This is a genomic window from Chitinilyticum aquatile DSM 21506 (assembly GCF_000430805.1).
In the GTDB taxonomy this organism is placed as follows: domain Bacteria; phylum Pseudomonadota; class Gammaproteobacteria; order Burkholderiales; family Chitinibacteraceae; genus Chitinilyticum; species Chitinilyticum aquatile.
In genome coordinates this window covers 236,460-292,328 of sequence record NZ_KE387260.1, presented here as the reverse complement: position 1 = coordinate 292,328, position 55,869 = coordinate 236,460, and the positions used below count along the sequence as shown (strand labels likewise).

The 55,869-nt window shown below is 60.8% G+C and carries 53 protein-coding genes and 1 tRNA gene (1 of these 54 cut by a window edge); 19 read left to right on the top strand and 35 right to left on the bottom strand.

The annotated features are described in order from the left end of the window. Together H559_RS23080 and H559_RS22860 are read right to left on the bottom strand one after the other, a co-directional pair. Positions 1-544: the beginning of a carbohydrate-binding protein gene (locus H559_RS23080; RefSeq protein WP_245579395.1), read on the bottom strand. The gene continues 1,481 nt to the left of window position 1, outside the view; the window shows 544 of its 2,025 coding nt (coding positions 1-544); it begins with the start codon at positions 542-544; the stop codon falls past the left edge of the window. A 211-nt stretch (positions 545-755) separates the two neighbouring features. Beyond that, the gene (locus H559_RS22860) at positions 756-926 is read right to left on the bottom strand and encodes a hypothetical protein (RefSeq protein WP_155845471.1); all 171 of its coding nucleotides are present in this window, start codon (positions 924-926) and stop codon (positions 756-758) included. 52 nt (positions 927-978) lie between these two features. On the opposite strand from H559_RS22860, the gene H559_RS0116850 reads away from it, so the two are divergent. Beyond that, positions 979-1,212 carry an RNA-binding S4 domain-containing protein gene (locus tag H559_RS0116850; RefSeq protein ID WP_028453638.1) on the top strand — a complete coding sequence of 78 codons (234 nt, stop codon included), beginning with the start codon at positions 979-981 and terminating at the stop codon, positions 1,210-1,212. Positions 1,213-1,302: 90 nt separating this feature from the next. Here the strand turns inward: H559_RS0116850 and H559_RS0116845 are convergent, their stop codons facing one another. From H559_RS0116845 to H559_RS0116815, 7 genes are all read right to left on the bottom strand, one after another. Further along, positions 1,303-2,313 carry a tetratricopeptide repeat protein gene (locus tag H559_RS0116845; RefSeq protein ID WP_028453637.1) on the bottom strand — a complete coding sequence of 337 codons (1,011 nt, stop codon included), beginning with the start codon at positions 2,311-2,313 and terminating at the stop codon, positions 1,303-1,305. Further along, positions 2,310-2,690, bottom strand: coding sequence for an adenosylmethionine decarboxylase (gene speD / locus H559_RS0116840; RefSeq protein WP_028453636.1), 381 nt, complete (start codon positions 2,688-2,690; stop codon positions 2,310-2,312). Before speD ends, H559_RS0116845 begins: the two co-directional genes overlap by 4 nt. Further along, complete coding sequence (locus tag H559_RS22970) at positions 2,690-2,845, bottom strand: hypothetical protein (protein ID WP_169727073.1); 156 nt, start codon at positions 2,843-2,845, stop codon at positions 2,690-2,692. Before H559_RS22970 ends, speD begins: the two co-directional genes overlap by 1 nt. Positions 2,846-2,849: 4 nt before the next feature. Continuing rightward, entirely contained in the window at positions 2,850-4,313 is a 1,464-nt protein-coding gene (locus H559_RS0116830) for a DUF4178 domain-containing protein (protein ID WP_028453635.1), read from the bottom strand. Between the two features lie 81 nt (positions 4,314-4,394). Further along, positions 4,395-5,501: an SPFH domain-containing protein gene (locus tag H559_RS0116825; protein WP_028453634.1), complete on the bottom strand. Its 1,107-nt coding sequence runs from the start codon at positions 5,499-5,501 to the stop codon at positions 4,395-4,397. Positions 5,502-5,541: 40 nt separating this feature from the next. Next, positions 5,542-5,946, bottom strand: coding sequence for a DUF4124 domain-containing protein (locus H559_RS0116820; protein ID WP_028453633.1), 405 nt, complete (start codon positions 5,944-5,946; stop codon positions 5,542-5,544). 31 nt (positions 5,947-5,977) lie between these two features. Next, positions 5,978-6,379, bottom strand: coding sequence for a DUF350 domain-containing protein (locus H559_RS0116815; RefSeq protein ID WP_028453632.1), 402 nt, complete (start codon positions 6,377-6,379; stop codon positions 5,978-5,980). 64 nt (positions 6,380-6,443) lie between these two features. Here H559_RS0116815 and H559_RS0116810 point away from each other — a divergent pair, with 64 nt between their 5' ends. Beyond that, complete coding sequence (locus tag H559_RS0116810) at positions 6,444-7,955, top strand: polyamine aminopropyltransferase (RefSeq protein ID WP_028453631.1); 1,512 nt, start codon at positions 6,444-6,446, stop codon at positions 7,953-7,955. Next, entirely contained in the window at positions 7,955-9,574 is a 1,620-nt protein-coding gene (locus H559_RS0116805; protein WP_051279708.1) for an FAD-dependent oxidoreductase, read from the top strand. Before H559_RS0116810 ends, H559_RS0116805 begins: the two co-directional genes overlap by 1 nt. A 73-nt stretch (positions 9,575-9,647) precedes the next feature. Here the strand turns inward: H559_RS0116805 and H559_RS0116800 are convergent, their stop codons facing one another. The 8 genes from H559_RS0116800 to H559_RS0116760 form a co-directional block, all read right to left on the bottom strand. Further along, positions 9,648-11,537, bottom strand: a complete 1,890-nt coding sequence (locus tag H559_RS0116800) for a potassium transporter Kup (RefSeq protein WP_051279706.1) — start codon at positions 11,535-11,537, stop codon at positions 9,648-9,650. 297 nt (positions 11,538-11,834) lie between these two features. Then, entirely contained in the window at positions 11,835-13,814 is a 1,980-nt protein-coding gene (locus H559_RS0116795) for a PhoX family protein (RefSeq protein ID WP_028453628.1), read from the bottom strand. A gap of 226 nt (positions 13,815-14,040) precedes the next feature. Continuing rightward, on the bottom strand, positions 14,041-14,616 hold the full coding sequence (locus H559_RS0116790) for a 50S ribosomal protein L25/general stress protein Ctc (RefSeq protein ID WP_028453627.1): 576 nt from the start codon (positions 14,614-14,616) through the stop codon (positions 14,041-14,043). 137 nt (positions 14,617-14,753) lie between these two features. Next, positions 14,754-15,704 (bottom strand): ribose-phosphate pyrophosphokinase, encoded by a 951-nt coding sequence (locus tag H559_RS0116785; protein WP_028453626.1) that lies wholly within the window; start codon positions 15,702-15,704, stop codon positions 14,754-14,756. A gap of 63 nt (positions 15,705-15,767) precedes the next feature. After that, positions 15,768-15,844: transfer RNA gene (locus tag H559_RS0116780), tRNA-Gln, on the bottom strand. Between the two features lie 24 nt (positions 15,845-15,868). After that, positions 15,869-16,732: a 4-(cytidine 5'-diphospho)-2-C-methyl-D-erythritol kinase gene (ispE, locus tag H559_RS0116775; RefSeq protein ID WP_028453625.1), complete on the bottom strand. Its 864-nt coding sequence runs from the start codon at positions 16,730-16,732 to the stop codon at positions 15,869-15,871. Continuing rightward, entirely contained in the window at positions 16,729-17,295 is a 567-nt protein-coding gene (locus H559_RS21990; RefSeq protein WP_051279704.1) for an outer membrane lipoprotein LolB, read from the bottom strand. Before H559_RS21990 ends, ispE begins: the two co-directional genes overlap by 4 nt. Then, a complete protein-coding gene (locus H559_RS0116760; protein ID WP_028453624.1) occupies positions 17,295-19,025 on the bottom strand; it encodes a tetratricopeptide repeat protein in 1,731 nt (576 codons plus the stop codon). The genes H559_RS21990 and H559_RS0116760 overlap by 1 nt, the downstream gene beginning before the upstream one ends. 107 nt (positions 19,026-19,132) lie before the next feature. Between H559_RS0116760 and mutM the strand changes: the two genes are divergently transcribed. The 5 genes from mutM (at position 19,133) to H559_RS20945 (ending at position 25,856) form a co-directional block, all read left to right on the top strand. Next, a complete protein-coding gene (mutM, locus tag H559_RS0116755; protein ID WP_028453623.1) occupies positions 19,133-19,951 on the top strand; it encodes a bifunctional DNA-formamidopyrimidine glycosylase/DNA-(apurinic or apyrimidinic site) lyase in 819 nt (272 codons plus the stop codon). 111 nt (positions 19,952-20,062) lie between these two features. Continuing rightward, on the top strand, positions 20,063-22,069 hold the full coding sequence (locus H559_RS0116750) for a dynamin family protein (protein WP_211230962.1): 2,007 nt from the start codon (positions 20,063-20,065) through the stop codon (positions 22,067-22,069). A gap of 113 nt (positions 22,070-22,182) precedes the next feature. Further along, a complete protein-coding gene (locus tag H559_RS0116745; RefSeq protein WP_028453621.1) occupies positions 22,183-22,953 on the top strand; it encodes a copper homeostasis protein CutC in 771 nt (256 codons plus the stop codon). Positions 22,954-23,263: 310 nt separating this feature from the next. Then, the gene (locus H559_RS0116740; RefSeq protein WP_028453620.1) at positions 23,264-24,088 is read left to right on the top strand and encodes an undecaprenyl-diphosphate phosphatase; all 825 of its coding nucleotides are present in this window, start codon (positions 23,264-23,266) and stop codon (positions 24,086-24,088) included. A gap of 85 nt (positions 24,089-24,173) precedes the next feature. Further along, the gene (locus H559_RS20945; RefSeq protein ID WP_051279702.1) at positions 24,174-25,856 is read left to right on the top strand and encodes a response regulator; all 1,683 of its coding nucleotides are present in this window, start codon (positions 24,174-24,176) and stop codon (positions 25,854-25,856) included. Between the two features lie 22 nt (positions 25,857-25,878). On the opposite strand, the gene H559_RS0116730 is transcribed toward H559_RS20945, so the two are convergent. The 3 genes from H559_RS0116730 to H559_RS0116720 form a co-directional block, all read right to left on the bottom strand. Then, positions 25,879-26,616 carry a hypothetical protein gene (locus H559_RS0116730; protein WP_034641857.1) on the bottom strand — a complete coding sequence of 246 codons (738 nt, stop codon included), beginning with the start codon at positions 26,614-26,616 and terminating at the stop codon, positions 25,879-25,881. A gap of 193 nt (positions 26,617-26,809) precedes the next feature. Next, positions 26,810-27,352 carry a pilin gene (locus H559_RS0116725; RefSeq protein ID WP_034641853.1) on the bottom strand — a complete coding sequence of 181 codons (543 nt, stop codon included), beginning with the start codon at positions 27,350-27,352 and terminating at the stop codon, positions 26,810-26,812. 86 nt (positions 27,353-27,438) lie between these two features. Next, positions 27,439-27,978, bottom strand: coding sequence for a pilin (locus H559_RS0116720; protein WP_028453617.1), 540 nt, complete (start codon positions 27,976-27,978; stop codon positions 27,439-27,441). Positions 27,979-28,105: 127 nt separating this feature from the next. Here H559_RS0116720 and H559_RS22855 point away from each other — a divergent pair, with 127 nt between their 5' ends. The 6 genes from H559_RS22855 (at position 28,106) to H559_RS20940 (ending at position 37,938) form a co-directional block, all read left to right on the top strand. Next, a complete protein-coding gene (locus tag H559_RS22855) occupies positions 28,106-28,345 on the top strand; it encodes a hypothetical protein (RefSeq protein ID WP_155845470.1) in 240 nt (79 codons plus the stop codon). Positions 28,346-28,585: 240 nt separating this feature from the next. Beyond that, positions 28,586-28,969 (top strand): twitching motility response regulator PilG, encoded by a 384-nt coding sequence (gene pilG, locus H559_RS0116715; protein ID WP_028453616.1) that lies wholly within the window; start codon positions 28,586-28,588, stop codon positions 28,967-28,969. A gap of 27 nt (positions 28,970-28,996) precedes the next feature. After that, positions 28,997-29,359, top strand: a complete 363-nt coding sequence (locus H559_RS0116710; protein ID WP_028453615.1) for a response regulator — start codon at positions 28,997-28,999, stop codon at positions 29,357-29,359. Positions 29,360-29,393: 34 nt separating this feature from the next. Beyond that, entirely contained in the window at positions 29,394-29,909 is a 516-nt protein-coding gene (locus H559_RS0116705; RefSeq protein ID WP_028453614.1) for a chemotaxis protein CheW, read from the top strand. 45 nt (positions 29,910-29,954) lie between these two features. Next, positions 29,955-32,141: a methyl-accepting chemotaxis protein gene (locus tag H559_RS0116700; RefSeq protein ID WP_245579394.1), complete on the top strand. Its 2,187-nt coding sequence runs from the start codon at positions 29,955-29,957 to the stop codon at positions 32,139-32,141. Positions 32,142-32,217: 76 nt separating this feature from the next. After that, complete coding sequence (locus H559_RS20940; protein WP_051279700.1) at positions 32,218-37,938, top strand: hybrid sensor histidine kinase/response regulator; 5,721 nt, start codon at positions 32,218-32,220, stop codon at positions 37,936-37,938. Between the two features lie 191 nt (positions 37,939-38,129). Here H559_RS20940 and H559_RS20935 read toward each other — a convergent pair whose 3' ends face one another. From H559_RS20935 to H559_RS0116665, 6 genes are all read right to left on the bottom strand, one after another. Beyond that, complete coding sequence (locus H559_RS20935; RefSeq protein ID WP_051279698.1) at positions 38,130-38,411, bottom strand: TfoX/Sxy family protein; 282 nt, start codon at positions 38,409-38,411, stop codon at positions 38,130-38,132. Continuing rightward, positions 38,408-38,686 (bottom strand): hypothetical protein, encoded by a 279-nt coding sequence (locus H559_RS0116685; protein WP_028453612.1) that lies wholly within the window; start codon positions 38,684-38,686, stop codon positions 38,408-38,410. Before H559_RS0116685 ends, H559_RS20935 begins: the two co-directional genes overlap by 4 nt. Before the next feature lie 60 nt (positions 38,687-38,746). After that, the gene (cobS, locus tag H559_RS0116680) at positions 38,747-39,484 is read right to left on the bottom strand and encodes an adenosylcobinamide-GDP ribazoletransferase (RefSeq protein WP_245579393.1); all 738 of its coding nucleotides are present in this window, start codon (positions 39,482-39,484) and stop codon (positions 38,747-38,749) included. A 6-nt stretch (positions 39,485-39,490) separates the two neighbouring features. Continuing rightward, positions 39,491-40,123: a histidine phosphatase family protein gene (locus H559_RS0116675; RefSeq protein ID WP_028453610.1), complete on the bottom strand. Its 633-nt coding sequence runs from the start codon at positions 40,121-40,123 to the stop codon at positions 39,491-39,493. Continuing rightward, positions 40,123-41,169 (bottom strand): nicotinate-nucleotide--dimethylbenzimidazole phosphoribosyltransferase, encoded by a 1,047-nt coding sequence (gene cobT, locus H559_RS0116670; protein WP_028453609.1) that lies wholly within the window; start codon positions 41,167-41,169, stop codon positions 40,123-40,125. Before cobT ends, H559_RS0116675 begins: the two co-directional genes overlap by 1 nt. A gap of 138 nt (positions 41,170-41,307) precedes the next feature. Next, complete coding sequence (locus tag H559_RS0116665; RefSeq protein WP_028453608.1) at positions 41,308-41,874, bottom strand: NAD(P)H-dependent oxidoreductase; 567 nt, start codon at positions 41,872-41,874, stop codon at positions 41,308-41,310. 160 nt (positions 41,875-42,034) lie between these two features. Between H559_RS0116665 and arsN2 the strand changes: the two genes are divergently transcribed. From arsN2 to mobA, 3 genes are all read left to right on the top strand, one after another. After that, a complete protein-coding gene (gene arsN2, locus H559_RS0116655) occupies positions 42,035-42,487 on the top strand; it encodes an arsenic resistance N-acetyltransferase ArsN2 (RefSeq protein ID WP_034641849.1) in 453 nt (150 codons plus the stop codon). A 2-nt stretch (positions 42,488-42,489) separates the two neighbouring features. After that, on the top strand, positions 42,490-43,221 hold the full coding sequence (locus H559_RS0116650) for a peptidylprolyl isomerase (RefSeq protein ID WP_028453606.1): 732 nt from the start codon (positions 42,490-42,492) through the stop codon (positions 43,219-43,221). Positions 43,222-43,370: 149 nt separating this feature from the next. Continuing rightward, positions 43,371-44,405, top strand: coding sequence for a molybdenum cofactor guanylyltransferase MobA (gene mobA / locus H559_RS21985; protein WP_051279696.1), 1,035 nt, complete (start codon positions 43,371-43,373; stop codon positions 44,403-44,405). A 14-nt stretch (positions 44,406-44,419) separates the two neighbouring features. Here mobA and H559_RS0116640 read toward each other — a convergent pair whose 3' ends face one another. Then, positions 44,420-44,809 (bottom strand): SirB2 family protein, encoded by a 390-nt coding sequence (locus H559_RS0116640; protein WP_034641847.1) that lies wholly within the window; start codon positions 44,807-44,809, stop codon positions 44,420-44,422. A 154-nt stretch (positions 44,810-44,963) separates the two neighbouring features. Between H559_RS0116640 and H559_RS0116635 the strand changes: the two genes are divergently transcribed. Next, positions 44,964-45,701, top strand: a complete 738-nt coding sequence (locus H559_RS0116635; RefSeq protein ID WP_028453604.1) for a pseudouridine synthase — start codon at positions 44,964-44,966, stop codon at positions 45,699-45,701. 142 nt (positions 45,702-45,843) lie between these two features. Next, a complete protein-coding gene (locus tag H559_RS0116630) occupies positions 45,844-46,587 on the top strand; it encodes a TlyA family RNA methyltransferase (protein WP_028453603.1) in 744 nt (247 codons plus the stop codon). A 94-nt stretch (positions 46,588-46,681) separates the two neighbouring features. On the opposite strand, the gene H559_RS0116625 is transcribed toward H559_RS0116630, so the two are convergent. The 8 genes from H559_RS0116625 to H559_RS0116590 form a co-directional block, all read right to left on the bottom strand. Further along, a complete protein-coding gene (locus H559_RS0116625) occupies positions 46,682-48,070 on the bottom strand; it encodes a hypothetical protein (protein ID WP_028453602.1) in 1,389 nt (462 codons plus the stop codon). 217 nt (positions 48,071-48,287) lie between these two features. Next, complete coding sequence (cysN, locus tag H559_RS0116620; RefSeq protein WP_028453601.1) at positions 48,288-49,724, bottom strand: sulfate adenylyltransferase subunit CysN; 1,437 nt, start codon at positions 49,722-49,724, stop codon at positions 48,288-48,290. 121 nt (positions 49,725-49,845) lie between these two features. Continuing rightward, positions 49,846-50,772 carry a sulfate adenylyltransferase subunit CysD gene (gene cysD, locus H559_RS0116615; RefSeq protein ID WP_034641845.1) on the bottom strand — a complete coding sequence of 309 codons (927 nt, stop codon included), beginning with the start codon at positions 50,770-50,772 and terminating at the stop codon, positions 49,846-49,848. 170 nt (positions 50,773-50,942) lie between these two features. Further along, a complete protein-coding gene (gene rsfS, locus H559_RS0116610) occupies positions 50,943-51,314 on the bottom strand; it encodes a ribosome silencing factor (protein WP_028453599.1) in 372 nt (123 codons plus the stop codon). A 2-nt stretch (positions 51,315-51,316) separates the two neighbouring features. Beyond that, positions 51,317-51,970: a nicotinate-nucleotide adenylyltransferase gene (gene nadD / locus H559_RS20925; RefSeq protein ID WP_034641842.1), complete on the bottom strand. Its 654-nt coding sequence runs from the start codon at positions 51,968-51,970 to the stop codon at positions 51,317-51,319. A 157-nt stretch (positions 51,971-52,127) separates the two neighbouring features. Then, a complete protein-coding gene (locus tag H559_RS0116600) occupies positions 52,128-53,270 on the bottom strand; it encodes an SEL1-like repeat protein (RefSeq protein WP_028453598.1) in 1,143 nt (380 codons plus the stop codon). A 204-nt stretch (positions 53,271-53,474) separates the two neighbouring features. Next, positions 53,475-54,731, bottom strand: coding sequence for a glutamate-5-semialdehyde dehydrogenase (locus H559_RS0116595; protein ID WP_028453597.1), 1,257 nt, complete (start codon positions 54,729-54,731; stop codon positions 53,475-53,477). A 124-nt stretch (positions 54,732-54,855) separates the two neighbouring features. Then, on the bottom strand, positions 54,856-55,743 hold the full coding sequence (locus H559_RS0116590) for a trypsin-like serine peptidase (RefSeq protein WP_051279695.1): 888 nt from the start codon (positions 55,741-55,743) through the stop codon (positions 54,856-54,858). Positions 55,744-55,869 lie beyond the last annotated feature (126 nt).

Here is a 55,869-nt window from a genome sequence, read left to right as displayed (position 1 = left end):
TCACCGGTGGCGTCGGTGTGCCGGTGGTACCGCCGCAGAGGCCGAGGTCTTTCCAGACGCCCCATTCGGTCGATTTGCTCGGATCATCGCCCTGCGTCCACCACTTCGCGCTGTAGTTGCGGCCGTTGTAGCTGACCGAGGCACCGCCGTTATAGGCCGTTGTGGCATTCCAGGCCGCGGCGCAATTGCCGGCGGGCTGGCTCGGGGTCACCGTGGGCGGGATGGTCGGCGTCGGTGTGAATGTCGGCAGCTGCGTCGGGGTCACCGTTACCACTGGCGTCGGAGTGGGAGTGGGCGAAACCGTGCCCGAGCTGCCCATGTCCTGCCACAGCGTCGGTGTACCGGATGGTGTCCAGCCGGCGCCGACATAGGCGGTGTGAGTGACGAGGGCCTTGTAGTCGTGGCCATTGAAGCTGACGACGGTGCCCGCCGTGTACGTGTTGCCTTCCTGCCATTGCGGCGCGGCATGCGCCAGTGCTGAAATCAGCAGCGCGGCGAGGGTGAGCGACAGGCGCGAGCGCCCGCGCGATGAACGTGCAGTCATGCGTACTCCTCCATTCCATCAAACGGTCATTGTCATTGCGGGTCTGCTGCCCGCAGGGCATTGTTCAACGCATGACGGAGCATGACAAGCTATTGATAAAAATAAGAAATTAAGTGCTTTATGATATGACTGGATCTGTCGCTGTCTTGTCAGCTGGCATGCCTCTCGCGCCCCGTATGACCGTAGGCTGACACTTCATCCGGTGTTGTTTTCAGCAGACACTGGCGGCAATGCGCTTGCCGGTGCCGATGGGGGCCGTGACGTGCGCGGGCGGAGATCGTGGCTTGCCAGGTGCGGAATGGTTCTGCCAGCAATAAAAGCGGGAGTCGCGGCCCTGCTTGGGCGAGGGGCTGGCATGCAGGAGATGGATGTCGTTTTCCATGCACAGCGACAGCGGCACTGTTATTCTGCCCGCCTGGATTATGGAGAAATGTATGCAAGCATTTGAAGTGGAACTGGATCAGGAATATATCGCCCTCAATGATCTGCTGAAGATCACCGGCGTCGTTGATACCGGTGGCGCCGGCAAGCTGATGGTGGCTTCCGGCGTGGTGCAGGTGGACGGGCAGCAGGAGTTGCGCAAGACCTGTAAGATTCGTCCCGGGCAGGTGGTCGAGGTGGATGGCGAAGTGCGCATCACCGTGCTGCAGATGCCGCCGGAAGAGTGACCGGTCCGGCTGGCAGAATGTGCTGATTTGATGGGTATATGTTGCTAGCCATTTTCAAATAATGGCTTTGGTGCAATACCTTGTGCTGTATCAGGCTGGCAGGCGCCGCCGCAGTTCGTCCAGCAACTCGGCGTCGGCGTGCCAGTGGCTGGCGTGCTGCGCGGCCAGGGTGTTGCCGCGCTCGCGATAATGGCTGGCAGCGGTAAGCTGGCCGAGTGCGGCGGCATAGTCTGCTGCCTGCGCGCACAGGCCGGCTTCGACGTGCGTCATCTTGTCTTCTTCGGCGATGCGCAAGGCGTGCTGGATCAGGCTGAAGGCCAGCGACAGATTGTCCTGCCCGGCATTGATGGTGGCGAGCAGGCCCAGCAGCTTGGCTTCGCACCAGTGCGAAGGAGTATGCACGAGCATGCTCAGCCCTTCTTCGGCCAACTGCTCGGCTTGGTCGATCTGCCCCCGGTCCAGCGTGATTTCCGCCAGCCGCAACAGCAGCTCGGCCTGGAAGAAATTGAATCCGTTTTCCCGGCACAGCCTCAGCGCGTCTTCCAGCAATTGCCAGGCTTCATCCGGCTGCCCGGCGACGCGCAGGTCCCAGGCCAGGCTGATGCCCAGTTTGGCGGTGAGGTAGATGTCATCAAGCGGTGCGATGAGGCGCTGGGCCAGTCGATGGTAAGCCAGTGCCAGCCCGTTTTCACCCAGTGCGCTGCAGCAGTGCCCCAGGCCGATGCAGGCCATGCCGGATTCGCTGGCGGGGCCGCCGAGCTCGCGGCACTGGTCAAGGCAGGAGAGCCAGTGCAGCGCTGCCTGCCGGTATTCGCCAGCCGTGTAGGCTTCGCGCCCCAGGCGCTCCTGCACGACCGGTTCAAGCTCTGTGAGCTGATGCTGGCGGCACCAGGCCAGCGCCTGCAGCAGTTCGGCGCGGGCGCCGACGCTTTCGCCCAGCTGGTCTTCGATCAGCGAGAGCAGGTTGGCTGCCTGCACGAAGCCTTGCGGGTCCTGCCCGTCACGCAGGTGGTTGAGGACGCCACGGCACAATTGCAGCGCAGTGACCGGTTCATTGAACAGGATCTGCTCGATGTGCAGCAGCTCGCTCTCGTGCGTCATGCCCGCTCGGACTGCAGGGAGAGGCCGGGATCGCCGCCGCGCAGCACGCGCTGCACCTGCCGGCTGGCGGGCTGCAGGCTGTCGCAGAGGCTGGCGAGCGCCGCGTCGCTTTCTGCCTGCCCGCACATGAACAGGTCGAGCGCGGCGTAGCCATGCTCCGGCCAGGTGTGGATGCTGATGTGTGATTCCATCAGCAGCAGCACGCCGGTGACGCCCTGCTGCGGGCCGAAGTGATGAAAATGCTGCTGCAGCACGGTGGCGCGGCCGGCCCCGGCTGCGGCCAGCAGCAGGCTGGCAATACGCTCCGGGTTGGCGAGCAGTGCCGCGTCGCAACCGTAGAAGTCGGCCAGCAGGTGCCGGCCCAGCGGGGAAGCCATTACTTGTGGCCTCCGCCCGAGCTCCAGCCGCCGGAGGAAAAACCGCTGCCCCAGCCGCGGGTGGATGTGCCTGAACTGCTGCACGAGCTCATGTTGAACAGGGTGCTCAGCGACACGATGGCGATGCAGTAAGCCTTGAAGAGTCCGCGTCCCATGCGCTTAGTTGTCCTTGTTGAATTTGAGCGGCAGGCGCAACAGCCACCACGCCAGCCCGGTCCAGATCAGGCCGGAGAAAAAGTTGCCGAACAGCATGATGGGCACATTGATCACCAGTAGGATGATGGTGGCCAGCGTTGCCATGCTGCTGAGGTCATTATCGGCCGGGGCGGCGGTGCTGCTGTATTTGGGTGTGACGATTTCCTGCTTGCCGAACCACTGGGCGACCAGTTCGTTGGTCAGTTTCTTCGACGTGGTCCAGTTGACTTCACTGCGCGTGCTTTCCTTGCCCAGCCGCACGCCATTGCGCTCGTAATCGCGATAGGTCGTCACGTCGCCCACTTTCACCCGCCAGTTGAAGGCACCGGCAGCGTAAGTAACGCGGCCGTCGTAGGCCGGGTAGAGCTTGCGGTATTGTTCCTTGTTGAAGGTCGCCGAGTTCTCGCCCCAGGCATCCGGCCATTTGTCGAGTACCCTTGCCTCGTACCAGCCATCACTCGTTTCCACCAGCCATTTGAAGCCTTTCTTGGCATGGTAGAGCAGGTATTCGCTCCAGCCCGAATCGTCGTCGCCGACTTCTTCGAGCTCGATCAGGCCGATTACCGTCCACCAGTTGTCGCCCTCGATTGTCGCCTTGTCGCCGATGTCGAGCGTGGCGTGGTAGCGGTTGGCTTCCTCGTGCTTGGCGAGTACCGTCGCGCGGTCGCCCGAGCAATCCACTTCGCTGGTGCAGGCTGGGCAGACGATCTGCGTGGCGACACCGGCCTTGTAATTGAGCGGGCTGCCGCAGTTCGGGCAGTCGAGCACATTGTTTGCGCCCTTGAGCTTGCCGGCGGTTTGCAGAATCTGGTCGCCATCGCGCAACAGCTGGCAGTTCAATTCGTCCAGCACCACCGCCGAGCCGGCATAGAGGCGTGGCGTTCCGTCCGAATAATCGATGGTCAGGAAGCGGTCGCCCGAGCGGCAGTCAACCACCTTCGCCTCGTAGCCTTCGCCCACGATAAAGGGCAGCTCGCCCTGGCCGCCGACACAGCGTGCCGTGCGCACATCGGTGGCGATAAAGCTGCGCCCGGCGTGTTCATAGCGGAATTCCGGGTGCATCTGCTCGAAAGGCGTGGCATTTTTCGCCGGACCGATATCGAGCGTGAACATGTACTGCCCTGACGCATCGGCCAGCCAGCCGCCGCTGCCGTCATCGAACATCACGTACCACTCGTTCCACAGGCCTGCGTCGTAGTGCAGCTGGATGCGGCCGACCACGGTGAAATTGCGCTTGGCAAAGGTACCCGAGGTGCCGATCTGGATCGGCGAATAATCTTCGAGCACGCGGCCGATCTTGCCGATGTCTTTTACTTCATCGGCATCGCGCAGCACGGTGCTCTGGCAGTACTCGCAGACGGCGATCGTCGAGATCGTCGAGCGGAACAGCACTTCGGCGCCACAACTGGGGCAGGCGGTACGGTACATGGCGGGTTTCTTGTAAGTAGGTGGCCGGGTATTGCCATGCAACCCTTTGATTCAAATGGCTGCGTGGCAATACCTTTTGGTTTAGCCCAGCAGCTTCTTCAGCACCTCGGCCTTGGCCGTGTCGTAATCGGCCTGGCTGATCAGGCCGGCGTCGAGCAGGCCCTTGAGTTTGGCCAGCTTGGCCTGCGGGTCGTCCGCCGCTGGCGCGGCCGGAGCAGCTGAGGTGACACCCGCGCCCGCAACCATGCCGACACCGACGCCACCATCCGCGCCCATGACCACACCGGCTGCAGCCGGAGCGACCGGCTGCTGGGCCGCGCCCGGGTTCAGGGCTGTGTTCATCGCGCCCGCCATCACCTGACCCATGCCGATGCCGGCGGCCATGCTGGCACCGATGCCGGCCATGCCGCCTTCGTTCTGTGCCGCGAGCGGAATCGCGTTGGCAGCCTGGTACTGCGTGTAGGTCTGCATATTGCCGATCATGCCCATGCTGATCCGGGTATCGAGCGCCTTCTGCAGTTCTTCCGGCAGCGAGACATTTTCAACGGCGAAGTTGTCGAGTTCGAGGCCGTACTTGGCAAATACCGGGACCAGTGCTTCCTTGATCTTCTCGCCCATCAGGCCCTGGTTGCCGGCCATGTCGATGAAGGGAACGCCGGATGAACCCAGCGCGCTGGTCATGGTGGAAATCACCAGATTGCGCAGCTGCTGCTCGACTTCGTCACGGGTGTAAGTCTCGCGCGTGCCGCTGATTTCGGTGTAGAACAGTTTCGGGTCGGCGATCTTGTACGAGTAGATGCCGAAGGCGCGCATGCGCACCATGCCGAAATCCGCATCGCGGATGGTAATCGGCTGCGGCGTGCCCCACTTGCGGCCGAGCTGCACGCGGGTGCTGAAGAAGTACACGTCCGACTTGAAGGGCGACTGGAACAGCTTGTCCCAGTTCTTCAGGTAGGTGAGTACCGGCAGGGTTTGCGTGGTCAGCTTGTGCATGCCGGCCGGGAACACGTCGGCCACCTTGCCTTCATTGACGAACACCGCAGCCTGCGATTCGCGCACGGTGAGGCTGCCGCCATACTGGATTTCGTTGTCGGCCATCGGATAGCGCCAGGCCAGGATGCCGTCCTGATCCTCCTGCCATTCCAGGATGTCGATAAACTGTTTCTTGATGAATGAACCGAGACCCATGATGTACTCCTGATCAGTAAAGGTGAGGCGCTGTCGCGTGTTATTGCGGGCAGTTGTTCTGAGCTTTCAGTTTGGCGATTTCAGCCTTGGCACGCTTGGCCTGACCGGCGAGCATGACATTGTTGACGTCAGTTTTTTTCTCGGCAGCCAGTCGCTGCAGCTCGGCGTCGATATCGGCCTCGTTATTGGCCAGATCCTGGCAGACCCTGGCGTTTCCATTCTGCGGGGCGCTGGCGGTGGCAACTGCGCTGGCGGGGGCCGATGCCGTGCTCTGCGGTTTGCCCGAAACAGGAGCCTTGATCTGCTTGACCTCCTGGCCACCGCTTGTGCTGCAGGGCTGGTCGCTATAGGTCGTGCCGCCCTGAGGGTTCTTGCACTTGTAGACGGTTGCAGCAGTGGGCAGGCTAACGATTAGCAGCAGGATCAGACAGGCAGGTTTCAGCATGGTGAAGCTCACTCTCGCAGAATGAACGGAATCAGGACAGCGCGCCGGCGTTGATGATGCCGACGGCCAGAGAAACGGCGCCGGCAAAGCTGCCGACAGCGATATTGTTTTCAATCAGCGCCTGTGGCAGACCCTTGATGCAGCGGCCCAGCACCAGATGCACCGCAATCTGCGCAATCATGGCGAGCAAACCCCAGATCAGGAAATATTCCAGCCGGTTTACATGCCAGGCACTCGACGCAATGGTGAGCGAAAACCCGATCAGCGCGCCGCCATACGACAGTGCGGCGGCCGTGCAGCCTTCGCGGATGAGCTTGAGCTCATCAATGGGTGTTACCCAGGCGTAGATCACCGAGAACACAACAAGCAGGGCAATGCCGGCACCCAGGTAAGTCAGATAAGTCAGCAGCAGTGGCAGGGCAGTCTGGAGCATGCGGGTTCCTCGCGGCAATCAGGCATAATGCTGTGCATTCTTACCCAAATCACAAGAAATATCCATGAGAGACCGGCTGCTGATCCTTTCCGTGTTCATTGTTGCATCCTGTGGTCTTGCTTACGAATTGATTGCGGGTGCGCTGGCCAGCTATCTGCTGGGCGATTCGGTGCTGCAGTTTTCCTCGATCATCGGCACCTATCTGTTCGCGATGGGGCTGGGCTCCCACTGCTCGAAGTATGTGAAGGAAGAGCGCGCGCTGGGGACCTTTATTGATGTCGAGCTGCTGGTCGGCCTGATCGGTGGCTTGTCGGCCCTGTTCCTGTTTCTGGTATTTGCCTGGGCCAATGCACCGTTCCGCACCGTGCTGTATGCGCTGGTGCTGATCTGTGGCGCGCTGGTCGGTATGGAAATTCCGCTGGTGATGCGTGTGCTCAACCAGCGCAAGACGGCCTTTGCCGACATCGTCAGCCGCGTGCTGACCTTCGATTACATGGGGGCGCTGGCGGTATCGCTGCTGTTTCCGCTGGTACTGGCACCCAAGCTGGGGTTGGCGCGCACGGCGCTGCTGTTTGGCCTCCTGAATGTGGGCGTTGCGCTGTGGACGGCGCGGGTGTTTCGTCATGAGCTGAAAAATCCGCTGCACTTCTACCTGCGCGGCGGCATTGTGCTGATGCTGCTGGCCGGCTCCTTTGTTGCTGCCGAGCGGCTGACAGCCTGGAGCGAGAAGGCCATCTACGGTGATGAAATCATCCACGCGCAGACTTCGCCGTATCAGCGGCTGGTGCTGACCAAGTGGCAGGATGATCTGCGCCTCTACATCAATGGCAACCTGCAGTTCTCCAGCCGCGACGAATACCGCTACCACGAGGCGCTTGTGCATCCGGTGCTGGAAAAAACGCCCTGGGCGAAGCGCGTGCTGGTGCTCGGCGGCGGCGACGGGCTGGCAATGCGGGAAATCCTGCGCTACCCGCAGATCGAGCACATTACGCTGGTCGACCTCGACCCGGCGATGACGACGCTGTTTTCCACCTCCGCGCCGCTGGTGGCACTGAACAAGGGGGCGCTGAAGGACAAACGCGCCCACGTGGTCAATGAAGACGCTGGTCAGTGGCTGGAGAAAAACAATGGCGTGTTTGACGCCATCATCATCGACTTCCCCGACCCCAGCAATTTCGCGCTCGGCAAGCTGTATTCGGTGCCGATGTTCCGGCTGGTGAACCGCCATCTGGCGCAGAACGGCCTGATGGTGGTGCAGTCCACCTCGCCGATGCATGCCCCGCGCTCGTACTGGAGCATCAACAAGACGCTGGAAGAGGCGGGTTTTGTCACTACGCCGTACCACGCTTATGTTCCCTCGTTCGGCGAATGGGGTTTCATCATCGGGGCGAAACAGGCCGGCTATACGCCGCCCACCGCGTACCGCTTGCCAATGAAATTCCTCGACACTGAGTCGACCCGGCAGATGTTCTTCTTCCCGCCGGACATGCAGAAAATCGAAGTCGAAGCGAACCGGCTCAACAACCAGTCGCTGGTGCATTACTTCGAGCAGGACTGGTCACGGGTGCTGCGCTGATGGAGCTGACACGGCGCAAGGTGCTGCAGCTGGGGCTGGGTCTGCTTGCAGGGGGGGGAGCGGGAATGGCGCTGGGCGGCTGCAAGCTGCTGCAGCTCGGGCTCAACATCAAGGGGTATTGGCCTGGCATGCTTGAAGGCCATTGGTTGCGAGGTCATACCCAGCTTCCTGCTCCCTCGGTTGAACGCAAGGTCGGTGTCGCCATTCTCGGCGGTGGCGCGGCTGGCCTGTTTGCCGCATGGAAACTGGTGCGTGGCGGTCGCAAGGATGTGCTGCTGGTCGATGGTCCCGAGTTCGGTGGCAATTGTGCGGCGGGGGCGCTGGGCGGGCTGGCCCATCCTCGTGGCGCGCATTATCTGCCGCTGCCTTCGCTGGAGTCGCGCCATGTGCGCGAGCTGCTGGCCGACATGGGCGTGATCGAGCGTGATGCGTTCACCGCGAAGCCTTACTTTGACGAGCGGGTACTGGTGCATGCGCCGGAAGAACGCCTCTGGGTCGACGGCCGCTGGCAGGAAGGGCTGATGCCCCGCACCGGCATGGATGCCGACGAGCTGAAACAGCAGCAGCGTTTTCTGGATTTTGTCGCGGGCTTGCGCGACAAGACCGGCAGCGATGGTCGGCGTGTGTTCGCCATTCCGCTGGTTCTGTCCTCCACTGACCCGCAATGGCGGGCGCTTGATCAACTCAGTTTTGCGCAATGGCTCAAGCGCGAGGGTTATACCGCGCCGGGGCTGCTGTGGTATCTGGATTACGCCTGCCGCGATGATTATGGTGCCGGTAGCGCTCAGACCTCGGCCTGGGCAGGGCTGCATTATTTCGCCAGCCGTGGCGGCCACGCGGCGAATGCTGAAGAGGGCGCCATCCTGACCTGGCCGGACGGCATCAACCCGCTGGTGCGCCATCTCGCCTCAGTGCTCGCGCCTGCGCAGCGCATGGGCGGCATGGCGGTGAAGGCGACGGAAGTCGGCAAGGTAGTACATGTTGACGTGCTCGATGTGGTCAGCCGCAAGGTGACGCGGCTGGTCGCCGAGCAGGTGATCTGTGCCATGCCGCTGCATGTTGCCGCGCACGTGGTCAGCGGCTTGCGCGATTTCGGCTACGACCCGGCGCAGCACGCACTACCTCATGCGGCCTGGCAGGTCAGCAATTTCCTGATCGACCGCTTCCCGGATGAGCCGAAAGACCATCCGCTGGCGTGGGACAACGTCGTGTACGGCAGCAACAGCCTTGGCTTCGTCAACAGCACGCACCAGCTGATTCGCCAGTACAAGCCGGCGCACAGCGTATTTACGGCCTACCATGCCTTTGCCAATGAAGACCCGCGAGCGGTGCGCGCACGACTCGAACACGCCAGTGCCGATGATCTGTACGACGTTGCCGCGCAGGATCTGCACGCGGTGTACGGCTGGCGCTGGCGGCAGGCCGTGCAGCAGGTCGAAATCACCGTGCGCGGCCACGCCATGAGTACGCCCGCGCCGGGCTTTCTTGGGAATGCCGGCCTCGCCGCGCTGCGCGCGCTCGATGGCCGCATCCGCTTTGCGCACGCCGATCTATCCGGTCTTTCGGTATTCGAGGAGGCCAGCTGGTGGGGTAATCAGGCGGCCGAAGCACTGTTGTGATTTGGCGGGTATCTGCCTATAGCCCTTTTTGCTAGATCGCTGAAGGCATATGGCCATACGGGTATAAGCAGCTTCAGAGCTCGACTTGCATGCCCATTTCCACAACGCGGTTGGGCGGAATGCCGAAGAAGCTGGTGATACGGGCAGCGTTGCGCATCATCAGGCTGAACAGCATGCGCCGCCAGCGTGCCATTTCCGGATATCTGCTCTCGACGATGGTTTCCCGGCTCAGGAAATAGGACAGCTGCATTGGCTCGCAATGCAGCTGCGGCTCCCTGGTCGCTGCCAGCGCCAGCGCGGCGGGAATGTCCGGTGTGTCCTTGAAACCGCAGCAGATCAGAATCTGGAAAACCTGATTGCCCAGTTGCGTGATCGTCAGCTGCTGCGCCGGAGGGATGAGAGGCACATCAGCCGTGCTGACGGTGAGCAGGATCACCTGCTCGTGCAGGATCTTGTTGTGTTTCAGGTTGTGCAGCAGCGCGTGCGGTACGGTATCGCTGCTGGCCGTCAGAAAGACGGCAGTGCCTTCCACCCGTGCGATGGTGCTGCTTTCCAGTGTGCCGACAAAGCCTGCCAGCGGCATTTCGCCTTCACGCAGCTTGCGCATCAGCAGCATGCGGCCGCGTTTCCACGTCATCATCATCGTGAACAGCACCAGACCGACCAGCAGGGGCATCCAGCCTCCGTCGGCAATTTTCAGCGAATTGGCGGCGAAAAAGGCCAGATCGACCAGCAGCAATCCACCCAGCACGGCAAACATTCCCAGGCGGCGCAATGGGGTGCTGTATTTGCCGAGTACCAGAAAGGCCAGCAGTGTGGTGATGACCATCGTGCAGGTCACAGCAAAGCCGTAGGCGGACGCTAGCGCGCCGGACGAGCGGAAGGAAAGGATGAGAATGATGACGGCAAGCAGCAGTGCCCAGTTGATCTGGCTGATGAAGATCTGTCCCTTTTCAGATGCCGAGGTATGGCGGATCTCCATGCGCGGCGTAAAGCCTAGCTGGATGGCCTGGCTGGCCATCGAATACGCGCCGGAAATCACCGCCTGCGAGGCGATCACCGTAGCGAATGTTGCCAGCAGCACCAGCGGGATCAGCCCCCAGCCGGGAGCCAGCAGGAAAAACGGATTCTTGATGGCCTGCGGGTTCTGCAGCAGCAGCGCGCCCTGGCCGAAGTAATTGAGCACCAGCGCCGGCAGTACCAGCCCGTACCAGGCATTGCGGATTGCAGCCTTGCCGAAATGCCCCATGTCGGCATACAGCGCCTCGCCACCGGTCAGGCAGAGCACGACCGCGCCCAGCAGGATGAAACTGGAGCCGGGGGCGGCGAGGAAAAAGCGGACTGCGTGCAGCGGATTGAGTGCGGCGAGAACTTCCGGTGCGTGGACGATGCTGGCGATGCCCATCACCGCGAGTATGGCGAACCACAGCAGCATCACAGGTCCGAAGATCTTGCCGACGGTGGCGGTGCCGTGTGATTGCACGGCAAACAGGCCGATGATGATGCCGATGCACAGGGGGACGATCATCTGGTCCAGTTTGTGCGATACGACGCTGATCCCCTCAACTGCCGAGAGTACCGAAATCGCCGGGGTAATGATGCAGTCACCATAGAACAGGGCGGCGCCGAAAATGCCGAGTATGGCTACGCAGCGGGTCAGCCGCGGGCGACCCGCCGTTTCGCGCTGGGCGAGTGCCAGCAGCGCCAGAATGCCGCCCTCGCCCTTGTTGTCGGCACGCAGAATGATGCTGACGTATTTGAGCGAGACCACCAGCATCAGCGCCCAGAAAATCAGCGACAGGATGCCCAGGATGTTGAAGGGGGTGAGCGCCAGCCCGACCGGCCCGGCAAAACACTCCTTGAGCGTGTAGAGCGGGCTGGTGCCGATGTCGCCGTAGACCACGCCGAGTGCGGCGAGGGTGAGTGCGCGCGAGCCGGAGTGCTGTGAGCCTGCCGAGGTCATGACTTCCCTCCCGGGAAATGAAGGCGGCGATCATAGCGCCGCGAACTGCGGCCTCGCCTTGATTCAAGTCTGCTTTTGCTTGCTGCCCTAGCGCCGGAATCACGGCGGGTGTGGCAGGCAGGTCTGCATGCTAGACAGGTCTTCTCGAGCAGGCGCTTAAATATTGTTAATGCAGCCGGTTTTTGAGTGGCGCTGCTTTGGATTGAGTATTGGCAATGTATAAGGCCGCAGCCATTTCCAGAAAATGGCTGCGGCCTTATGGGGTGGCGGGTATGGCTGTTGTGCTGACTGAGGGAGTTACAGGCCGATCACGCCGCCATCGTCACGGGTAATGACCACGGTGCCCGAGCGCGGGCGGCCGCCGAGTGCACCGTTGGGCCAGCTGGAAATCGCTTTCGGATTGGCCGGGTCATTGCGTTCGCTGTCCGGCTCGCCGGGGTGCTGGATATTCACGAACAGCGTCTTGTGATCCGGCGTGAAGGCGATGCCGGTGATCTCGCAACCGCGCGGGCCGGTGAGGAAACGACGGGCTTCGCCGGTTTCCGGCACCATCGCGACCATCTGGTTGTTGCCCATGCCGGCATATTCCTTCTTGTTCAGTGTGGTGGTCGAGACATCGGTCTGTACCCACAGCAGGCCGTTGGCATCAAAGTGCAGGCCATCCGGGCTGCCGAAAACATCGCCCTTGATATTGCCCTTGTGCTCATCCTTGGCGGCCTTGTCATTGCCAGCCAGCACCAGAATGTTCCACTGGAAGGTGGTGGCAGCCGGATTATTGCCGGCTTCCACCCAGCGCATGATGTGACCGAACAGATTGTTGGCACGCGGGTTGGCCGCGTCCGGCCCCGGCTTGCCTTCCTTGCCGCGTTCGCTGTTGTTGGTCAGCGTGCAGAAGATTTCGCCCTGGTTATGCGGGTTGACGGTCGTCCATTCCGGACGGTCCATCTTGGTCGCGCCGACATGGTCGGCGGCAAGACGGGTTTTCACCAGCAGTTCGCCCTGGTCGGCAAAGCCGTTGGCCGCAGTCAGGCCGTTCTTGCCGTGCGTGAGCTCCAGCCATTCGCCGCTGCCATCGGCGTTGAATTTCGCCACATACAGCGTGCCTTCGTCGAGCAGGTTGGCGTTTGCACGGCGGTTCTTCGCGTCATACGGGCGCTTGGTGACGAATTTGTAGATGTACTCGAAGCGCTCGTCGTCGCCCATGTAGAACACGCAGCGCTGATCGGGTGCGATGGCCAGTGCGGCGCCTTCGTGCTTGAAGCGGCCGAGCGCGGTGCGCTTCACCGGTTTGCTGTCCGGATGGTAGGGGTCGATCTCGACCACCCAGCCGAAGCGGTTGGGCTCGTGCGGGTTGAGCTGGGCATCGAAGCGCAGGTCGTGCTCGGCCCAGCGATAGCCGGCGTCCTTTTCCTTCACGCCGTAGCGTTTGGCGTTGAAGCCATCCGGCTTCATATTGTTCGACCAGTCGACGAAGTAGCCATTCCAGTTTTCTTCGCAGGTCAGGTAAGTGCCCCACGGTGTCCAGCCATTGGCGCAGTTGTTCAGCGTGCCGAGCACTTCGCGGCCGGTCGGATCATCCACCGTTTTCATCAGCGCATGGCCGGCCGCCGGGCCGGAAATCGCACAGGCGGTCAGGGTGCTGACACGGCGGGCGTAGCTGGAGGGCAGAACTTGCTGCCAGCCAGCTTCGCCCTTTTTCACTTCGATGATCGACACGCCGTGTGCGGCTTGCGCCTTTCTCACTTTCTCGGCGGTCCAGGTCTTCATGCCGTCGGTGTGCAGCAGACCGTCATCGGTGTATTCGTGATTGATCGCCAGCAGGCCGTGGGCACTGTTCTGCGAGCCGTAGGGCAGCGGGAAGAAGTGCATGCCGTCGTGGTGCATGCCGGATTGCGCCATCTGCTCGACGAAGCTGTTGCTGCCATCCTGCTTGAAGGCAGGCAAATTGCCGGCCAGGCCGACGGCATCACCCCAGGCATTGACGAGCTGCGCGCGATAGCCGGCGGGAACGGTCACAGTGTCGGCGTCCGAGAGCGGGATGCCGGCAAAGCCGAGTGCAGCCGGTTTCAGCGCCTTGCCGGCGCGAGCGGCGGACTGTGCAGCGGCAGACGCCAGATCAGGCAGTCCGGCCAGCAAAAGGCCGGTGGCAGCGGCGCCACTGCCGGTGAGCAGGGAGCGGCGGCTCAGGTTCAGGTTGATGGCTGAAGCGATCTGGCTGAACGCCGGATTGGTGGAGTCGTTGCAGATGACGTTTTTGTCGGAATAGCTTTTGGTCATGGCAAGCAGGTCAGTGGCTATGGAAAGCCGCCATCATCGGGCTTGCCGATGACGCCCGTATGACATCGCGATGCCTGCCCCCATCTGCTGGGTATTGCCATGCAGCCCTTTGGAATGGAGGGCTTTGGCACTAAAGGGGGGTGGGTATAAATCGGGAGCGCAAAAAAACCGGCCCCGCAGGGCCGGTTTTCCGATGCGTGCTACTGCATCATCCCGGGGGCGACAATCAAGCCTTGGCGCCGTTCAGGATGGCAACAGCCAGATCGTTGCCGCGCAGCAGGCTGACCAGCTCGACACCTTCCGGCAGCTTCAGGTCGGACAGGTGAACGGCGGTATTGCCAACGGCCAGGGCGCCCAGATCCACTTCGACATAATCCGGGATCTTGGTGGCAACGGCACGGATCTGAACTTCGTTCAGTGCGTGAGCGATGGAACCGCCTTGCAGCTTGACGCCCAGGCAGGTGTCGCCATTCACGAAGTGCAGCGGAACCTTGATTTCAACCTTGGTGGCATCATCAACGCGCTGGAAGTCAACGTGCAGGACTTGCTGCTTGAACGGGTGGTACTGAACTGCGCGCAGCAGAACCTGTTCGATGGCGCCTTCCACATTCAGCTTGATCAGCGCGGTGTGGAATTTTTCGTCTTGCAGGGTGTAGTACATTTCGTTGTGGTCCAGGGACACGGCGATCGCGTCCTTGCTGCCACCGTAAACGACTGCCGGCAGACGGCCAGCCTTGCGCAGGCGGCGGCTCGCTCCGGTGCCCTGCGCAGGACGGCTTTGTGCATTGATTTCAAAAGACATCTTAAATACTCCGTTTCGTAATTAAACGCTCGTCCCCCGCGACCAGGGCGACCAGCGATTCCGGGGGTATTCCCCTGAATGCATTTGCCCCGCCAGGTTGCAGGTGTATACCTGCAGGCTAACGGGGCTGGTGTTGCTTAATCGACGAAGAGGGTGGAAACCGACTCTTCGTTGTTGATGCGGCGCATCGTTTCGGCCAGCAGGCCGGCAATCGATACCACGCGGATGCGACCGGTGGCCTGTGCCGCTTCCGGTACCGGAATGGTGTCGGTCACGACCACTTCATCCAGCTCGGAATTCAGGATGCGCTCGATGGCGGCACCGGAGAACACCGGGTGGGTGGCGTAGGCCATCACGCGCTTGGCACCGAACTTCTTCAGCGCTTCTGCGGCCTTGCACAGCGTATTGGCGGTGTCGATCATGTCATCGATGATCACGCAGGTGCGGTCTTTGACGTCACCGATGATGTGCATGACTTCGGCAACGTTGGCCTTCGGACGGCGCTTGTCAATGATGGCCATGTCGACATTGAGCTGCTTGGCCATCGCGCGGGCACGCAATACGCCACCGACGTCCGGGCTGACGACCATCAGGTCTTCGTAGCGCTTTTCGCGGATGTCGGCGAGCAGCACGGGCGTCGAATAGATGTTGTCGACCGGAATGTCGAAGAAGCCCTGGATCTGGTCGGCATGCACATCAACGGTCAGGACACGGTCTACACCGGCGACGGTGAGCATGTTGGCGACGACCTTGGCCGAAATCGGTACGCGGGCGGAACGCGGGCGGCGATCTTGGCGGGCATAGCCGAAATAGGGAATGGCGGCGGTAATCCGGCCGGCGGAAGCGCGCTTGAGCGCGTCAACCATCAGCATGATTTCCATCAGGTTGTCGTTGGTCGGTACACAGGTGGACTGCAGAACGAAGACGTCGCGGCCGCGTACGTTTTCGAGCAGCTCCACCGTCACTTCACCATCCGAGAAACGGCCGACAGTGGCACGTACCAAGGAGATGTCGAGGTGATTGACCACTTGTTCGGCAAGGCGCGGGTTAGCGTTGCCGGTGAATACCATGAGGCTGTCGTAAGCCATTTTCCAATCCCAGAAACGAGAAAAGCGTGTAATTTGTGGATTACACGCTTTTCTTTCTAAAAGTGGCAGGGGAAGAAGGATTCGAACCTTCGCATGTCGGAATCAAAATCCGATGCCTTAACCAACTTGGCGACTCCCCTATATAAACCTGCCAATCAACATAATTAATCAGCAAATTCATGTAACTGGTGTTGACTCAATGATCTGGCAATAAAGCCTTTCATTTCGTCGGGAAGCTGCGATATTACTTGATTTGCCGCAGTTTGTGAAGCGAATTTCGCAAACACACAACTTCCTGATCCGGTCATTCTCGCTTCACCAAACTGGCTCAACCAGTCGAGATGTTTCTGTATTAGCGGGAACTTCCTGCTCGCCACCGCCTGCAAGTCGTTTTGCGTTGCTGCGTTGTCGAGGACGCGAACTATAAGGGGGGGCGTATTGCGTGTCAAGCCTTCGTCGCAAAAAATTTCAGGGGTAGGTACGTGCACTTGCGGGTGCAGCACGACAAACCATTGATCTTCTGACGGAACCGCTGTCATGCGCTCGCCGATGCCCTCGACGAAGGCCGTTTGCCCGAACAGGAAGAAGGGAACATCGGCGCCAAGCGTCACGCCCCAGTCCATCAGTGTCTGCCTGGGCAGGTGCAGTTGCCAGAGCCGGTTGAGCGCCAGCATGACGGTTGCTGCATCCGAGCTGCCACCGCCGACGCCGCCGCCCATGGGCAGTCGCTTGGTAATGCCAAGGTCGACTCCCTGCGTGCAGCCGGTTTTTTCCTGCATGAGGCGTGCGGCCCTGATGCAGAGATCATGTTCCGGTGCCACGCCCGGGATGGGGTTGCGGTGCAACAGTTGTCCGTCATCGCGCACCCGCAGGGAAATGGTGTCACTGTAATCGATCAGCTGGAAGGTTGACTGCAGCAGGTGGTAGCCGTCAGGGCGGCGGCCGATGATGTGCAGGAAGAGATTGAGTTTGGCGGGCGCCGGAAAGTCGTAAAAACCGTCCGTGCTGGCAAAGGCGTCAAGATTCATGGTGTGGTTTGCAAGTCGGTGCTGGCGTCGGAAATCACGATGCGGAGCTGGATGTCATCACGGCGCGCATCAATGCGGTATGGCTGCTGGTGCTGACCCAGCGGACGGAAGTCGCGAGCTTCGATCTGCCAGCCATCCTGGCGGAGGGTGACCGTGCCGTCGGTTTCGCTGCGCTCGGCGGGGGAGAATGGGGCTGCCTCACCACGCAGCCACCAGCGCAGACCGCCAAGCGGGAGTGAAAGGCCGGTCAGCTGGTAGAGCAGGGCCTGCGGATCAGATGCGGTGACGGGTGTAGTGCCACCCTGTTCCAGCGTGGCGGATACGGGGTACCCGCTACTGTCGTACTGGATGGTAAGGGCTGCCAGTGTCTGGCCGAGAGGGCTGTCGAAGCTGAGTCTGTCCTGTGCCGCGCTCGTCTGCCAACCGAACAGGGCTTGCTGGTTCTGCTTGCCGTCACGGATGCTGAGACGCCCGCTGAGTGCGTAGCCGCTGGCGGGCGCAGTCGGCAGTTGCGCGCAGGCAGTCAGCAAGAGAAGCCCCAGCAACAGAAGCCAGTGCCGCATCAGAGTCCCAGTCGCTCGCGTGTTGCCGCCAGCTCGCGGTTGCCGGCATCCAGCTTCTGCACGGCTTCGATGACGCCGCGTGCTTCCCTGGTCTTGCCGAGTTTGACGAGCGCCTCGGCGAGGTGCAGGCCGATTTCGGGTTCATTGCTGTCGTGCCATGCTTTCTGCAAAAGTTCTGCGGCTTCGGCGTAGCGCCCCTGCTTGAGGCGCAGCCAGCCCATGCTGTCAAGGAAGGCCGGGTTGTCCGGTTCCTGTGCCAGTGCGGCTTCAATCAGGGGCTCGGCCTCGGCATACCGTTCGCTGCGGTTGGTCAGCAGGTAGCCCAGCGCATTCTGCCCGGCGGCATTATCTGGATTCAGCAGCAGGTTCTGGCGCAAGTCGGCTTCGGCGCCGGTGATGTCGCCCAGTTCGTCGGCATAGATCGAGCGGTCGTAGTACAAGTCTGCATTTTTCGGGTGGCGGCGCAGTGCTTCGCTGAGTGTTGTCCGGGCGCGGTTGAGGTCGCCCAGCTCCTTCCATACCATGGCTTCTGCCTGTGCCTTGCTGACTTGCTGGTTTTCCGTTGCAACTGGCAGTGCCGCAACCGCTTGCAGTGCGGCCTCCCGCTGCCCTGCGCGTGCCATGACCCTGGGCAGGCGCAGGTTGAGCTTTTCGAGGTGCTGCGGATCATTGACCTGCTTGTACCAGTCAAGCGCGGTTTGCCACTGGCGCTGTTCTTCCGCAATTTGCCCCAGATAGAGATAGAAAAGGCTTGGTTCGGCCGGTTTGCGTTCGATAATCTGTTCCAGCAGGATGCGGGCTTCGTCCAGCCGGCGCAGATCCAGCGCCGTGATGGCGCTGCCGATCATGGCTTCCATATTCTCCGGATGTTGCTGCAGGATGCGCTGGTAAGTGGCATGCGCCGCATCGATCTGGTTCTGCTCGGCCTGCAGCCTTGCCTGGGCAAGCAGGAGTGCGAGTGACATCGGATTGGCCGCACTGGCCGTTTTCAGTAGCGCAAGACTGGCCTGCGGATCCTTGCCGGCCAGCAGCTGTGCCTTGTAGAGCGCTGCGGCTTCCCAGTCCGGGCGTAATGCCAGCGCCTGATCAAGGTCGGCAATCGCTTCCGGATTCTTGCCGGCATTGGCTGAAGCCACCGAACGGGCGAAGTGAGCTTCGGGCAATTGCGGGTAACGGGCTGCCAGCCGCGTCGTTGTCGCCAGGACCGCATTGCGGTCGGCATTTTTGCCCCACAGCAGATGGAGTTGCATGAAAAATGGTGCGATTTCCCTGGGGGTGCTCTGCATCAGCGCGAGCAGATAGGGGTCAACATCATTGATGCGGTTGGCCCGGATCAGCAAGCCTATCATGAGCTGCTGCGCATCCTTGGAGTAAGGATCCGTCCTGTTCCAGCGCTCTGCTGCATCCAGTGCCAGCCCGAGTTGGCCGCTATTGATGCCCAGCTCGGTTGCCCGGCGCGCAATGCGCGGGTCGTTCGTGCGTTTTGCCAGCTCATGCCAGAGCTGGGCCGCAAGCACTCCGTCACCGCGCTGTGCCGCGATATCGCCGACCAGCATCAGCTGCAGCAGCTCGGGTGTGAGCGGCAAATTGGGCAATGGCGCGCTTAACGCCTCATCGGGAGAGGAAGTGTTTTCTTCCTTGTCGGGAGCCGCTGCATGTGCAAAGCCGGTGCTGCCCAGGGAAAACAGCCCGGCAACAAGGGCGGAGTAAACAATACGCAGGCTGGGCATGAATTCAGTCCGGGCAGGATGGAATGGCGATATTAGGTAAACTGGCGGCAAAGTCCAAGTGATTGCCACAATTTACTTTCCATTCTACGTCTGCGGAGAGCATGCCGGTGCCTGAATTACCCGAAGTTGAAACCACTCGTCGCGGAATTGCGGGGCATGTGGCCGGAGCTGCGGTCAAGGAGCTGATTGTCCGTAATTCGCGCCTGCGCTGGCCTGTGCCGGAAGAACTGGGTGAGCGGGTTGCGGGACAGGTCATCCGCCGTGTCAGCCGGCGCGCCAAGTATTTGCTGTTCGAGTTCGATAGCGGAGTTCTGCTGGTTCATCTGGGCATGTCGGGCAGTTTGCGGGCCTTGAGCCAGCCCTTTCCGCCGGAGAAGCATGAGCACATTGATCTTGTACTGGATAACGGCATGAGGCTGCGATATCGGGATCCACGCCGCTTCGGCGCCTGGCTGTGGGCCGAAGCTGACGGGCAAGCGCATCCGCTGCTGGCAGAGCTAGGCCCCGAGCCGCTTTCCGGCCAGTTTTCGCCGGACTGGCTGGCTAAATGCTGTGCTGGGCGCAAGACCGCGATCAAATCGCTGATCATGGACAATCACCATGTGGTTGGTGTCGGTAATATCTATGCGGCCGAGAGTCTGTTCCGCGCCGGAATTCATCCCCTGCGTCCGGCCGGATTACTTGCGGCCAGGGAAATCGCCGTACTGGTCGAAGCAATCAAGGCCGTGCTGACGGAGGCCATCACTGCGGGTGGCAGCACCTTGCGCGATTATGTGGATACAGATGGCAAGGCTGGTTATTTCATGCTCAATTGCTTTGCGTATGGCCGGGAGGGACTGCCTTGCCGCGTTTGCGGCACGCCCATGCAGCAGATCCGGCTGGGGCAGCGGGCGAGCTGCTTTTGCCCGAAATGCCAGCCGAATTGATGTGTAAAATACAGTACGTATGGCGATCGGGCGGACAAAGTTGCCGCTGCGCGATTTAGCACGCAAAATCAGATAGAACAATCAAGAACATATTCCGGGACCGGGGGTGACATGAGCACCGATTATCTGCATCAGGACAGTATTGCCGCCAATGATTACATGGTGGCCGATTTCCAGGCCTACAGCGCCTGGCGCGCTCATCTCACCCAGCAAATTGCACAACTGCAACGCTGGCTGGCCGAGCAGGATCTCAACGATGCGCAGACCGATCTGCGCATCAGGGCGCTGACCGAGAAGCTGCGCGAAGACAAGCTGAATATTGCCTTTGTCGCCGAGTTCTCGCGTGGCAAGTCCGAGCTGATCAACGCCATTTTCTTCGCGCATTATGGTCAGCGCATTCTGCCGTCGTCTGCAGGTCGCACGACGATGTGTCCGACCGAACTGCTGTACGACGCCGACAAGACCCCGTCCATCCAGCTGCTGCCGATCGAAACCCGCGCCGGCAATGTCACGACGCAGGAATATCGCCGCTACCGCGATGAGTGGCACACCATCGAGCTGGATCTGGACAGCCCGGAAGCCTTGCTGGAGGCGTTCCGGGAGATTGGTGCCACCTGCCGAGTCAGTGTCGATACCGCCAAGCAGTACGGCCTCTTTGATGAAAATGACCCTGATCAGGTCATCACGGTCGACGCGGAAGGCAAGGTCGAAATCCCGTGCTGGCGCCATGCCGTGATCAATTTCCCGCATCCCCTGCTCGAACAGGGGCTCGTCATCCTAGACACCCCGGGCTTGAATGCCATCGGTACAGAGCCGGAGCTGACGCTGAATCTGCTGCCGAATGCTCACGCGATCCTTTTCATTCTTGCCGCCGACACTGGTGTGACCAAGAGCGACATCGACGTCTGGCGCAATCACATCGCCCGCGGACAGGGTAATCGTCATGGCCGCCTCGTGGTGCTCAACAAGATCGATGGCCTGTGGGATCCGCTGAAAACCGAGGCCGAAGTCCAGGCCGAACTCGACAAGCAGATCCGCACCACCTCCGAATTGCTGAACGTCACGCCGCAGCAGGTGTTCCCGGTATCGGCGCAGAAAGCGCTGGTGGCCAAGGTGCAGCAGGATGACGCACTGCTGGCGAAGAGCCAGCTTGCCCACCTTGAGCGCGCCCTGTCGGATGATCTGCTGCCGGGCAAGCAGGACATTGTCCGCGATGCCACGCAAGGCGAGGTCGAGGACATCGTGCTGGCGATCCGCTCGATTCTCAACACCCGCCAGGAGGGCGTGAACGAGCAACTCACCGAGCTGACCGGCCTCAGGGGCAAGAACCAGGATGTCATCCTGCAGATGATGGACAAGGTGCAGGAAGACAAGAAGCACTTCGAACAGGGCCTCGTGCGCTTCCAGGCCTTGCGCAGCGTGTTCAGCCAGCAGACCAACAAGCTGTATTCGCTGCTGGGCAAGGATGCGCTGAAGAACGAAATTACCCGCATCCGCACGCAGATGGAGCGCAGCATCTTCTCCTTTGGCGAAGGCGGCCTGCGCAATACGATGGACCGTTTCTTCCTTGATGTGAATGCCTCGATCGCCAAGTCGGCCGAACAGGTGGCCGAAATCCAGGCGATGATGGCTGCGATGTACAAGAAGTTCAGCGAAGAACACGGCCTTGGCCAGGTGACGCCGCCGCCGTTTTCCACGCTGAAATACCACAAGGAACTGGCGCGGCTTGAGCGCTCCTTCCGTGAGCATTTCAATACCGTCGGCAACATCCTGACCACCAGCCAGGGGCGTCTGACGCGCAAGTTCTTCGAAACCATCGCCAGCCGTGTGATCTATGTGTTCGATGTGGCCAATCGCGACGTGGAAAACTGGCTGAAGGCCGTGATGGCACCGATGGAAACACAGGTGCGCGAGCATCAGCTGCAACTGCGCCGCCGTCTGGAAAGCATCAAGCGCATCCACAAGGCCACCGATACGCTGGAAGATCGCATCAAGGAACTCAACGAATTCAGCGCCCAGCTCGACGAACAACTGCACAGCATCGATGCGCAGTTGCGCGGCATCTACAGCACGCTGAATGCAGAAATTCGCGACTTCTCGCAGTCAAAAGCTGCCTGAGATGCTGTGAAGCCAGCCGACAACGCCGCGCAGTCGCGCGGCGTTGTGCATTTCTACCGTGCATCCGTGCGCCGCATGCGCTACAACCGCTGTGATTCAATCCGGAGAACAACATGACTGATGGAGTATTGCTGGAAATCTGTGCCGGCTCGGTGGCGTCCTGCCTTGCTGCGCAGGAAGGTGGCGCAGGCCGTGTCGAATTCTGCGACAACCTGCTGGAAGGTGGCACCACCCCGAGTCATGGCCAGATCGCCGTGGCCCGTGATCGCCTCTGGATCGGTTTCAATGTCATCATTCGCCCGCGTGGTGGCGATTTTCTCTACACCGATCTGGAATTCGAGGTGATGGAGCGCGACGTGCTCGCCTGCAGGAAACTGGGGGTTGATGGGGTGGTGATCGGCATTCTGACTGCCGATGGTGATGTCGATGTGGCGCGGTGCAAGCGGCTGGTCGAGCTGGCTGCGCCGATGCAGGTCACGTTTCACCGCGCCTTTGATGTGGCGCGCTTGCCGGAGCAGGCGCTGGAGGATGTGATTGCCTGTGGCTGCAATCGCCTGCTCTCCAGCGGTCAGGCGGCAACGGCGCTGGAAGGTGCCGGCTTGCTGCGAGCACTCCAGCAGCAGGCGGGCGAGCGTCTGGTCGTGATGCCTGGCGCCGGGGTACGGGGCGGGAATATTGCCGAACTGGCGCGCCAGACCGGTTGCCGCGAATTTCACAGCTCGGCCCGGGCTCCGTTTCCCAGTGGCATGCGGTACCACAATCCGGCCGTGCACATGGGTATTCCGGGGCAGGATGAATATGCGCTGGTTGAAACGCAGGTCGATCTGGTGCGTGAGCTGGTGCAGCAGGCGCAGGAAGGCTATGCGAGCTTGATGGGTATGTGATCGCAAGCATTTTGCTTGAATGGCTGTATGGCAATACCGGCTAATGTATTGCGACGCACACTGTTTGAGTATAAAAAAGCGGGCACCCGAATCAGGTGCCCGTCAATCAGGGAGGAGATGAGCAATATGCACTTTGCAATTGCCTGATGAAGCAGCACGCTGCTCCATACCTCCCGTATGACAGGCCTCACCGCCGATGGTTCCCACGCCATGCTTAATTATCGTTCATGGCTCCTTGCCAGGCTGCTTGCCCCCAAACGGGATGGGCTGCGTATAATCGCGCGCTAAACTGCCTAAGCGAGTGTCGTTCATGGAATTCGTACTGCTGTTCAAGGCCCTGGTCATGGGGATTGTCGAAGGGATTACCGAATTCCTTCCGATTTCGAGTACCGGCCACCTGATTCTTACCGGTGATCTGCTGGGTTTCTTGAGCAAGGAAAAACGCGATGTATTCGAGATTTTCATCCAGCTCGGCGCCATGCTGGCGGTGGTCTGGGAATACCGCCGCAAGATCGCTACAACGCTGAGCGGCGCCCGTCACGCGGGCAGCGAACGCAATCTGCTTTTGGGCGTGCTGATTGCCTTTATCCCGGCGGCAATTCTCGGCAAGCTGTTTTCCGAGGCGATCAAGATGCACCTCTTCAAGCCGGTGCCGGTGGCACTGGCCTTCATCGTGGGCGGGCTGGTCATTCTGTGGGCCGAGAAGCGGCAGCATCAGGTGAAAGTGGAGACGGTCGATGACTTGAGTCTCATGGACGCGCTCAAGGTTGGCCTTGCCCAGTGTCTGGCGCTGATTCCGGGCACCAGCCGCTCGGGGGCGACCATCATCGGTGGCTTGTTCCTCGGCTTGTCGCGCAAGGCCGCAACCGAGTTTTCCTTCTTCCTGGGCGTGCCGACACTGGGCGCGGCCTCGCTCTATAGCCTCTACAAGCACCGTCATGTGCTGGATGCCGGCGACGTTCCGGTTTTTGCCGTTGGCTTTGTTGCCTCCTTCGTATTTGCTTTTCTGGCCATCCGGGCGCTGATCCGCTTTGTGTCCACGCATACCTTCATCGCGTTTGCCTGGTACCGGATCGCTTTCGGCCTGATCGTACTGGTCACCGCTTATTCCGGTCTTGTGAACTGGAGCATCTGATCCCGAGGCCCGGCGCCTGTGGCGCTTTGCCACTGCGACCGGCGTAACGGTTTGCCTGCATGGGAGCGCACGCTACACTGCAGTCATGAATACCGTGCGCCCCTATTCGTTTTCCTCGCCACCCTATCTGGATGCCGCAGTCGGTGATCCGGATGATCTGGCTGCGCTGAAATTTCTGGTGATCGACCCGGTTGCCGACATGCGCACCACCATGGGGATGACGCTGGGGCAGTTCGGCGTGCGCCAGCTCGAGCATGCCAGCCGTTCCAGCGATGCACTGGCGCTGATCAAGCGCACCGAATATGACGTGATTCTGTGCGAATATGATCTCGGGCACGGCTTTGATGGCTTATTCCTGTTCGATGAACTGCGCCGGCACGAAATGCTGAAAGCGTCGTGTGCGTTTCTGATCATTACCGGCGAGCGGCGCGCCCAGAAAGTACTGGGGGCCGCAGAGCTGGTGCCTGACGCCATCGTGCTCAAGCCCTTTACTGGCGATGCGCTCTTCGCCCGCCTGCAGCGTGCCTTGCACCGCAAGCGCCGTTTCCAGCCGATCGACAGTGCCATCCTCAGGCATGACTTTCTATATGCAATCCGCCTGTGCAACCAGGAAATCAAGCTTGGCGGCCCGGACATGCTGGAATTCGTGCGCATGAAGACGCACCTGATGCTGCGGATTTCCGACTGGGCCGGTGTACGGGATTTGTGCCGCACCCTGCTGACCCGGCAGGATGTTCCCTGGGCGAAGATGGCGCTAGGCAAGTCATTATTCGAGCTGCGCAAGCTGGATGAGGCCGGACAATTGTTCCAGGGCGTGATTAGCGAGCATGAACTGGTTCTGGATGCCTACGACTGGCTGGCCAGGGTGAAGCAGGCGCAGGGTGACCTCGCTGGTGCGCGTGGAACCCTTGATCAGGCCGTGCAGCGCTCGCCCTATGTCGTGGCGCGTCAACGCGAGCTGGGCGATGTGGCATGGCGCAGTGGTGATCTGGCGACGGCACAAGTGGCGCTGCAGGAGACTGTTGCCTTGTCGCGCTATTCGTTCTGGCGCGACCCCGCTGATCACGGGCGGCTGGCCGAGGTGCTGATTGGGCAGGGTGAAATCGGCGAGGCGAGGAAAATTCTGGCGGAGGTTCGCAAGCAGTTCCGTCAACCGCAGGTGGGCATCATGGCAGAACTGCAGGAGGCCGATATCCTGCGCCGGCAGGGCGATCATGCCGCAGCAGAAAAGAAAATTTCCGCAGCGCTTGCCGCTCTGAATGCCTTGGATGAACCGCCTGCAGCCGCGCTGGGGATGTGTATTGCCCGCAGCTGCTTTGCCATGAAGCAAGAAGGTGCCGCTACAGTGCTGATGCAGCAATTGCTACGCAACCATCATGATGATCTGGGGCTAGCCGGACAGGTGAAGGCGCTGTATCAGGCGGCAGGGCGCGAAAACGAAGCGGATGACCTGATCGAAGCCGTTACGTCCAATATCGTCGGTCTGAATAATGAAGCTGTCCAGCTTGCCCAGGCTGGCGACCTGGCCGCTGCCGCTGAGTTGTTCCTGCGTGCGGTGAGCGATATGCCGGCCAACCTCCAAGTGCTATTCAACGCCATTAACGCGCTGCTGGCCTATGTGAACCAGAATGGCTGGCATGTCAGTTATATGGAGCGGGCCGAGCAGTTGCTGGAGAAGGTGCGTCAGCTGAACCCTGCGCATGGGCGAGGGTTGCAGCTGGCGGAAATTTGCCGGAAAACCAGGAAGAAATACGGCGTGGGATCTTGATTTTACTCTCGGTGAGATTAGATTAATGAAAGCCGTCAACCGGCAGAGAATCCAGCCAGCGACCTTGTTTATCAAAAACGGCAATCCAGTCCAGCGTTTTTGAAGAGACTAAAGGGAGATAATAGAGGTCTTGCCGGCTGGCATAAGTGGCGCCTTTCAAGGCGAGCAATTTGTCATGACTTGGCTTGGATAGTGCCGACAGACCTTGCAGGCGGATTTGAATCGCCGGAGATTTCCAGTCCCACTTCTGCCATGTCACCGGACGCATGGCCGGTGATACGCCCTGCAGTGACAAATCAATGCTATCGAGGCTGGTTTTTGTGTTGGCAATATGCCAGCTTGTACCCCAAAGCCCGGGTGCTGGCGGGCACATGTCTTTGCAGTCGCCGGTGTAGAGCTCATTTTTGGCGACGATGACGAGGCGATCCTGTTCGAAGACCAAGGCCACCGGTCGGGCGGTTTCCAGGGTATAGAGGCCATAGCCAAGTGCCGCCAGTTGGATCAGCCCGACCAAGCTCAAGTCCGAAATCAATTCTCGGCGCGGCTTGCCAGGCGCAGCCAGAATCAGTGTAAGCAATGGGCCGCAACAGGCATCCACCACCAGCAGGATGCTGTAAATATGAGCGACATTGAGCAATGCGGCCATTGGAGATGGATACCACAGCAGAAAAACCAGCGCTGCGGCAAGACCCGCGATCAGCAGGGAAACTAGCAGATGCCCGGCTGCATAGCGGGCGGCAAAGTACAGACGTTTTTTCATGATGCCGTGACGAGGAAAATGGCGGATCAATTGTAACGCATGGAATTATTGCACTGATAAGACCTTCGCAGATATGTAGGTTTGGACTGCGACGTTAGTACGAACGGTGCGCTTCGTATAAGTAATTGACAGATCTGCGGTGCAGACAAGCGAAGCGATCCACTCTAGTTACGCAGCTTTGCGGTGCGTATGGTCAGCGGCATTCGGCCGGAGTGTAACGGGCGGGTAGTGTGGCGGGGGTAAGGCTGGTCGCCATGCCGCGCGCGCTGGCAAGCAGGTGACTGGCTGACGCGCAGGCCCAGTCAATGCTGCCGGTCTGCCCGTTGTTCATGGCGGTATCCAGCGGTATAAAACCGGCAGCGGTGCGGATATAGGGTTTCAGCCGCAATGTATTTGAAGTTCCAGGCAGGCCGACAGTGGCTGCGTGATAAGTGATGAGGATTTCACCATTTCCTGTGTGGATGAGCACGGTATCCACATATTTTGATGTGCTCCCCGTATTGGTCTGCCGGGCGTTCCATGTGTTGGCGATGGTCAGCAGATCCATCAGTGACGCAGCTTCATTGACTGCCAAACGGGCTTCGGTGGCCTGTATGAGTCCCTCACTGATTCTTGCGCGCACGATGTAATCCTGATAGGCGGGTAGAGCTGCGCTGGCGAGGATGCCAATGATGGCAACCACCATCATCAACTCGATCAGGGTGAAGCCTTGCTGCAATGTGCGGGAGATAAGCATGGCGTTCTCCGAAAAAAATAGGGAAGGCATAAGCCTTCCCTATTTTTATAGTACTTATGTATCAGACGTTGGTCAGACGGTACTGCTTAGCGGCATTCGGCCGGCGCATATTTGGCTGCCAATGTCCCTGGAACAATTCCTGCATCCATGCCGCGTGCAGTTGCTGTGGCGTTAGTGGCAGAAGCGCATGCCCAATCAATAGGTCCGGTGTTACCTGCGGCGATTGCTGCCTCCAAGGCTTGGAATGTGGTTGCGTTAGTTTTTACAAACGGCTTCAAAGTCAGCGTGGGGTTGGCTGCGCCACCCGCACCAACAGTAGTTCTGTCATAAGTAATGGTGATTACGCCTGTAGTGTCAGTAATCAGTGTAGAAGCGACATATTTGGATGTGGCTCCAAGATTATTCTGCTGTGCATTCCATGTGGCAGCCGCAACATCCAAGTCATTTTGAGTCGCTACTTCATTGATCATGGCCTTTGCGCCGCCAGCGAGGTTCAAGCCTTCAGTAATACGGGTCCGGATGGTGTAGTCCTGATAGGCCGGCAGTGCGACAGCAGCCAGAATACCGATAATCGCGACAACGATCATCAGTTCGATCAGTGTAAAACCTTGTTGCATCTTTTTCATGGTGATTCTCCTTGAGGGTGATCAGGCAAGTGATCTTGCTTGGTGAACTGGGAAGCAAATGGCGTGCCAAGTCATGTCCGCCTAGTGCTGATTTTGGTTTAGTTCAATCCCTTGGTGGTTCTTCGGGATGGATATTATGCATGCGTTGCATGGATGGGGTTTACCGGCCAAGCTGTTTATTTCTGGCTGGTGTGACGTTTTTGGTCATGTCGGTTGCCGCAATGCGGCTCCTGATTGGGTGGCCGGCGCAACAAGTCGTCATGCCGGCGAAGGCCAGCGTCCAGAACGCTACTCGAACAGGCCATCGCAGATAGATTCCCACTTGCGCGGGAATGACAAATTGTTCTTTGATGAAGTGGCTGTCTAATCATGACGCGGCTTACTGCTAATCAAGTGATGTACCGGATGTCGCAAATTGCCACTGCTGTGCTGATGTGCGAATGTGTTGCGTCCGCATAAAAGTAAGATCTTAAAACGCGCTGGGTGCTTGTGGGGGGGCTTTTGAAGCGGCTATGATCAGCAAGCGCATGCGATCGATCCATTTCAACGGTGTTTTTTGACTAGCTGTTCGCTGTGTGACGACCTTTTAATAGATGGAGTTAGCCGGATGTCCGAACTTGCTGGTGTCAAAGTCATGGTCATCGACGACAGTAATACCATACGCCGCAGCGCCGAGATTTTTCTGGGGCAAGCCGGATGCGATGTGATTCTGGCCGAGGACGGTTTTGATGCGCTTGCAAAAATCGCCGATCATCATCCTGACCTGATCTTCGTCGATGTGATGATGCCGAGGCTGGATGGTTACCAGACCTGTTCACTCATCAAGAAAAATCCCCGTTTCAAGGCGACTCCGGTCATCATGCTGTCCAGCAAGGACGGGCTGTTTGATCGTGCGCGCGGACGCATGGTCGGCTCGGACGAGTATCTGACCAAGCCCTTTACCAAAGACAGTTTACTGGCTGCCGTGGGTGCCCACGTGCAGCAACGCTAATTTTCAATTTCCAGAAAGTAATCAATCATGCCAATCAAAAAAATCCTGATCGTCGATGATTCCCCGACCGAGCGCCATTTCCTTGGCGAATTGCTGACCAAGAACGGCTTTCAGGTCATTGCGCTGGAGTCGGGTGAGGAAGCTGTGGCCAAAACCAAGGAATTGCTGCCGGACCTGATCCTCATGGATGTTGTCATGCCGGGCATGAATGGCTTCCAGGCAACCCGCACGATCAGCAAGGATGAAGCAACCAAGCATATCCCGATCATCATGTGTACATCCAAGAACCAGGAAACCGATATGGTCTGGGCGCGCCGGCAGGGAGCTACCGAGTACGTGGTCAAACCGGTTGACCCACAGGAATTGCTGACCAAGATCGGCAAGCTGTGACCATTTACGTCACTTTCCTGACCGGAGGTTGAGCATGGCAAAGCGGGTTAGCTTGCGGGAGTACCAGGAGGGCGTGGTCGCCCGTCTGCAAAGTGCGGCCGCCGTTGCACAGGTCGATGCCAGGCTTGGCGTCCAGATTGGCGGAAACAACTGGCTGGTAGATCTGGCCGACGTTGCCGAAGTGATGCCGGTGCCTGCTATCGCTGGCGTTCCGCTGGCGCATGGCTGGTTTCGTGGCGTGGCCAATATTCGCGGCAATCTGGTCAGCGTGACCGATGCGGCGGCTTTTTTTGGCGAGTCCCCGCTTAACCAGACTCCGGCCAGCCGGCTGCTGCTCATTCAGCCCAGGCTCTTGCCGCATGCGGCAATTCTGGTCAGCAGAATGCTGGGCCTGAAGCACTTGGCAGATTTGACGGTGGAGCCAGTTGAAGAGCCTGCTGCTGCCTGGCAGGGGGAGCTGTATCGGGATGCAGCAGGAGCGGTCTGGCGTACGCTCAAGGTTGAGCAACTGGCAAGTTCACCGGCTTTCTTACAGGTTGGTATCGCATAACAAAGCAATGTACCGCGCGCACTGGCGACGGGAGGAGAAGGTAGCATGGCAATGATGGAGCGCATCCGCAGCCTGTTTTCCGGGGCTGGCAAGGACAGTCCCGAAAAACCGGCGGCAGAGAAAAAAGGGTTTGACCCGCTGAAAACCACATGGATTCTGGATCGCATCCGCGTTCCCGATGCCGATGAAACAAAGCTGCTGAAACCTTTGCCATTTATCGGCCACTGGACTGCCCGTCAGCAGATGGCCTTGCTGCTGCTGGTGATGCTGGTTGCGGGTCTGGCATTCGTCATTCTGGCCTTGCTGTCCTTCCAGGCCTCCAACCGTAATGCCGAGCGCCGCTCGATTGCCACCGAAATGCAGATGCTTTCGCAGCGGATTGCGCGTGCATCAACACAATCCGTGCAGGGGCTTCCGGCGGCCTTCCCCGTTCTCAAGGATTCGTACGAAAAGTTCAACCAGAACCTGACCGAGCTGCAGGACAGCCGCGGCTTCTTCTCAATGAGCATGGGCGTCAGCGATGACCTGGACAAGATCAACAAGACTTGGTCCACTTATTTCCGCCCCGATGCCCAGCCGCCCCGTCCGAACGTCGAAACGATCCTGAAGCAGCAGAAATCGCTGGAGGCCGTGGGCAAGGCCGTATCGGGCATTAACGCCAATGACTCGAACCTTTTGGAACAAATCCAGCAATTCAGTGGCTCGCTGGCCGAGAACGGCGCTACTCCGCGCGAACTCGAAGCGGCCAGCCAGCTGGCTACGCTGTCGCAACGCATGGCGAAAAACGCCAATGCGACGCTGGCCAGCGAACTGATCAACCCTGACGTCGTATTCCTGCTGGGCAAGGATGTAGCGACCTTCAAGGACATCGTCGAAGGCTTCCTGCAGGGTAGTGCCGAACTCGGTCTGCGCCCGGTGCCATCCTCCGGTCTGGTTGCCGATCTGAACGCGATCAAGACTTCCTTTGCCGATTTCGAACAGGTTGTAACCTCGTTCTCGAAAAACATGCAGCCGCTGGTTGATACCCGCAAGGCCAACCAGAGCATCGTGCAGAATTCCGAAGTGCTGCTGACCGATACCAAGTCACTCGCAGAAGGATACGAGAACAAGACCGGCAATCTGGTTACTTCGGTGCTTGAGGTTGTATTTGCCGTGCTGGCCATCGGCTCGCTCTACCTGCTGATCCGCGTGTTCAACCAGGAGTCGGTTCGCCGCCGCATGAACTCGGAAGCGGAAAACCGCAAGAATCAGGACGCGATTTTGCGGCTGCTGAACGAAATGTCCGATCTGGCTGATGGTGACCTGACTGTGCGCGCATCGGTAACTGAAGACCTGACTGGCGCGATTGCCGACTCGATCAACTACACCATTGAAGAGCTGCGAACGCTGATTGGCGGGATTAACCGCGCCACCGAACAGGTAAACACTACTGCCGCCCAGGCCCAGGCGATTTCCGACGAGCTGATTGCTGCTGCGGAGCGCCAATCTCATGAAATCGAGCAGACTTCCAGCAACGTTGACCGGATGGCGCGCTCCATCCAGGGCGTATCGGTGAACGCCGCACAATCTGCCAAGGTGGCGCAATCCTCGCTGGAGGCCGCAGGGCAAGGTGCCGATGCGGTAAATAACCAGATCAAGGGCATGGGCGAAATTCGCGAGCAGATTCAGGAAACCGCGAAGCGCATCAAGCGTCTGGGTGAATCCTCGCAGGAAATTGGTGAAATCGTAGAGCTGATCTCCGACATTACCGAACAGACCAACGTTCTGGCGCTGAACGCGGCGATCCAGGCTGCAGCAGCGGGTGAGGCCGGCCGTGGCTTCTCGGTGGTTGCTGAAGAAGTGCAGCGACTGGCCGAACGCTCGGCCGAAGCGACCAAGCAGATCGGCGCGATTGTGAAGACGATTCAGACCGATACGCATGATGCGGTTGCGGCGATGGAGCTCTCCACACAGGGTGTAGTGGAAGGCGCCAAACTGTCTGATGCAGCTGGTACCGCGCTGACCGAAATCGGTCGCGTATCGCAAGAACTGGCCCGTCTGATTGAAACCATCGCGAAGGAAACCGAGGCGCAGACTACTCTGGCCGGACGCGTGACCGAAGCGATGCGCGACATTCTTGCCATTACTCAGCAAACCACAACGGGTACCAAGCAATCTGCGGATTCGGTTGGCCGTATTTCGACTCTGGCTGCCGAATTGAAGTCTTCGGTATCGGGCTTCAAGCTGTCCTGATCGCCGGCTGGTCGCTGTTATCACTGTGCAGGCCCGGGTTTTCTGACCGGGGCTGCCTCTGCTACGGGTTTCTCCCATGAGCATTCATACCGAATTTGATAAAGGCTCGCTGATCTGGGTAAAGGGCGAAATCGACAGTGCCCTGCAGCGCACCCGCGAGGCTCTGGCTCAGGCTGCCACCAGTGGCGACACGGCCTCCCTGCGGCATGCCCGCACGCATCTGCACCAGGCGTATGGCGCCCTTGAACTGGTCGAACTGACCGGCCTTGCCCGTTTCTGCGAGGAAGCGGAGCAACTGATCCAGTTCCTCGAGGCTCAGCCTGAAGTTGATGTGCCGGCCGTTCTCGAGCAAGCCTTGCATGAAATGGCTCAGTATCTGGAGCGTATTGCGGCAGGAATGCCGAATGTGCCCCTGGCTTTGCTCCCGACCTTCGTGCAACTGGCTGCGGCGCGTGGCGGAGCTGCAACCGGTGCCGAGCTGTTCCATCCCCAGCTGATGCTCGAACTGCCGGAAGGTTTGCCCAAGCGACCGGTAAGTGAGGCCGAATGGGCCGGTTTCGTGCGTCAGCGCCGGGCTCTATTCGAGAGCGGTTTGCTGCGTCTGCTGAAGGGCCAGCCCCGTGTCGCTCCCCTGATGGCGGGCGCCCTGGCTGATCTGGCCAAGGCGCAAACATCGGCGGTCCCCCGTGCTTTCTGGTGGACGGCGACCGCGTTGCTGGACGCGCTGGAAAACAGCAGAAACATTGCTGCGATTGACCTGCCGCCACGGCAGTTGCTGCTGCGCTTGAATCTGCAACTTCGCCGTCTGGCTGACGGCTCAAACCGTGTTGCCGAACGGCTTTTCCGCGACATGCTGTATGTGCTGGCGCATCTGGAGACCGATAGCACACTGGCCCGTCGTCTTGTGGCCGCTTTCGAGCTTGCCAGCCTGTTGCCGGGCGCGGATAGCGACATGTCCGAGGCCGCACAGCTGGCTTTGCGTGATGCACGCCGCCTGCGGGAAGAGCTGGCTCACCTGAAGGATGGCTGGTCCAGGCTGGCCGCAGGCCAGCGCGAGCGTCTGCCGGCGCTGACCCAGCAGATGTCGGATATTTCCGGCCGTGTTGCTGGCTTGGGCGTTGCCGAGCTTGACCGCCTCTGTTCCGGCATGGCCGAATCCCTGGCGCAGGTTGGTGACGGTCTGACCGAGGCCTTTGCGCTGGAATTCGCGACCGGCCTGCTGCTGGCCGATCATGCGCTGGCCGCCTTCCCGCAACAGGCCGAAGATTTCGAACTTCAGGTGGATACCTTGCTGGGCCGTCTGGTCAATCCGGGACATGCTGGCGATGTGCCGCATCTGGATGCCATCAGCCAGGCCGCCCAGGAACGATTGCTGCTGGCGCAACTGGCGCATGAAATGCGCACGAACCTGCATGATCTGGAAGAAGTGCTGGATGCATTCTTCCGCAGTCCCGAGCAGACCGAGGACCTGCACAAGGCCGAACCCATGCTGCGGCAGGTGCAGGGGGCACTACTGATGCTGGAGCGCCCGCTCGCGGTGAGCCTGCTGGAAGAATGCCGTCTGCGTATCAATGACTATGCGCATGGCAGACTGCCGAGCGAGCAAGGCGAGCTGGAGCAGTTGGCGGAAGCCTTGTCCGCGCTGGGATTTTTTGTGGACGACCTCGAGCAAAGCCGCGATCAGGAGGCACTGCTGCAGCCTTTGCTTGCCAAGCTCAAGGGGCAGAATGATGTCGCCGCGCCGGCTACCGATGAGCTGGCCACCGCGCTGGAACAGGAGCAGGTTCCCGAGCATCTGATGCCTGCCGGCGCAGTGCCGGCGGCGCCAGCGGTCCCCGTTGCCGAGCCTGAGGTTCCGGCACCAGCTCGTCCATTGCCGGTCTCCGAAGTGGCGGTCGATGCCGAGCTTCTGGAGGTCTATCTGGAAGAAGCCGTCGAGGTGCTGGCCACCATCGACAGCCATCTTGAGCAATGTCGTGCCGCTCCGCATGACCGTGAAGCGCTGACCGTCATCCGCCGTGGCTACCATACCCTCAAGGGCAGCGGGCGCATGGTTGGTCTCAATCAGCTGGGTGAAGTGGCCTGGGTGATCGAGCAGGTTCTCAACAAATGGCTGCAGGCCGAGCGTCCGGCATCGCGCGGCCTGTTCGAACTGATTGCCATGTCCCATGCCGCGTTTGGCGAATGGGTGGCGCAGCTGCAGGCGTCGGGCGTGGCAGCAGTCGAAGCCAGCGCGATTGACGAAAAAGCCGAGCAGGTCAGACGCAGCCTTGAGGCTCCCGCCGAATCGGACGAAATCGACGAAGTCGCGCCCGAGCCTGCCGAGCTGAGCGTCAGCATTGCTGATGAGCTGCATATTGGCAACGTGACCGTATCTAGTACGCTGTTTGACATATTCCGTGATGAAGCAGCCGGCCGCCTGGCTACGCTGCAGCATGGCGTCTCGGTTCTGGCCGAGCGCGGTATTGTCGAAGAGGATTTCGTCCTTTCCGCGCACACGCTGGGTGGCATCGTTTCGACTACCGGATTCCGCGCCCAGGGCGAACTCGCGTATGCCCTTGAGCATGCGCTGCAGCAACTGGGGCGCGAGGCCGCTGATCATGTGCCGGTCTTTGTCGATGCCGTTGCCCTGCTGAGTGGCATGCTGGATGACATTTTCGCACTGCGCGAACCGCAGGGGGCGCCGCAATGGGTCGCCCGCCTTGAAGCGATGCGCCCCCGCGAAGAGGAAGCTGCTGCAGAGACCATCGAGCTCGATATTCCTGTCCTGCTCGAAGAAGAGCAGCCAGCCCTTCCGGAGGAAGTTGTGACCGCTCAGGTCGAGCTCGCCGTTGCCGCGCCAGCCGCAATCGAACTGACGGCAACCGCTGACGATTCCGCAGTGGAGCTGCTCGCACCAGCCATCCCGCAGGAAGATGAGCCGCCCCAGCAGGCTGCTCCCGAAGAACTCTTCGCTGAACCGCTGGATCTGGTACTGGATCTGGGGGATGACATCGCCACCCATGCCGCTCCAGAGCTTGAACTGCCCGATCTCGAGGCCCTGCCATCTCTGGATCTTGATGATCTGGTTACGCTGGATATTCCTGCCGATTCCGGGGTGACGCTCGATCTGGCCGATGAGGCGCTGTTGCAGGGTATTGAGTTGCAACCCTTGCAGGAATTGGGCTCTAGCGATATCCATGAAAGTGTATTGCCAGACTTGCCGCTGATGAGCGACCTGCAGGACGAGTTGACGCTGACTGTTGCGGAAGACTTGCCCGAGTTGCTTACCGGGCAGGACACTGTTGCCGAAGCCGAAGCCGAAGCCGAATTGCCGATGCCGGGCATGTTCGAGCCGGCCGATGAGCAGATCAGCGTGGCTAGCCACGTTGCGCAGGAAGCGGATTCCGTTAGCCCCGAGCAACTGCTTGCCGGCTTGCCGGATGTCGAATATGCGGTTGTCGCTGGTGCGGCGGTGCCCGAATTGCTGGCGCAGGACGCGCCGCGGCATGACGTTCATGTCGAAATCGATCCGGCGCTGGCTGATGATATCGACGATCAGCTCCTGCCGATTTTCATCGAAGAAGCCGACGAACTGCTGCCGCAGCTGTCTCGCCAGTTGCGCGAGCTGGCCAGCGATGACGCCGATGCGGTCGAGCTCTTCAAGGGAATGAAGCGCACGCTGCACACGATCAAGGGCAGCGCGCGGATGTCGGGTGCCATGCGCATGGGCGAAGTCGCCCACCACATGGAATCCCGCATCATCGACGCTGGCTCTGCCATCAGCCCGACACTTCTGGCGGGGCTGGATGCCGAATACGATCTGATGCAATCGCTGTACGATGAGCTGAGTGGTCGTTCCGACAGCGCGCCTGCCGCTGCTGCGGAACAGGCTGGTTCTGCCGCCGTCGCCGCACCGGAGATCACCGCAGCGCCAGCCCGCGATGTACCGCGCCAGCTGCTTGCCGCCGCCGAAACCGACAGCAAGACGTCGATCCGCGTGAAGTCCGAGCTGGTTGACCAGCTGGTCAACCAGGCTGGTGAAGTTGCGATTTCGCGTTCGCGTATCGAAGCAGAAATGCTGGCGCTGAAAGCCTCGCTGATGGATCTGACCGAAAACGTCTCGCGTCTGCGCAATCAGCTGCGCGAGCTGGAAATCCAGGCCGAATCGCAGATGCAGGCGCGTAACCGCGAGCTGCAGGACACCGACAGCGATTTCGATCCGCTGGAGTTCGACCGTTTCACCCGCCTGCAGGAAATCACCCGTTTCATGGCCGAAAGCGTGAACGACGTGGCGACCGTGCAGCACAACCTGTTGAAGAACCTGGATGAATCCAGTGCCGCGCTGCTTGCGCAGTCGCGCATGACCAAGGAGCTGCAGCAGAGCCTGATGCGCGTGCGCATGGTGCCCTTCGGCAGTGTCTCCGACCGTCTGTACCGCCTGACGCGCCAGGCCGGCAAGGAAACCGGCAAGAAGGTCAACTTGGAGCTGAAAGGCGCCCGTGTCGACATTGACCGCGGCGTGCTGGAAAAAATGATTCCGCCCTTCGAGCACATGCTCCGCAACGCAGTCGATCACGGACTGGAAGCGCCCGAGGCGCGGCTGGCGGCCGGCAAGCCCGAGTTCGGTGAAATCCAGATCGAAGTGCGCCAGGAAGGTAACGAACTGGTACTGCAACTCAGAGATGATGGCCAGGGCCTGAATCTGGAGCGCATCCGCGCCAAGGCGATCGAGAAGGGGCTGATCACGGCTGATCAGCAGTTGTCGCAGCAGGATCTCTGCCAGCTGATTTTCGAGCCGGGCTTCTCGACGGCCAGCCAGGTGACGCAGCTGTCCGGCCGCGGCATCGGCATGGACGTGGTGAAGAACGAAATTTCCAACCTCGGCGGCAAGGTCGATGTGAGTACCGAGGCTGGTGCGGGCTCGACCTTCACCATCCATCTGCCGCTGACGCTGGCCGTGACGCAGGTCCTGCTGGTGAAAGCCGGCGAGCGCCTGATCGCCATTCCGTCGGTGATGGTCGAGCAGGTACAGGAAGTGAAGCAGGAAGCACTGCAGCGCCTGTACGACACCCGCGAGCAGGAATGGCTGGGTCACCGTTACCGCTTTGCCTATCTGCCGCGCCTCCTGGGCGACAGCACGACACTACCGGACCAGAAGCGTTACAACACAGTATTGTTGCTGCGCTCCGGCTCTGACCGCATCGCGCTGCATCTGGATGAACTGGTGAAGAACCAGGAAGTCGTGGTGAAGCCGATCGGCCCGCAGCTGGCACGTGTGCCGGGTGTGGTTGGCGCGACGGTACTGGGTACTGGCGAGATCGTGCTGATCATGAACCCGCTGGTGCTGCAGGCCATGGCAACGCAGCTCAGCCATGCCGCCAGCCAGCAGCAGGTACACGTGCAGGAAGGTGGCAAGGCAGTGGCGAGCGCCGCCGAGCAGCTTACCGTGGCACCGGTGGTGATGGTGGTGGACGATTCGCTGACGGTACGCAAGATCACCAGTCGTCTGCTGGCCCGAGAAGGTTATCAGGTCGTCACCGCCAAGGATGGCGTCGATGCCCTGCAGCAGCTGCATGATGTGAAGCCGGCGGTGATGCTGGTGGATATCGAAATGCCGCGCATGGATGGCTTCGAACTGACGCGGAATATCCGCGCCGATGAGGGCACCCGCGCGATTCCGATCATCATGATTACCTCGCGTACCGCCGACAAGCACAAGAACTATGCTTTCGAGCTGGGAGTAAATGTTTTCCTCGGCAAGCCGTATCAGGAAGACGAGCTGCTGGGGCACATCCGGCACTTTGCCGGCCAGTAAGCCGGAACATGGTGCTCAAACAAACAGGCCCGCGCAAGCGGGCCTGTTTGTTTTTCAATCGGAAGGCTGTGCTGCTTCTGCAGTGGAAAGCCCGGCATGTCACGGCTGCATGAAACCGGCCGGGAACACAGGTGAAGGCTGATTTCTGGTGGGTATCTGCCTGTACCCCTTTCAATCTGATGGCTTTGGGCTTATAGGGTGTTAGGTAAGTCCAGCTCTTCCTGCGCCGCCAGTTCGGCCAGCAGACGGCTGCGTTCCTTGCGGGCAATGTCCTGCCAGTGCCGCCCGCTCAGCGCGCCCTCCAGTGCCCAGAGCAGGTTGAGGCTGACCGCACTGCCGGCATGGCGGCGTATCTGTCGCCAGGCGCTGACGGCGCCCAGTTTTTCCAGTGCCGCACGGTCGCGGATGCCGGCATTTTCGAGCAGGGCTTGCGATTTCGGCCCGAGGCCGGGCAGGCTGGCCAGGCTTGTCACTGCGGTGACTGCGGCAGATCGGGCAGGCCGTAGGCGCTCAGAATGTAATCAAAACGATCCGGGTCGAGCGGCTCGGGAGCCCATGGCTGCAGCTGCAGCAGGCGGGGGGCGTCCAGCAGGTAGGCCAGTTTCATTTCGGGGTCGGGCTGGTCCTGCTCGTTGCAGAATAGCGCGTAGAGCAGTGCGGTCGGAATGTCGTCGGCGAGTGGCAGCGTGCCCAGCGGCGCGCCATCCATGCCTTTTTCCCAGACTTCAAGGATGCGCTTGAGTTGCATCGGGAATCTCCCCAATCGGTCAGGCCGCGATTATAGGCTCTGTTGAGGTTTGATTGGTTTTTACGCCGCCCCGGCGACCAGCAGGAGCAGCAATCCGCTTTCCACCAGTTCGATGCCGGCACCGAGGCAGTCGCCGGTGACGCCGCCGAGGCGACGCTGCAGCCAGAAACGGTAAGCGAGGCACAGCAGCGGTGCCAGCAGCAACAGTGGTGCGAGCCAGGCGCTCAGCGCGGCGAGAATGATCAGGTTCAGCCAGGGCGCGAGGCGCGAGCGCTGCCAGCCGAATTGCTCTGCCATGCCGCTGGCCAGTGGCGGCAAACCCTGCCAGAGATACACCCCCCAGCGTGCCCATGCCGGAACAAGTAATAGCAATGGATATAAGGCAATACATTGCTGGTTTCTGGCGAGCAGCATCAGCAGAACCAGCTTGGCACCGCACTGCCCGATCAGCGTCAGCACACCGAAGCTGCCAAGGTGCGGGTCTTTCAGTACCGCCAGAAAGCGTTGCGGGTCGCGATGTGATGCGCCCAGCCCATCGGCCATGTCGGCGAGACCATCGAGATGCAGGCCGCCGGTGAGCGCCATCCAGCCGAGCAGGCCCAGCAGCGCGGCCAGCCAGGGGTCGACGAGTTGCCCGGCACTGACCAGTGCGCCCAGCAGGGCTCCCAGCAGCAGGCCGACCAGCGGAAACCAGCTCACCGAGCGTGCCAGCAGGGCTGGCTCGAAATCACGCACCGCCGGGGTCGGCAAGCGCGTGAGAAACTGCACGGCGAGAATGGCAGGGCGCAGGTCGGGCATGCCGGATCAGTCCGCTGCGGCCGGCTGGGTGTTGTCGAGCCCCAGCAGGAGCGGCGGCCAGCCGGCTTCGCTGTCATCGTCCCACCACAGGCTGACGACGCCTGCTGGCGCCAGCCAGAACTGGCTGTGGCGGGTGGCAGGCAGGCCGAAGGCGTGCAGCAGCAGCACCTTGATCGTGCCCTGATGGGCAAACAGCAGGCGATGTTCGGCATCCGGCGTTTGCGCCAGCCACTGCCGGAAGGCCGCCAGCGTGCGTGCGCTGAAGGTATCCCAGTCTTCACCCTCGGGCAGTGGGTTCTGTTGTGGGTCACGCTGCCAGGCATCCCAGGCCTGCTGTTCGCTTTCCAGCCAGTCTGCCTTCGGCTTGCCGTCGAGCGTACCGAGATGCTGTTCGGAAAAGCCGCGATCCAGGTGCAGCGACAAGTTGAGGCTGGCGGCTGCGTCCAGGGCGAAGTCGGCGCAACGGGCCAGTGTCGATGAGGCCATGGCATCAATCGGCTGCGCGCTCAGCGCCTGCCAGCGGGCCAGCAGCTGCTCGCGGCCCTGTGCTGAAAGCGCGGCATTGGTCTGGCCGAAAACCGCAGCCTGGCTGCCCTGGGCGGTGCCGTGACGAACGAGGGTGAGCCGGAAGGCCGCCATCAGATGTGATCCACGCCGGCCTGGGCGAAGGTCGCCATGTCGCGATGCAGCGCCAGCGCGGTTTGCAGCAGCGGAATCGCCAGCGCGGCGCCGCTGCCTTCGCCAAGCCGCAGGCCAAGGTCGAAGAGCGGCGTGAGGCCGAGTTCAGCCAGTGCCCGGCGATGGCCGAGTTCCTGTGAGGCATGGCTCGCCAGCAGCCAGTCGCCAACCGAGCTGTCGCAGCGCACTGCGACGAGTGCGGCGGCCGTGCTGATGAAGCCATCCAGTACGACCGGAATGCCCAGCGCCGCGGCTTCGGTATAAAAACCGGCCAGTGCGGCGATTTCCAGCCCGCCTACCTGCGCCAGCCAGTCCTGCGGGGTCGTGGCGCCGGCAGCGCGCGCGCGTGCCAGCGCTTCGCGGACGACCGCAATCTTGTGCTCGCGCGCGGCGGCATCGATGCCGGTGCCGCTGCCGACAATGTCCGCCGGGTCGGTATCGGTGAGCGCGCAGATCAGTGCTGCGGCCGCCGTGGTGTTGCCGATGCCCATTTCGCCGCCGATCAGCAGATTCTTGCTGCGTTCCTGCGCCTGGCGTGCAACCTGTACGCCGATCTGCCAGGCCTTGCTGCAATCCTCGCTGCTCATGGCCGCTTCGATGCGCAGATTGCCGCTGCCGGCGCGCACCGGCAGGCGGAAATAGCGCATGCCGGGGCTGAGTTCGCCGCTAGGCAGCGGGTAGGGCGTAGCGACGCCCACGTCAATGACGACGAGTCCGGCCTGATGTTCGCGCGCAATCACATTGATCGCGGCCCCGCCGGCGATGAAATTGAGCACCATCTGGCTGGTGACACTGGGCGGATACGCCGATACCCCCTCGGCAGCCACACCGTGGTCGGCGGCGAAGATGACGATGGCCGGCTTGAGGCGGCCCGGCGTGCTGTTGCCTAGGCGTTCGGCAAACCAGATAGCCAGCTCTTCCAGCCGGCCAAGGCTGCCGGCAGGTTTGGTCAGCTGGCTCTGGCGCGCGCGCGCGGCGTCGGCGCTTTTCAGGTCAAGGAAATGCATGCGGTAGCCCCGGGTTCTGTACTGGCGCGACCTTACGCGCTCGGGCCGGATTGGGCAAGCAGGGGCGTGCACTGCAGCAATGGTGGTATTAACGCACGAGTGTATTGCTCGCTGGCCTTCGCAGGACAAGGGCTGTGGCTAGATACCCCGGATGCAGCTATGCCCGCTCTGCAGGGTTTTGCGGTAGCTGGCGGCAAAGGTCATTACCTTCTCCATCTGCAGATCGGTGACATCCAGCCCCGGAATGTTTGGCACACCATGCAGGATCAGCGGCGGCTGCAGCACCATGCCGGTGAGGTGGGCGGTGGCTTCGAGCGGGCGCAGCAGCTCCGCCATCGTGAAGCGGTTGTAGCCCGTCGCCGCGTAGGCGCTGGCCGGCGCGCCACTGCTGATGACGAGCTGCAGCGGCTTGTTGCGCAGGCGCTGCCCCTTGCTGCCGTACGCCCAGCCGTAGCTCAGCACGTCATCAAGCCAGCGCTTGAGCATGGGCGGCGTGCTGTAGGAATAGAAGGGGAACTGGAACACCAGCCGGCTGGCGTGTTCGCAGGCGGATTGTTCCGCTTCGACATCGATATCGCCCTGCGGATACATCGCCTCCAGATGGTGGATATGCACGTCGGGCAGGTCGTCGATAGTATCGATCAGTGTGCGGTGCACCCGCGATGTGGCGAGGTGGGGATGCGAAAAAATGACCAGCGTTTTCATGATGGATGCTCCGCAGGGTGCCTGTTTTCATCCTAGCCCACGGCGCTGGCGCGTGCCGTGTCCGGCGAGTTTGCCTTGCGTCAGCCGCAGGTGAAAATCCTGTGCAACTTCGTGCGCAAGCGCATACATTGCTAGTTCCGGACTGGGCAGGGAGCGGGCAATGCGACTGGAGCACGTGGAGGACATGGAAACGCAGGCCGTGGTAAAAGCCATGGTCGAGGCCGAAGGACTGGTCAGCAGCGATCTGGATGAGGACGACGTGGAGCTGATGGTGCTGCGCGACGGCATCAGTGTCGTTGCCTGCGGCGGGCTGGAGATCATGGGGCCGGATGTGCTGCTGCGCTCGCTGGTCGTCCGCGACGGCTGGCGCGGACGCGGAATTGGTGTCATGCTGCTGGCCGCAATGGAAGCCGCAGCGAAGCAGCGCGGAGTCGCTACCGCCTGGCTGCTGACAACCGGCCCCGTGGATTATTTCCGGCGCCGGGGTTACGAGGTGGTCGACCGCCAGAATGTCGTTGCCACCATTGCCGGCTCCCGCCAGTTCAAAAGCCTGTGCCCCGCTTCAGCGTTCTGCATGCGCAAGGCGCTGACTGAAACCACCAACAAGGAATAGATATGAGCATTACCGTCAATGGCACGGCCATTACCGCTGCAATGATCGAAGAAGAAATCGCCCACCATCAGGACGCTGCCGATCCGCGCGATGCGGCCACCCAGAACCTGATCGTGCGCGAACTGCTGCTGCAGCGTGCCAACGAACTGGGTGTGCCCGCCGGTGAAGATGACCAGCGCATCGGCCAGCTGTTCGATCAGGAGCTGAGCATCACTCCGGCCGACGAAGCAGCCTGCCGCGAGTTCTACGATCACAATCCGGAAAGCTTCAAGCGTGGCGAGCAGGTCGAGGCCAGCCACATCCTGTTTACGCCGGAAGAAGGCTTGGCCGGCTCGCTGGTTCGTGCCAAGGCTGAAGGCGTGCTGGAAGAGCTCAAGCTCAATCCGCACCGCTTTGGTGAGCTGGCGCGTGAACATTCCGCCTGCCCGTCCGGCCGCCAGGGCGGCGATCTGGGTGCATTCGGCCGTGGCCAGATGGTGCCGGAGTTCGAACAGGCCGCGTTCAGCCTGGGCGACAACGAGCTGTATGACGGGCTGGTGGAAACCCAGTTCGGCCTGCACATCATCCGTTCGGGCAAGAAATCCACTGGCGAAGCCGTGAGCTTCGATGAAGCCAAGGAACGCATCGGCCAGTTCCTCAACAGCATGGCCTCGCAACGTGCCGTGCACGAGTACATCAGCGGCCTGTTTGCCAAGGCCGACATCCAGGGCTATCAGCCGGCAGCACAGCAGTAAGGCTGCGGTTACGACCGCCAGACAAAGGGAGCCGCGGCTCCTTTTGTTGTTTGTGCCGTTTGTCGGCGGCAGCGGCTTGCCGGCGCAGGCAGGCTGCGCCATAGTTTGGGGATCGCGTGAATATTCACGAAGCAGGACGGGAGCAGGGCATGATGATGGTTGATGCCGTCATCCTCGCAGGCGGTGCGGGGCGACGTATGAACGGGCGGGACAAGGGGCTGGTCGAGCTGTCCGGCCGGCCGCTGGTCGGCTGGGTGATCGAAGCTCTGCAGCAGCAGTCCGTACGCATGGGGCATATCCTCATCTCGGCCAACCGCAACCTGCCCGACTATTCGCGCTTCGGTTATCCGGTACTGCGCGATGTGTATCCCGGTTTTCCGGGGCCGCTGGCCGGCGTGCATGCCGCTGCACTGGCATCGCCTTCCGACGCATTGCTGGTATTGCCGTGCGACGCGCCTTTCCTGCCGGAAAACCTGCTCGCCAGCATGCTGACCGAGCTGGAAAAAGGTGCCAATGCCGTCACCGTGCGCTGCGGCGGAACGATGCAGCCGCATCTGTGCCTGCTGCATCGCAGTGTGCTGCCGCAACTGATCGAGCGCATGGCGCGAGGCGAGTTCGGCCTGGCCGAGTGGCTGTCCGAGCTGAAAGCGGCAACGGTCGAGGTGCCCGCCGGCAGCATTGCTAATATCAACAGTTTTGACGATCTGGCCATGCTGGCTGCGCGGCTGGCAGGGGTTGAAACCATCAGCCTTGCCGGTCAGTCGCTGGGCAGCGTGGCTGCGCAGAAGCACGCCACGCGGGCCAGCGGCGAGTTGCGCATGCAGGCTGATACGCTGCAGCAGTTCGAAAGCGGCAGTCTGTCGGAGTTGCAGGGCATTGCACGTGCTGCTGCCATGCTGGCCGCCAAACGTGCGGCCGATCTGGTGCCGCAGCGCAATCCGCACACCGTGACCGCCGTGAAGGTCGACTTCATGACCGACCGTCTGCGCAATACGCTGCACTGCCATGTGACTGTCGAATGCCGTGAAGGGCAGGCCGAAACCGAGGCCTTGCTGGCAGTGAACCTGGCGCTCGTCACGTTGATGGAAAGCTGCCGCGAGCACGATCGCAGCCTCACCATCGCCGAGGTTCGCCTGCAGGATGCGGCCAGCCCTGCACCGGGTGTTCTGCCGGCCATTCTCTGACCGGCACAGGCCTGTCAGAGCAGGCCCAGCGTTGCCGAGCGCATGATGGCAACGAGTACCACATAAGCCAGCACGGCCAGCGCGGCGATAAAGGCCGCCAGCCGGCCGCGCGGGGTCCGCGCCCGCTTCAGCGCCAGCGTGCCCAGCACGATGTAGGCAATCAGGCCGAGGACCTTGACTGTCAGCCAGCCCTGCGCCAGCGGATACTGCCCGGTCGTCAGCGCCAGTCCGATGGCCGCCGCCAGCAGCAGCGTATCATTGGCATGCGGCAGCCAGCGCAGCACCGGCCAGCGCGATTTCCAGTCGCAGCCGCGCAGTGTGAGCACGCCGCGCGCGATGAAGAGAGTGGCCGTGATGACCACGCAGGTGATATGCAGGTGGCGCAGGGCCAGATAACTGAGCATGATGAACTGACGGTCAGGGGGGAAAGCGGCAGTTTACACTGCCGCCCGACCCGTGGCGGGAAGTCCACGATGCGGGCCGGCGCGCATTGCGTTACCATCCCGCCTTTCCGGTCAAACAGTCCGGCAGAATCAAACCGAACGAGCGAGTAGCAAAATGAGTGAACCACTGCGCCTGTCCAAACGCATGGCCGAACTGGGCCTGTGCAGCCGCCGCGAAGCCGATGAATACATTGCCAAGGGCTGGGTCAAGGTCGATGGCGTGGTGGTGGATGTGCTGGGCAGCAAGGTGCTGCCCGAGCAGCGCATCACGCTCGACCGCCAGGGGCACGCCGCGCAGGCCAACCGCGTCACGGTGCTGATCAACAAGCCGGTGGGCTACGTCTCCGGTCAAGCCGAGGATGGCTACAAGCCAGCGTCAGTGCTGGTGCTGCCGGAAAACCACTGGGTGGATGATCCGTCCGGCATCCGCTTCTCGCCCGGCCACTTGCGCGGGCTGGCACCGGCCGGGCGGCTGGATATCGATTCGGTGGGGCTGCTGGTGCTCACGCAGGACGGCCGCATCGCCAAGCAGCTGATCGGCGAAAACTCGGTGATCGAGAAGGAATACCTGGTTCGCGTCGAGGGCACGCTCTCCGCGCCCGATCTGCGCCTGCTGAACTATGGTCTGTCGCTCGATGGCGAGAAGCTCAAGCCCGCGCGCGTCGAATGGCAAAACGAAGACCAGCTGCGCTTTGTGCTCACCGAGGGCAAGAAGCGCCAGATCCGCCGCATGTGCGAGCTGGTCGGCCTGAAGGTTACCGGCCTCAAGCGTGTGCGCATCGGCAAGATCATGCTCGGCAATATCCCCACCGGGCAATACCGCTACCTCGGCCCGACCGAACGTTTCGATTGATGATGTTGCCATGGGTATATGGCTATAGCCCTTTCTAAATAATGGCTGTGTTCATATACCCTTCGATCAAAAATGACTTTCCTCGAAAATCGCATGCCCGCCCATCCTGGCTTCGCGGCGCAGCCGAAAAGGGATTCCCGGCATGGCCCGCGCTGATCTGCTCCTCGTTGAACTCGGCCTCGCCGCCTCGCGCACGGCTGCGCAGACGATGATCGCTGCCGGACGCGTCAGCGTGGATGGCAAGGCAGTGACGAAGGCCAGCCAGAACCTGAATGCGGCAGCCGACATCACGATTGCACCCGACGAGCTGGACCGCTACGTGTCGCGTGGCGGCCTGAAGCTCGCCGGTGCGCTGCAGCAGGCGGCGCTGAATGTGGCCGGCATGCAGGCGCTCGATGTCGGCATTTCGACTGGGGGTTTTTCAGATTGCCTGCTGCAGGAAGGCGCGCGCAAGGTGATCGGCATCGAGGTCGGCCACGGCCAGCTGCATCCGCGCCTGCTGGCCGATCCCCGTATCACGCAATTCGAAGGCGTCAATGCGCGCCATCTGGCGCCGGAGCTGATTACCGGTGCGCAAGATGGACCGCTCGATCTGGTGGTTGGTGACGTGTCCTTCATTTCGCTGACGCTGGTGCTGCCGGCCTTGCGCAGCGTGCTGCCTGAAGGTGGCTTGCTGCTGTTCCTGGTCAAGCCGCAGTTTGAAGTCGGGCCCGAAGGGCTGGGCAAGGGCGGCATCGTGCGCGATGAGGCACTGTATCCGCAGGTCGCCGCCAAGGTCTGCGCCGCAGCGACAGTCGCCGGATATTCCGTGCTCGATTACTTCGAAAGCCCGATCCAGGGTGGCGACGGCAACCGCGAATTTTTCATCTACGCCCGCGCGGTGTGACTGCTGCTACGGCCGGATTTCATTTTTCTTGGGTATGTGGCTTTGCCCTTTTTAAATTAAAGGCTGCGGCGAATTACATTGCCAGGTATTGCGCTTATTGCCCCAGTGTCTGCGCCGTCACTACCGTATCCTGTCCGCGATCATCAAAGCGGAAAACACGGTTGGTCTGCGCGTCGAAGCCGGTGATGGTTTCGTACTGCCGCGTGTCGAATTTGCGCCAGCTGCGACCCTGATCGGCCGAGTAGTAATACGCTGTCGCCGAAATGCTGGCTTCGCGCCCGCTCGGCAGGATGCTGCCCGGCCTGTGCCGGGCGTACACCTCGATCAGCAGCACGCCTTTGCCGGCGCGCAGACTCGTAATGCTGCTACTTCCCGGGAAGGGGGCGAACAGATTGGGCGCGTCACCGCGCTTATCCCAGCGCTGCTGTACAGGGTCGAATTGCCAGATTTCATCCGGTTGCTTGCCCGGGCCGGATTTGACGGCGAAGATCTGGCCGTCGCTGCCTTGCCGAATGGTTTCGAAGGCCATTGGCGCGCTGATTACGGCCGGTGCAGCCTGCCAGGCTTGTCCCTTGCGGTTCAGGGTGACAAGCCGGGTGAAGGCGGTGTGCTGATCGCCGAGTTGGTCACCGGTTTGCGTGGTCAGTTCCACGCTTTGCCACAGCAGGATCTGGTCGGGTGATAGCGGGGTGAGGGTGAGTTCATTTTTTTTGAAGACCACCTCACCGTGCGGGCGCAGCGGGGCAATGTATTGCTCGGAGATTGGCAGTGATGCGCTATTGAGCAGGTATTGCCATGTGCTGCCCTGATCGGCGGAGTACGCCAGCAACTGAGTCGGTGTCTCCCCATCTGCGAGAGGCGCAGGCGTTACGCGATCATCCTCATAGAGCGCCCAGCGCTCATTCGCGGAAGGGAAGATCAGCCGGTAATCATGCGGATATTTGTCTGCAACCGGACTGAGTTTTTGCTTCTCCAGTTGCCAGCTTTGCCCATGATCGCTGCTGCGGGCATTGGCCTGCTGGCGATCGCCGGGTTCGCCGGGCAGCTGCAGTGTCGTGCGCAGCCAGAGGGTGCGCCCGTCGTGGCTGACGTCCGCACAGGGCGTATCCGGCAGAATGGCGCTGTAGCGCACGCTCCCTTTCGTGTCGGCTGTCAGCACGATGGTGCCGTTCTGCTTGCCCAGCATGCTGCTGAACGCACCCGGTTCGGGCTGCTCGCCAATCAGCGTCAGGAAATCCAGCGCTGGCGGCTTGGCATTCAGCGCCTCTTTATTCTGGTAATCGCTACCCTCGGTGAAGAACCAGAGCCCCTGCGTTGTCTGCAGCACGCCATCACACAGGCTGGTAGCCGGGGTCTGGTAGCCGGGCAATACGGCCAAGGTGGTGCTGGCAGGGCTATCCCCTCCCAGCGCCAGTTTGGCGCTTAGCAGCACCCAGGCATACAGCGCAAACGGCGAGATCAGTGCCGCGATGCCGGCGACCATAAGTAGCTTGCGGGTAGAAACTTTGCAGGTGGAAAGCGATGCTGGCAGAGGCATTGGGAGTGTGCTGTCTGAATGCGGAATGGAGGCGCAGCATGCATTTATCATGTTGCGCAGTCAATGACAGGTCAGCTTCCTGAATGAATTTGGCGGAATTTTGTGAGGCAGTTCGCAAAAAAACCCGGCTGGCTGGCCGGGTTTTCAGAGTCGCGATACGGGATTACTTCAGCAACTGGCTGACGTCCTTGGCCTCCCAGTGCGGGAAGTGTTTGCGCACCAGGGCGTTCAGCTCGACTTCAAAGGCGCGCAGGCGGCTGAGTTCGTCCAGATCGCTGGCGTTCGCGCTGCTGGTGGCGGCTTCGATGACCATGCCGGCGCCAGCGGTGGCATTGCTGAGACGGTCGATGATGATGAAGCTGCCGGTGCCGCGACACTCGGTGTAGGGGTCGAACACCACCGGGGCGTTGACTTCGATGGTGACGCGGGCGATTTCGTTCAGCTTCAGCTCGGCAGCCGGGGCGTGCTCGAGGGTATTCACGTCAATGCGATGCTGGATCTGGGCTACACGGCCATACACTTGCTTGCCGGCCAGCTTGAATGCGTACTCCTTGCCGACGGTCAGCGTGCTGTCGTTCATCCAGACCACGTGCGCGGCAAAGGCCTGACTGACTTGCGGCTGGGCATCCTGCGCACGCACGATCATGTCGCCGCGGCTGATGTCGATTTCGTCTTCCAGCGTCAGCGTGATGGCCTGACCGGAAAAGGCGGCCTGCAGGTTGCCGTCGAAGGTAACGATGTCCTTCACTTTCGAGCGACGCCCGGACGGCAGTGCGACGATTTCATCGCCCGGCAGGATGTGGCCGGCGGCGATGGTGCCGCAGAAGCCGCGGAAATCCAGATTCGGGCGGTTGACGTACTGCACCGGCAGGCGGAAGGCATCGAGCTTGGCATCCTTGCTGATCTGCACGGATTCCAGCAGCCCCATCAGCGTGTCGCCCTCGTACCACGGGGTTTGCGTGGATTCGTTCACCACATTGTCGCCGCGCAGCGCGGAAATCGGCACGAAGCGGATGTCGGCAATGTCGAGCTGCTTGGCGAATTCGAGGTATTGCTGCTTGATTTCGTTGAAGCGCGCTTCGCTGAATTCGACCAGATCCATCTTGTTGACCGCGACGAGCACGTGCTTGATGCCCAGCAGCGAAACGATGTAGCTGTGGCGACGAGTCTGCGTCTGCACGCCGTAGCGGGCGTCGATCAGGATGATGGCCAGGTCGCAGGTGGAGGCACCGGTGGCCATGTTGCGGGTGTACTGCTCGTGCCCCGGGCAGTCGGCGATGATGAATTTGCGCTTCTCAGTCGAGAAGTAGCGGTAGGCCACGTCGATGGTGATGCCCTGTTCGCGCTCGGCCTGCAGGCCGTCCACCAGCAATGCCAGATCGATTTCCTGGTCGGTGGTGTTGTACTTCTGGCTGTCTTTCTGGATCGCGGCCAGATGGTCTTCGAAGATCAGCTTGGAATCATGCAGCAGGCGGCCGATCAGCGTGGACTTGCCGTCATCGACGTTGCCGCAGGTGATGAAGCGCAGCAGATCCTTGTTTTCGTGCTGTTTCAGGTACGCCAGGATGTCGCTGGCGATCAGGTCGGATTGGTGGGACATAGTGGGTCTCGCGTAGGGTGGGTGCGTAACCCACCGGGCAATCAATAATGGCGTCGCTGCGGTGGGTTACGGTCTGCGACCTAACCCACCCTACATCTCTCAATTTCTGTGGTGAAGGTGTTTAGAAATAACCTTCCATCTTTTTCTTTTCCATCGACCCTGCGCTGTCATGGTCGATGGCGCGGCCCTGGCGTTCGCTGGTGGTGGTCAGCAGCATTTCCTGGATGATTTCCGGCAGGGTCTGCGCTTTGGACTGCACGGCACCGGTCAGCGGGTAGCAGCCCAGCGTACGGAAGCGCACCCATTCCTTGCGGCGGGTCGCGAGCTGTTCCGGGGTCAGGTAAGCGAGGCAGCGCTCATCGTCGATCATGATGGTGGTGCCGTTGTAGTCCACGACATCGCGCTCGGCCGAGTAGTACAGCGGCACGATTTCGATGTTTTCCAGATAGATGTATTGCCAGATATCCAGCTCGGTCCAGTTGGAAATCGGGAAGACGCGGATGGATTCACCCTTGTCGATGCGGCTGTTGTAGATGTTCCAGAGTTCCGGTCGCTGGTTTTTCGGATCCCAGCGGTGATTCTTGTCGCGGAAGGAGTACACGCGCTCCTTGGCGCGGCTCTTTTCCTCGTCGCGGCGGGCGCCACCGAACGCGGCGTCGAAGCCGTACTTGTTCAGTGCCTGCTTCAGGCCTTCGGTCTTCATCACGTCGGTGTGCTTGGCGCTACCAGCGGTGAAGGGGTTGATGCCGGCCGCAACACCTTCCTCGTTCACGTGGGTGATCAGCTTCCAGCCTTCGGCTTTCTGCTTGTCACGCAGCTTGTACATGTCCTGGAATTTCCAGGTGGTGTCGACGTGCATCAGCGGGAAGGGCGGAATGCCGGGAGCAAAGGCCTTCCTGGCCAGATGCAGCATCACGGCGGAATCCTTGCCGATGGAATAGAGCATCACCGGGTTTTCGAACTCGGCGGCAACTTCACGGATGATGTGGATGGACTCGGCTTCCAGCTGCTTGAGGTGAGTCAGTCTCGCTTCACTGATGGTATTCATGGGGCGTGCTTCGGCTCGGATTGTCGTTATAACGTGGGCGCAGGCTGCGCCAGCAAGAATGTACCGGAATAAGTTATATTTTAAAAATAACCAGTCGTGCTAAGCATATAGATCAAGCGGCAATAAAAAAGCCGATGGTTTCCCATCAGCTTTTTTTGCTATCCGCCCGATCAGACCGCTGACCAGGCCTTGCCCAGCGGGTTGAAGGTCGGCTTCTGGCCGCCCCACAGCTGTTCCAGATCGTAGTAATCGCGGACTGCCGGCAGCATCACGTGCACGACCAGTTCACCGGCATCGACCAGCACCCATTCACCAGATTCTTCACCTTCGGTTGAAATGATCTCGTAGCCCTTGGCTTTCAGCTCGACGGCCACATTATTGGCCAGCGCGCGTACCTGGCGGTTGGAGTCGCCGGTGGCGACGATCATGCATTCGAACAGCTCGGAGAGCTTGGTGGTATCCAGGGCCAGAATATCCTTGCCCTTGATGTCTTCCAGGGCCGCCACGGCAACGTCGCGCATGGCGAGGGTGATTTCATTCATGTTCAATCCTTGTAAAGGCCACTGGCCGAGGTACCGAGATAAAGGCCACTGGCCGTAATGGCTGCGGCAACAGGGGTCAGCGCGCTGACGTCTTCGCCCCGGGCCAGTCGCTGGCGCAGTTCCGTGCTGGAGACGGAAAGCAGCGGAGCAGGCAAAACGCTGATTTTACCGTGACTTAAGCCATCTGGCGAAGCAATTACCAGTCTTTTCTGCAATTCACGGGCGATGGGCGGCGGTAGTGCATCCAGATCACTGCCCGGGCGGCATGCCACTACCAGATGGCCAAGATCCAGCAACGCTTGCCAGCGATGCCATTGCGGCAGATTTGCCAGCGAATCCGCTCCGATCAGCCATACCAGCAGATGGTCCGGCAACTCCTGCTGCAATTCCTGCAGCGTGTCGAAGGTATAGCAGTAGCCATTCCGCCTGACTTCGCGCTCGTCAAGGCTCAGTCCGGGCCGGCCGGCTATCGCCAGCCGCACCCAGTCGGCGCGTTGCAGCGGCGAAACCGGTGGCGGTGGACGATGGGGGGGTAATCCAGTGGGTATAAGCCGGACACCTTCGAGTTTGAAGGTGTCCATGAAGATACCGGCCAGTGTAATGTGACCATAATGAATGGGGTCGAAGGTGCCGCCGAAAATGCCGATTGCCTGCATGTTCAAACCGTTTTGCCAGGAAAAGGCCCGCTGCTAATAGGCCTGCTATCCGCAGCTTAATGGGGCGCTCGCGGTTTGCCCAGCGGGATGAACGCTTCTTTGTCGGGGAGTCCAATGACCCGTTTTCGTGTTTCTGTATTCATAGACGACCGGCGACTCAGTCATACAGCAAACGCCCCGGCAGCCAGTTGCTGGCGAGGGCATTGCCCTGTTGTTCGATTTCTGCGCTGACCGGGTGCTCAATCAGGTAACGAATGGCCCTGGCATTGCCGCTTTGCCGCGCGAGAGCCAGCCATGCATAGCCACCAACCTGATCAAGCGGGCGACCTTCGCCCCTGCTGAGAAGTACACCGAGCAGGAACTGTGCCTCGCCATGCCCCTGACGGGCCGCCTGTGCGTAATATTGTTCGGCGCGACGGATGTCCACATCTACGCCGCGTCCACGCTGATACATCCAGCCAAGCCCGGTGAGCGCATAGGCGTCATTATCCCTGGCCGCCACCTCAAGCAGTTCGCGGGCGCGCTCCGGGTTTTGCGGAACGCCGTAGTTTCCGGTCATGAATGCCCAGCCAAGCAATCCCGCGGCATTGCTGTTGCCCTGCTGGATGGCTTTTTCCAGCCAGAGCATGCCGCGCTCCCGGTCCGGTGCGATGCCGTGCCCGGTCAGAAAAACACGCCCCAGACGGGATGCCGCGAATGGATCGCCTTTTTTTGCCGCTGTTTCCAGCAAGGTGATTGCTCTTGGCATGTCTTCCTTGCAGGGGCCGTCCTTGAGCAGATATAGCCCCAGATTGGACTCGGCGACGAGCAATTTCTGTGCTGCCGCTTTTTCCAGTAGTGCGCAGCCCTGTTCGGTGTCGAGTGGTGTGCCATCGCCGTTGACCATCATGACAGCGAGCGCATTCTGGGCATGGGGGTTGCCCTGCGCGGCCGAGCGCTTGTACCACATTACCGCCTTCTGCGGGTGGCGCTCGGTTCCTTCGCCAGTGTCATAAAACCAGCCGGTTCGTGCCTGATCGTCGGCAGCGCCACCCCCGGCCGCTGCTTCCTGCCAGCGCAGGGCCTGCTTCATGTCTTTGGCAACGCCCCGGCCATCTTCATACCGATAGGCCAGTTCACGCTGGGCATCGTGATTGCCTTGCTCGGCCTGCTTGAGCAGCTCGGGCAGAGGAAGCGTCTTTGGATGCATTGGTGCATCGGCCCCCGGGACAATCTGTCTCAGGATAGCGCCGTCCCTGACTGTGAACAGGCAGGCAAGAATCACAACGATGATGAGATAAATGGCGATGCGGATTTTCATGCCGTAAACCTTACTTTTTTCTGCTGTGATTTGTCAAAAAAAGCAGGGTAACGTAAGGTTTGGAGCCGGGCAGGGGGGGCGCTGTTTGACAATACCTGTGTACCTATTGATCGATAGCCCTTCTGAAACAAGCACTGTGAGTTCATACACTTCGGGCGAAAAAAAGCCACCGGCATGCCGGTGGCTGTGTCATGCTTAGTGAGCTCAGGCGCGGATTTCGCCGTCGCCCAGCACGATCCATTTTTCCGAGGTCAGCCCTTCGAGCCCAACCGGGCCGCGGGCGTGGATCTTGTCGGTGGAAATGCCGATTTCCGCGCCCAGGCCATATTCAAAGCCGTCGGCAAAGCGCGTCGAGGCATTGACCATCACCGAGGCTGAATCCACTTCGCGCAGGAACTGGCGCGCCTTGCTGTAGTTCTCAGTAATGATGGCATCGGTGTGATGGCTGCCCCACTGGTTGATGTGCGCAATGGCCTCGTCCAGATCGGCGACGACCTTCACCGCCAGAATCGGTGCCAGGTATTCGGTTGCCCAGTCTTCATCCGTTGCGGCGACAATGCCCGGCAGAATCGCACGGGTCTTGTCGCAGCCGCGCAGCTCTACCGCTTTAGTGGCGTAGACTTTCGCCAGCTCCGGCAGGATCAGCTCGGCGACGTTGTCGTTCACCAGCAGCGTTTCCATGGTGTTGCAGGTGCCGTAGCGATGCGTCTTGGCGTTGTCGGAGATGCGGATGGCTTTCTCCGGATCGGCTTCGTCATCGATGTACACGTGACAGATGCCGTCGAGGTGCTTGATCACCGGTACGCGTGCATCGCGGCTGATGCGTTCGATCAGGCCCTTGCCGCCGCGCGGCACGATGACGTCGACAAATTCGCTCATGGTGATCAGTTCGCCCACCGCGGCGCGGTCGGGCGTTTCGATGATCTGCACGGCGGCTTCCGGCAAGCCGGCGCGGCTCAGGCCTTCCTTCACGCAGGCGGCAATGGCCTGGTTGCAGTGGAAGGCTTCACGGCCGCCGCGCAGGATGGTGGCGTTGCCGGACTTGATGCACAGGCCGGCGGCGTCGGCCGTCACATTCGGGCGGGCTTCGTAGATGATGCCGATCACGCCCAGTGGTACGCGCATCTTGCCGACCTGGATGCCGGACGGACGGTATTTGAAATCGCCCATATTGCCGATCGGATCGGGCAGGGCCACCATCTCGCGCAGCCCCTGCGCCATGGTGGCGATGGTTTTTTCCGTCAGTTGCAGGCGATCCAGCATGGCTGGCTCGAGCCCGTCGGCGCGGGCCTGCTCCATATCCTGCTGGTTGGCGGCGAGCAGCCTGGCGGCATCTCGTTCGATGGCGTCGGCGATGGCATTCAGTGCGGCATTCTTGGCACCGGTCGAGGCGCGGGCCATGGCGCGGCTGGCGGCGCGGGCCTGACGCCCGACGGTCTGCATGTAGGCTTGGATATCCATGACGGTGATTCCGGGCAATCAATCAGAATCGGTCATTGTAATCCGAACTGCGGCAGATCATGTGCCGCGAACACACAGTGTCACAGAAACGGTCGGCGGCCTTGCTGCCTTCAGCTTTTCCCGCTCAGTTCGGCGCGGGCGGCAGCTGCAGGATGCTGACGGCGACATTGTCGGCGATGCCGCGGTTGAACCAGTCCGGGGCCGAGCTTTGCACCGCGATCAGGCGCGGGCCGGCCGGCGTGTCGGCAAACAGTGGCGAGCCGGAGTCGCCCGATAGCGTATCGCACTGGTGATAGAAGGTATTGTTGCTGCGCAGCTCGGTAATCAGGCAGCCGCGATGCGTGGTCAGCCGGTCGTCATGATCCTCGGCGTAACCAGCCTGGCTGGCACGATAGTTCGTGGCCCCCAGGGTTTTTTTCAGGGTATCAAGGTTTTTATCGAGGATGGGTAAGGGCTGTGGGGCAATACCCTCGATTTTTTCAAGCCGGAGCCATGCGATGTCATAGGCGGCGGCCGCCGGGTCAATGTAGACATCATCGCCCTTGTAGCGCAGGCCCTTGCGGAATCGCGGATGGAAAGTCTGGCCGATCACCGCGTATTTCGCGCCGAAAGCACCGGCGTGATATGCCGTATAGAACCACTTGCCGGGGTCGATCCGGCGAGGTTCCATCAGAAAACAGTGCGCAGCGGTCACCGCCAGCGTGTCGCTGACCAGCGTTGCCGTGCAGGTGCTGCCGGCCGCCGTTTCCAGGCGGCCAATCGCCGCATAGGGCGCAGGGTAGGGTTGCTGGACGAAGCTGCGGTCATCCTTGCCAAAAAACAGTGCCAGCCGCTGGCGCTGGATTTCGCGCTCTGCCGGGCTTGGTTCCCGACCTTCGGGCGTGGCCGGCGTGGCGGCGGGCGCACTGGCCATTTTCGGCTGAATGGCATGCGGTGTACGACAGAGGATCAGGCCGTAGAACAAAGCCGCGGTGGCAAGTGGCGGAATGAGGTAGGGAAGGCGTCGCAGCATGGCAATCCTTGAAACGCAAAAACGGGACCGAAGTCCCGTTTTTGATCATACAACTTTCAGAGCAGGCGCTGATTACTTGGCAGCGGAAGCTACGGAAGCAGCGGAAGCCTTCTTGGCTTGAGCCTT

Excerpts from the sequence above, each read along its gene's own strand:
- H559_RS0116635 (WP_028453604.1), top strand. The coding sequence starts at position 44,964 with ATGAGTGAACCACTGCGCCTGTCCAAACGCATGGCCGAACTGGGCCTG.
- H559_RS0116760 (WP_028453624.1), bottom strand. The coding sequence starts at position 19,025 with ATGCCCAGCCTGCGTATTGTTTACTCCGCCCTTGTTGCCGGGCTGTTT.
- H559_RS0116590 (WP_051279695.1), bottom strand. The coding sequence starts at position 55,743 with ATGCTGCGACGCCTTCCCTACCTCATTCCGCCACTTGCCACCGCGGCT.
- H559_RS0116790 (WP_028453627.1), bottom strand. The coding sequence starts at position 14,616 with ATGTCTTTTGAAATCAATGCACAAAGCCGTCCTGCGCAGGGCACCGGA.
- speD (WP_028453636.1), bottom strand. The coding sequence starts at position 2,690 with ATGGCTTCCCCGCTGGGCCGGCACCTGCTGGCCGACTTCTACGGTTGC.
- H559_RS0116595 (WP_028453597.1), bottom strand. The coding sequence starts at position 54,731 with ATGGATATCCAAGCCTACATGCAGACCGTCGGGCGTCAGGCCCGCGCC.
- cysN (WP_028453601.1), bottom strand. The coding sequence starts at position 49,724 with ATGTCCCACCAATCCGACCTGATCGCCAGCGACATCCTGGCGTACCTG.
- H559_RS0116720 (WP_028453617.1), bottom strand. The coding sequence starts at position 27,978 with ATGAAAAAGATGCAACAAGGTTTTACACTGATCGAACTGATGATCGTT.
- H559_RS0116730 (WP_034641857.1), bottom strand. The coding sequence starts at position 26,616 with ATGAAAAAACGTCTGTACTTTGCCGCCCGCTATGCAGCCGGGCATCTG.
- H559_RS0116685 (WP_028453612.1), bottom strand. The coding sequence starts at position 38,686 with ATGCAACTCAAGCGCATCCTTGAAGTCTGGGAAAAAGGCATGGATGGC.
- H559_RS22970 (WP_169727073.1), bottom strand. The coding sequence starts at position 2,845 with ATGGGACGCGGACTCTTCAAGGCTTACTGCATCGCCATCGTGTCGCTG.
- H559_RS0116795 (WP_028453628.1), bottom strand. The coding sequence starts at position 13,814 with ATGACCAAAAGCTATTCCGACAAAAACGTCATCTGCAACGACTCCACC.
- H559_RS0116815 (WP_028453632.1), bottom strand. The coding sequence starts at position 6,379 with ATGCTCCAGACTGCCCTGCCACTGCTGCTGACTTATCTGACTTACCTG.
- H559_RS0116750 (WP_211230962.1), top strand. The coding sequence starts at position 20,063 with ATGAGCACCGATTATCTGCATCAGGACAGTATTGCCGCCAATGATTAC.
- H559_RS0116830 (WP_028453635.1), bottom strand. The coding sequence starts at position 4,313 with ATGTACCGTACCGCCTGCCCCAGTTGTGGCGCCGAAGTGCTGTTCCGC.
- H559_RS0116850 (WP_028453638.1), top strand. The coding sequence starts at position 979 with ATGCAAGCATTTGAAGTGGAACTGGATCAGGAATATATCGCCCTCAAT.
- H559_RS0116665 (WP_028453608.1), bottom strand. The coding sequence starts at position 41,874 with ATGAAAACGCTGGTCATTTTTTCGCATCCCCACCTCGCCACATCGCGG.
- H559_RS21990 (WP_051279704.1), bottom strand. The coding sequence starts at position 17,295 with ATGCGGCACTGGCTTCTGTTGCTGGGGCTTCTCTTGCTGACTGCCTGC.
- H559_RS0116630 (WP_028453603.1), top strand. The coding sequence starts at position 45,844 with ATGGCCCGCGCTGATCTGCTCCTCGTTGAACTCGGCCTCGCCGCCTCG.
- H559_RS0116820 (WP_028453633.1), bottom strand. The coding sequence starts at position 5,946 with ATGCTGAAACCTGCCTGTCTGATCCTGCTGCTAATCGTTAGCCTGCCC.
- H559_RS20940 (WP_051279700.1), top strand. The coding sequence starts at position 32,218 with ATGAGCATTCATACCGAATTTGATAAAGGCTCGCTGATCTGGGTAAAG.
- H559_RS22860 (WP_155845471.1), bottom strand. The coding sequence starts at position 926 with ATGGAAAACGACATCCATCTCCTGCATGCCAGCCCCTCGCCCAAGCAG.
- H559_RS22855 (WP_155845470.1), top strand. The coding sequence starts at position 28,106 with ATGGATATTATGCATGCGTTGCATGGATGGGGTTTACCGGCCAAGCTG.
- H559_RS20945 (WP_051279702.1), top strand. The coding sequence starts at position 24,174 with ATGAATACCGTGCGCCCCTATTCGTTTTCCTCGCCACCCTATCTGGAT.
- H559_RS0116725 (WP_034641853.1), bottom strand. The coding sequence starts at position 27,352 with ATGCTTATCTCCCGCACATTGCAGCAAGGCTTCACCCTGATCGAGTTG.
- H559_RS0116800 (WP_051279706.1), bottom strand. The coding sequence starts at position 11,537 with ATGACCTCGGCAGGCTCACAGCACTCCGGCTCGCGCGCACTCACCCTC.
- arsN2 (WP_034641849.1), top strand. The coding sequence starts at position 42,035 with ATGCGACTGGAGCACGTGGAGGACATGGAAACGCAGGCCGTGGTAAAA.
- H559_RS0116650 (WP_028453606.1), top strand. The coding sequence starts at position 42,490 with ATGAGCATTACCGTCAATGGCACGGCCATTACCGCTGCAATGATCGAA.
- H559_RS0116625 (WP_028453602.1), bottom strand. The coding sequence starts at position 48,070 with ATGGTCGCCGGCATCGCGGCACTGATCTCGCCGTTTGCGCTGTATGCC.
- H559_RS0116810 (WP_028453631.1), top strand. The coding sequence starts at position 6,444 with ATGAGAGACCGGCTGCTGATCCTTTCCGTGTTCATTGTTGCATCCTGT.
- ispE (WP_028453625.1), bottom strand. The coding sequence starts at position 16,732 with ATGAATCTTGACGCCTTTGCCAGCACGGACGGTTTTTACGACTTTCCG.
- cobS (WP_245579393.1), bottom strand. The coding sequence starts at position 39,484 with ATGCCCGACCTGCGCCCTGCCATTCTCGCCGTGCAGTTTCTCACGCGC.
- cysD (WP_034641845.1), bottom strand. The coding sequence starts at position 50,772 with ATGAATACCATCAGTGAAGCGAGACTGACTCACCTCAAGCAGCTGGAA.
- H559_RS0116600 (WP_028453598.1), bottom strand. The coding sequence starts at position 53,270 with ATGAAAATCCGCATCGCCATTTATCTCATCATCGTTGTGATTCTTGCC.
- H559_RS0116825 (WP_028453634.1), bottom strand. The coding sequence starts at position 5,501 with ATGGGTCTCGGTTCATTCATCAAGAAACAGTTTATCGACATCCTGGAA.
- H559_RS0116705 (WP_028453614.1), top strand. The coding sequence starts at position 29,394 with ATGGCAAAGCGGGTTAGCTTGCGGGAGTACCAGGAGGGCGTGGTCGCC.
- cobT (WP_028453609.1), bottom strand. The coding sequence starts at position 41,169 with ATGCATTTCCTTGACCTGAAAAGCGCCGACGCCGCGCGCGCGCGCCAG.
- H559_RS0116785 (WP_028453626.1), bottom strand. The coding sequence starts at position 15,704 with ATGGCTTACGACAGCCTCATGGTATTCACCGGCAACGCTAACCCGCGC.
- mobA (WP_051279696.1), top strand. The coding sequence starts at position 43,371 with ATGATGATGGTTGATGCCGTCATCCTCGCAGGCGGTGCGGGGCGACGT.
- H559_RS0116700 (WP_245579394.1), top strand. The coding sequence starts at position 29,955 with ATGGCAATGATGGAGCGCATCCGCAGCCTGTTTTCCGGGGCTGGCAAG.
- nadD (WP_034641842.1), bottom strand. The coding sequence starts at position 51,970 with ATGCAGGCAATCGGCATTTTCGGCGGCACCTTCGACCCCATTCATTAT.
- H559_RS0116805 (WP_051279708.1), top strand. The coding sequence starts at position 7,955 with ATGGAGCTGACACGGCGCAAGGTGCTGCAGCTGGGGCTGGGTCTGCTT.
- H559_RS0116675 (WP_028453610.1), bottom strand. The coding sequence starts at position 40,123 with ATGGCGGCCTTCCGGCTCACCCTCGTTCGTCACGGCACCGCCCAGGGC.
- pilG (WP_028453616.1), top strand. The coding sequence starts at position 28,586 with ATGTCCGAACTTGCTGGTGTCAAAGTCATGGTCATCGACGACAGTAAT.
- H559_RS0116640 (WP_034641847.1), bottom strand. The coding sequence starts at position 44,809 with ATGCTCAGTTATCTGGCCCTGCGCCACCTGCATATCACCTGCGTGGTC.
- H559_RS0116710 (WP_028453615.1), top strand. The coding sequence starts at position 28,997 with ATGCCAATCAAAAAAATCCTGATCGTCGATGATTCCCCGACCGAGCGC.
- rsfS (WP_028453599.1), bottom strand. The coding sequence starts at position 51,314 with ATGAATGAAATCACCCTCGCCATGCGCGACGTTGCCGTGGCGGCCCTG.
- H559_RS0116845 (WP_028453637.1), bottom strand. The coding sequence starts at position 2,313 with ATGACGCACGAGAGCGAGCTGCTGCACATCGAGCAGATCCTGTTCAAT.
- H559_RS0116745 (WP_028453621.1), top strand. The coding sequence starts at position 22,183 with ATGACTGATGGAGTATTGCTGGAAATCTGTGCCGGCTCGGTGGCGTCC.
- H559_RS0116740 (WP_028453620.1), top strand. The coding sequence starts at position 23,264 with ATGGAATTCGTACTGCTGTTCAAGGCCCTGGTCATGGGGATTGTCGAA.